This is a genomic window from Arthrobacter monumenti (genome assembly GCF_054511255.1).
Genome location: NZ_JBTNCY010000006.1, coordinates 1 through 57,035, shown reverse-complemented (window position 1 = coordinate 57,035; position 57,035 = coordinate 1). Strand labels below are relative to the sequence as shown.

The window sequence follows — 57,035 nt, the reverse complement described above, 5'->3', positions numbered from 1 at the left end:
CGATGACGCCGAGCACAACCGCCAGTCCCGTGAGGATGCCGATGGCGGCGAGCAGTTGCCGGACCGTTTTCGACGCCGGGGTGCTGACCCTGTACCTGGCGGGGGCGTTGGCTGCCGGTTTGTCGGCAGCCTGGCTGTAGGCATTCCGGTTGCCGCCGTCGGGAAACGGCCGCGCCCGGTTGACCAGGAGCGTGGCCAGTGCGACTAGCGCCATTGACACGATGAAATGCCAGCCGACGACCCACGGATTCAACTGGGTCAGTACGGTAATGCCGCCGATCAGCGCCTGCGCCGGAATGCCGGCCAGCAGGGCAACGGCCAGGAAGAACAGATCCCGGCGGTCACGGCGCATGTTCCAGACCGCGGCGAGCATGGCGAAGGCGATGATGGTGAGGACGAAGGTCAGCATCCGGTTACCGAACTCGATCACACCGTGGATGCCCATTTCCGGTGTATTGACCAGCGATTCGGCAGTGCAGCGCGGCCAGGTCGGACAACCCAGGCCGGAGGCAGTCAGCCGGACGGCGCCGCCGGTCACCACGATCATGATTTGCGACACCAGCGAAGCGATCGCCAGGCCGCGCACCGCTGGCGTCACCGAGCCGGGGAGCTTGGAGGTCCAGCGGCGCAGCCCCTGCGGCCGGGTTTGAACTGTCGGATCAGGTGTCATTGGTCAGCTCCATTTGAACCATCGGGAGGCGGCGAAGCCGGCCACAGCCGTCCAGCCGGCCAGCACCAGGAAAGCGAAGAAATTGAACTCCCCGGCCAGGAGGGCATCGCGCAGAGCGTCGCCCAGGGCGCCGGAGGGAAGCAGCTGGACGACGGCGGCCAACTCGCCGGGCAGCGCGGCCGCCGGAATGACGATGCCTCCGCCGGCAGCCAGCAGGATCCAGAGCAGGTTGGTGATGGCCAGGGTCGCTTCGGGACGGACAGTACCGGCCACGAGCAGTCCCAAAGAGGTGAAGGCGGCGGCGCCGAGTACCAGCATCAACAGCGCGGCCGGGATTCCAGCCGGCTCCGGACGCCAGCCCAAAAACGCGGCCACTGTTCCGATCACCAGCACCTGCAGGGCAAGCACCGCTATCACGGCCGCCGCCTTGCCGGCGATGAGCCCGGTGCGGCCCAGGGGAGTGGTGGAGAGGAACCGGAGCACCCCGTACCGCCGGTCGAATCCGGTGGCGATCCCCTGGCCGGTGAATGCCGTGGACATGGCACACAGCGCCAGAACCCCCGGGGCGGCAATGTTTATCCGGCTGTCTCCGGCGCCCTCCAGCACCAATGAATCCAGCAGTGGAGTGACAACCAGGCCAATCAGGGCCAGCAGCGGCAGGACGATGGCCAGGATCAGTTGTTCGCCGTTCCGGAGCATCGACATGGTTTCGTAGCCGCTCTGCAGGGCGACGCGTTTCGCGAGGGAAGCCGGTGCGCTCATCGCCGTTCCTTTCCAGAGACCTCGAGAAAGACGTCTTCCAGGCTTCGGGGCGATAGCTGCAGCGCGGTCGGCATTACCCCCGCGGCGTCCCAGGCGGTGGCAAGCGCAGCCAGATCCGCTGCCGATACCGGGCCGGTGACGGTATAGCTGCCCGGCCGGGTCTCAATGGCGGACAGTCCGCCGGGAACCATGCTTTCCAGGTCTAGACCGGGTGTCGCTTCGAAAGTCAGGACCCGGCCGGTTCCTGCCGAGCGCTTTGAGTTAATCAGTTCCGGTACGGTGCCCTCGGTGACTGTCCGGCCGGCGTCGATAATGTAGACGTAGTCGGCCAGCCGTTGCGCGTCGTCGAGCAAATGTGTGGTGAGGACGATTCCCAGTCCTTCATCCCGGAGTTCGCGGACCAGGTCGAAGACAATGACTCTTGATTGCGGGTCGAGACCGGCGCTGGGCTCATCCAGGAAAAGGACCTCGGGATTGCCCACCAACGACGCCGCCATCGCCAGCCGCTGCTTCTGCCCACCGGAAAGCCGGCGGATAGAGGTGCCGGCGAATGAGTCGATAGCCAGCCGCTCGACCAGGCCGTCAACACTGCGCGGGTTCCGGTACATCCCGGCCACATGGCGCAGCAAGGGGATGGGACGGGCCGACGGCGGCAGGCCGCCATCCTGGAGCATCACGCCGACCCGGGCGCGCAGCGAAGGCGTGGGACGGCCAGGGTCTCCGTCCAGCAGCCGGATAGTGCCGCCGTCGCGCTTGAGCAGGCCTTGGGCACACTCTATGGTGGTGGTTTTGCCGGCACCGTTGGCACCGAGCAAGGCGGTGACCTGGCCGCGGAACGCTTTGAGGTTGACTCCATCAAGGACGCGCACCATTTTTCCTTCAAGTGCGGACACCGGGCCGAAGTCCTTAATCAGCCCATCGATCTGCAGGCAAGGGGAGTCGGAGCGGAGCACCTGACCATTCTACGTGACGTAGTATCTCCGCGCCTGCGCCGTTCTGCGGGCTTGTGTGAAGGCTCACCTTACTGGAACGGGGGACTAAATTACGTCATGATTGTGTTGTGTATTCCGTGAGCCATTCTTCATCCGGACCCAGTGGGGCCGAAGAAACCGAAGAACGCACCCGGGACAAGGTCCTCGGTGCGGTGCTCGAACACGGCCCGGTGAGTGCGGCCGTACTGGGTGAGATCCTCGGATTCACTCCTGCCGCAGTCCGCAGGCACCTGGATGCTTTGTCACGGGACGGCCTTATCGAGGTCAAGCTCGTCAGCAAGGCTACCGGAGCCGGCAGGCCTTCGCGCCGTTATGTTCTGACCAAACGCGGACAGCAGCATCTCGGCAATGACTATCTCGATATTGCCCGCGACGCCTTGACGCAGTTGACCCGGATAGCCGGACCAGCCGCCGTCGAGGATTTCGCCCGGCGGCGTTACGCTGAAATGGAAGAGCGCTACCGGCCAATCGTCGATGCGGCCGGCAGCGGGATTGAAGCCCGTACGCGGGCACTTGCCGAAGCGCTGTCGCAGGACCGATACTCGGCGTCGTCGACCGCAGTCCCGGCACCGAAGGGAAGCGGAACACGCGAAGGTCTAGGCAGTGTGCAGCTGTGCCAGGGCCATTGCCCGGTACAGGATCTGGCCGCCGAATTCCCCATTTTTTGTGAAACGGAAACCCAAGTTTTTGCCCGTCTGATTGGAGTCGATGTGCGGCGTTTGTCCACATTGGCCAGTGGCGGACATGTTTGTACGACCCACGTTCCAACGGGTCGGGCAAGTACCAATCCAGCGCAGTAAGCGTTGGCCAACCCCCAAAAAGGAAGGCCGTGATGACGGAACAAACAGTCCGCGACACTGATATTCCGAATCCAGTCATTAGCGACATTCTGGAGAAGAACCCGGAGCTTGAGGGCATCGGCAGCTACGAGTATGGCTGGGCCGACTCCGACGTGGCCGGCGCCACCGCGCGCCGTGGCCTGAGCGAGGAAGTCGTCCGCGACATCTCCGCCAAGAAGGACGAGCCCGAGTGGATGCTCAACATGCGGCTCAAGGGCTTGAAATACTTCGACCGCAAGCCAATGCCGACCTGGGGTGCAGACCTCTCTGGCATTGACTTCGACAACATCAAGTATTTCGTCCGCTCCACCGAGAAGCAGGCGCAGACCTGGGATGACCTCCCCGAAGACATTAAGAACACCTACGAAAAGCTGGGCATCCCCGAAGCGGAGCGCAGCCGGCTGGTCTCTGGGGTTGCTGCCCAGTACGAGTCCGAGGTTGTTTACCACCAGCTCCGCGAGGATTTGGAAGCCCAGGGCGTCATCTTCCTGGACACCGATACCGCACTGCGTGAGCACCCGGAGATCTTCCAGGAATACTTCGGCACGGTCATCCCCGTCGGCGACAACAAGTTCGCTTCACTGAACTCGGCCGTCTGGTCCGGCGGTTCCTTCGTCTACGTCCCCAAGGGCGTGCATGTCGAGATTCCGCTGCAGGCCTACTTCCGCATCAACACCGAGAACATGGGCCAGTTCGAGCGGACGCTGATCATCGCGGATGAGGACTCCTACGTTCACTACATCGAAGGTTGCACGGCTCCGATCTACACCTCGGACTCGCTGCACTCGGCCGTCGTGGAGATCATCTGCAAGAAGGGCTCCCGCGTCCGTTACACGACCATCCAGAACTGGTCGAACAACGTGTACAACCTGGTGACCAAGCGCGCGATCGCCGAAGAAGGCGCCACCATGGAGTGGATCGATGGCAACATCGGTTCCAAGGTGACCATGAAGTACCCGGCCGTCTACCTGGTCGGCGAGCACGCCAAGGGCGAGACGCTCTCGGTGGCTTTCGCCGGCGAGGGCCAGCATCAGGACACCGGATCCAAGATGGTCCACATCGCTCCGAACACGAAGTCCTCCATCATCTCCAAGTCGGTGGCACGCGGCGGTGGCCGTGCGGCCTACCGCGGGTTGGTGCAGGTGCGTGAAGGCGCAGAACATTCCGCCAATACCGTCCGCTGCGATGCATTGCTGGTGGACACCATTTCGCGTTCGGATACTTACCCCTACGTCGACATCCGCGAGGACGACGTCACGATGGGCCACGAGGCAACTGTCTCCCGCGTCAGCGAAGAACAGCTGTTCTACCTCCAGTCCCGCGGCATGCCCGAGGACGAGGCCATGGCCATGATCGTGCGCGGCTTCATCGAGCCGATTGCCCGCGAACTGCCGATGGAATACGCCCTCGAGCTGAACCGCCTCATTGAACTCCAGATGGAAGGAGCCGTCGGTTAATGACTAACGACACAGCGCAGACCGTAACGGATGAAAAAGCACGTATCGGAGCGCCCAGTCCAGCCATCGCCGGCATGAATGAGGAAGGTGAAAACCTCTCCACGGACAACGTCAGCACTGAGCAGCACGGCGCCAAAGCCCATTCACATGGCGGCGGAGCCGGAGTCTCGGACAGCTCGCGTGCCGGACGGCTGACTTCATACAACCTGTCCGACTTCCCGGCCCTCACCGGCCGTGAAGAGGATTGGCGCTTCACTCCGCTGAACCGGCTGGCCGGCCTGCACACCGACGAACTGAACGGCCCTGCGCCGACGGTTCAGGTGGACAAGCCCGACGCCGTCCGCGTGGAGACCGTCGGACGCGACGACGCCCGCATCGGGGTTGCGGCCATTCCCGATGACCGGGTATCGGCATCGGCCTGGGCGTCCTTCAAGGAAGCCACGGTCGTGACCATCCCGTCGGAGCTGGAAGTGGACTCGGAAATCACCGTGACACTGACCGGCGCGGGTATGGATCCGGCAGCCTCCCACGTCTTGATCCAGGCTGAAAAGTTCTCCAAGTCAGTCGTCGTCCTCGACCACCGCGGTTCCGCCGTCGTGGCCGAGAACGTGGAAATGGACGTCCAGGACGGCGCCCAGCTGACCGTTGTCAGCATCCAGGACTGGGACGACGAAACCGTCCACGCCAGTGCCCAGCAGGCGAAGATCGGGCGCGACGCCAAACTCAAGCACGTCATCGTCAGCCTTGGCGGCGATGTGGTGCGGGTGACGCCGTCGTCCCGTTTCGCGGGCCCGGGCGGGGACGTGGAGATGTTCGGTCTCTACTTTGCCGACGCCGGCCAGCACTTTGAGCAGCGGCTCTTCGTTGACCACGCGGTCCCGAACTGCAAGTCGCGCGTTTCCTACAAGGGCGCGCTGCAGGGCCAGGATGCCCGCACCGTCTGGGTCGGCGATGTGCTGATCCGCAAGGAAGCAGAAGGAACGGACACCTACGAGGTGAACCGCAACCTCGTGCTGTCCGACGGAGCACGCGCGGACTCGGTCCCCAACCTGGAGATCGAAACCGGACTGATCGAAGGTGCCGGCCACGCCAGCACCACGGGCCGGTTCGACGACGAGCAGCTCTTCTACCTGCAGTCCCGCGGGATCCCCGAGGACGTCGCCCGCCGGCTGGTTGTCCGCGGCTTCCTGAATGAAATCATCCAGCAGATCCGCGTGCCCGCCCTGGAGGAACGCCTGCAGGCCGCCGTCGAGCACGAACTCGAGGCGGGGGACTACTGATGGCTGCAGGACAGTTGGTCTGCAAGGAGCAGGATCTTCAGGTCAATGCGGCACTGCGGGTATTGGTGTACGGATATCCGGTGGTCGTCGTCCGGGACTCCGACGGCGAAATCCACGCCCTTGGTGATACCTGCTCCCATGCGGATATCTCCCTGGCCGAGGGCGACGTCGAAGACTGCGCGATCGAATGCTGGGGCCACGGCAGCCAGTTCGACCTGCGCACCGGCGAGCCGCTGAGCCCGCCGGCCTTCGAACCCGTTCCGGTGTTCGCGCTGGCCATTGACGATTCAAACGTATTCGTGGACGTCACCACGGTGATCAACGGGGCGAAGGCCCCCGACGAAGCTTTACTAAAGAAAGCCGCTGCTAAAAGCGCGAAGGAGAACTAAGAGCAATGTCTACTCTTGAGATTCGGGACCTGCACGTCAGTATTGAAACTGAGCAGGGAACCAAGCAGATCCTCAAAGGTGTGAACCTGACGGTGAACACCGGCGAGACACACGCCATCATGGGCCCCAACGGCTCCGGCAAGTCCACCCTGGCATCGACCATCGCCGGGCACCCGCGCTACACCGTCGACAGCGGCTCCATCACCCTTGACGGTGACGATGTGCTGGCCATGACCGTTGACCAGCGTGCCCGCGCCGGACTTTTCCTGGCGATGCAGTACCCGGTCGAGGTCCCCGGCGTGACCATGACCAACTTCCTCCGCACCGCCAAGACCGCGATCGACGGTGAAGCACCCAAACTGCGGACCTGGACCAAGGACGTCAAGGCGGCCATGGCCCAGCTGCGGATCGAAGAGGACTTCGCCTCGCGTAACGTCAACGAAGGCTTCTCCGGCGGCGAGAAGAAGCGGATCGAGATCCTGCAGATGGAACTCTTCAAGCCCCGCTTCGCTATCCTCGATGAGACGGACTCCGGCCTCGACGTAGACGCGCTCAAGGTTGTCTCCGAGGGCGTCAACCGCGCCCAGAGTGCCGGCAACATGGGTACCCTCCTCATCACGCACTACACGCGGATCCTGCGCTACATCAAGCCGGACTTCGTCCATGTCTTCATCGATGGCCGTGTTGCCGAAGAGGGCGGCCCTGAACTGGCCGACCGGCTGGAAGACGAAGGTTACGACCGGTTTGATGCGTCCGACGCTGTCACCGCGTAGCATTTAGATACTGACAACCCCCGGAACCAGGAGGGCGAAAATGGCTGAAGTACAAGCAGCACCGACCAGCCTTGAGGACGTCGAAGAGGCGCTCAAAGATGTGATTGACCCCGAACTCGGAGTCAACGTCGTCGACCTTGGCCTGCTCTACGGCATCACATATGCCGAAGACGGCGCCTTGCTGATCGACATGACCCTCACGACGGCGGCCTGCCCGCTGCAGGACGTCCTGGAGGAGCAGATCGCCCAGTGTCTTGACGGCGTCGTCGACGAATGGCGCCTGAACTGGGTCTGGATGCCGCCGTGGGGTCCGGAACGGATCACCGAGGATGGCCGCGACCAGATGCGTGCCCTCGGGTTCAATATCTAGTTGCAGTGTTAGCAGGACTGAAGGTCGGTGTTCGACGAACACCGGCCTTCAGCATTTAAGCAGTCAGGATTCCGGGCCGCCATACGCGGTCTGATCCGTGTGCTTCTCTCCGAGCCCCCGGGCCGAAAGCGCCTCACCGGTCTGCCGCGCATAGGCGACAGCGTTGATGATCACCGGCATCAGCAGGGCGCGTGGACTGCGCTCCAGGCCGCGGGCTTTGGCGGCATCGCGCACGTCCGCCGCCGAGCCGAGCAGGTAGGGGATGCTGCGCACCATCAGCGACAGGGTCAGGCCGAACCGCTCGGGGTCTGCGCCCAGGAAGCGGAAGGGCTTGGCTGCGGAGACCATGCCATCGAGCAGGCGCTGGCCAGTGGTGGTCAGCGTCAGCAACCGGGCAGCCAGTACGCAGGTCAAGATGTCCAGTACGACGACGGCGGCCACCTCCAGTCCGTTGGCCCACCACTGAAAAGCGCCGAGTACCAACAGCACCGGCGCCATTGCCCGCAGCGGGCGCAACACCGTACCGGCCCCGAGGCGGGCGAGAAGCCCCGCGGCGAGCACCAGCGCGAGGACGACGAGGGTCACGTCCAGTTGCCGCAGTCCCAGCACAAGGGCCGACAACACTACGACGGCGGTGAACTTCAGCCACAGTGGTGCGCGGTGCAGCAGGGACTGACCCGGTACATAGGCACCGAGCAGGTGGGCATGGCCGCGCACTAGTGCTGCACTCCGCCGGCCGCCAGTTTCCGGTAGAAGCCGATGGCCGCTTCCGGGCCGCCGTCGTAGGCCACCTTGCCGTCGTCGATGACCAGGATCCGGTCGGCCCTGGCAGCGAGGTCAAGGTCGTGTGTGGACAAAATCAGTTGCTGCGGAAGTTCTTCCAGCAGCCTGCCGATCCGGATTCCATTGCGCAGATCGAGCAGCGTCGTCGGCTCGTCAGCCACCAGGATCTGCGGCGACACGGCGAGGACTGTGGCCAGCGCCAGCAGTTGCCGTTCACCGCCGGAGAGGTCATAGATACTCTGGTCGGCAAGCTCCAGCAGGCCGAAATCCGCCAGCACCCGTTCCGCAGCAGCGTGACGGCTGGACCGGTCCCGGACGCTGGCGCGCAGCGACAACTCGATGTCCTCACGGCCAGTCGGCATCACCAGCTGGGACAAGGGATCAGTGAAGACGAAGCCCACCTGCCGGCGTACCTTGGAGCCCTGGTTCCGCGTGCTCAGCCCATTCACCGTCACTTCGCCCCGGCTCGGGACGATCAGTCCATTGATCAGTCTCAGCAAGGTGGACTTGCCGGACCCGTTGGCGCCAATGACGGCGATCCGTGGCTCGTCCAGCCGGAGATCGACGCCGGACAGCAGCTGCTTCCGGTCCTGCCCCGGGACGGGGACCGAGACCGAAACTCCGTCGAAAGAAACCAGGCTCACGCGCCGGTACGGTCCAACAACCGGGGGAAAGCCCTGTAGACGGTCAGGCCCATCGCTGCTGCGACCAGGTTTTTGATGACGTCTCCCGGCAGGAACACGATGTCAGCCAGGACCGCCGTGCGAAGATCCAGGTTCAGGTTAACCATCATCCCGGCGATGCCCAGCGGATGGATGACCAGGAGGGAGGCGGCCGTGCAGGCGAGGAATACCAAAATATAGCGCATCCGGCGCACCCGCTTCAGGACTACTCCGGAAAGCCAACCTGCCACTGCGGCGGCCAATGGGAATGAAATCAGGTAGCCGGCCGATGGGCCCGCCAGCACACCCAACCCGCCACTGAAGCCGGCGAAGATTGGCAGCCCGGCGAGCCCGGCTGCCAGGTAGAGTCCGATAGCGGCAGCACCGCGGCCAGGGCCCAGAATCACACCGGTAAGCATTACCGCCAAGGTCTGCAGCGTGATCGGCACGCCCACTGCGCCAACCGGTATGGCCGGCATTAACGCGAATGCTGCTGTCAGGGCGGCGAAAACCGCAATCAGTGACAGATCAGTGGCGTTCCAGGAGCGCCTGCCTCGGCGAATCGGGTGCTCTGTGCCGTCCTGAACGGCAGAAGCCCGCCTGTTGGAAGTGGGGTGTGGCATTGGTGTTCCTTGCTGTTCGACTCTGTAGTGATCCGACAATGTCTAACCGTGTCCCTAAAGAGAATAGCGCCGCCACGCGAGGTTGCAATTGTAGAAGTACTACAAAGTCGTGTGCGGCGGTTTCAAGGGGCCTGCCTTCACGCTATGTTTGCTGGTTAAACTCATCCCGGTAGAATAGAAAGGTTGCTCATGGCCCTGAACAAGGGACTCAACGCCCGTTATTGTCTGTGAAAGGCCCCTTTGTGATTACCGTCTCCAACCTCGAGCTGCGCGCCGGCGCACGATTGCTGATGGACGGGGTGTCATTCCGCATCGACAAAGGGGACAAGATTGGCCTGGTCGGCCGCAACGGCGCCGGTAAAACCACGCTGACCCGCGTACTTGCCGGAGAGAGTGTTCCCGCCGCCGGCAACGTCTCGCGCTCCGGGGAGATCGGCTACCTGCCGCAGGACCCGCGCACCGGAAATCTTGAACAGCTGGCCCGGGACCGGATCCTCTCCGCCCGGGACCTCGACGTCGTCACCCGGAAACTGCGCCAAACCGAGGCCGAAATGGCCAGCGAGGATCCCACCGTCAGGGACAAGGCGATGGGCCGGTATGACCGGATCGAAAGCCAGTTCCTCAGCAGCGGGGGATATGCCGCCGAGGCCGAGGCCGGAGCCATTGCTTCCAATCTGTCCCTGCCGGAGCGGATCCTGGAGCAGCCACTAAAGACTCTTTCCGGTGGCCAGCGCCGCCGCGTGGAACTCGCGCGCATTCTGTTTTCCGGCGCCGACACCATGCTTCTCGATGAGCCGACCAACCACCTGGATGCGGATTCCATCATCTGGCTGCGGGAATTCCTCAAAAACCATCAGGGCGGGTTGATTGTCATCAGTCACGATGTCGAGTTGATGGAAAGCACCGTGAACAAGGTGTTCTACCTCGACGCGAACCGCTCGATCATCGACATCTACAACATGAATTGGAAGCGCTATCAGCTCCAGCGGGAAACCGATGAGCGGGCCCGACGGCGTGAGCGCGCCAACGCGGAGAAAAAGGCCGGCGTCCTGATGGACCAGGCGAACAAGATGCGGGCCAAGGCCACTAAGGCGACGGCGGCACAGAATATGGCCAAGCGTGCCGACCGCTTGCTCCAGGGCCTCGAGGAGGTCCGGGCCAACGACCGGGTTGCGGCACTGCGCTTCCCCGATCCCTCGCCCTGTGGCAAAACGCCAATGACGGCAGACGGTCTGAGCAAGTCCTACGGCTCGCTGGAAATTTTCACCGACGTCGACCTGGCCATCGACCGCGGATCCAAGGTGGTCATCCTTGGCCTCAACGGTGCAGGAAAGACTACATTGCTGCGGATGCTCGCGGGAGTGGAAAGCCCCGATACCGGCGAGGTTGTGCCGGGCCACGGACTCAAGGTCGGCTACTACGCCCAGGAACACGAGACGCTGGACACCAACCGGACGGTGCTGGAGAACATGCGCTCGTCGGCACCTGACATGAAGGATGCCGAGGTCCGTGGTGTCCTCGGTTCGTTCCTTTTCTCGGGCGACGACGTCGACAAGAAGGCCGGAGTGCTCTCGGGCGGCGAGAAAACGCGGCTGGCGTTGGCCACCATCGTGGCGTCCTCGGCCAACGTGCTGCTGTTGGATGAGCCCACTAACAACCTGGACCCAGCCAGCCGTGACGAGATTCTCGGCGCGCTTCGGAACTACACCGGCGCAGTTGTTCTCGTATCGCACGATGAGGGTGCCGTCGAGGCGTTGAATCCGGAACGCGTGGTCCTGCTTCCGGATGGCATCGAGGATCACTGGAACGACGAATACCAGGAACTCGTCAGCCTGGCGTAGGAGCCGCGGCCACGACGGCGGTCAGTGGTACCCCTGCGCGTCGAGCAGGGCGTCCTCTTCCTGCTCGGCGGTGGGTTTCCGGTTCTCCCGGGCTCCGCGGCCGTTCCGGTCGCTGAGCGGCACATCCACCATCGTCTCCTGGCGGGCGGCGTAACCGTAGCCAACAAACAGCAGCGCGCCAAAGGCGAACCACTGCATCGAGTAGGACAAGTGCGGACCCGTGTCGATATCGGGCTTGCCCAACGGTACCGGAGCCCTCGCCGCAGCCGGGTCCTCGCTTGCCATCAGTCCGTAGGCGTCCGTATAGACCGGATAATCCAGTATCCCGGTGAACTCATCGAGGTTGATGGAGGCAAGCTGCCCCTTGGGGGCGCCACGGTCGAGTTCCGGTTCCGCCGGTTTCAGCCGCGCAGTGACCTCCACGGCCCCCTCCGCAGGCTGCGGAACGACGTCGGGCCGGCCGGCGGTGTCATTTCCGATCGGCAGCCAGCCCCGGTTAATAATGACGGCGGAACCGTTCTCCAGGCGCAACGGCACCAGCACCTCATAGCCGGGGCGGCCGTTCAGCGGGCGATTGCGCACCACCCGTTGGTTCTCCGTGTCGTAGGTTCCCTCGAGGGTTACCGGGGTCCATTCCCGTTCCGGATCAAAGTCCTTGAAGTATTGGCGGGCCTGGCCGAAGTCCAAGGGTTCGGCGTCGTAATTGCCTTCGATCTTCTCGACCTCGGCCACCGCCTCATTCCGCCGGTCCATTTGCCACATACCCAGGGCAACACAGGCCAGCGAGAGGATGATGACGAGTGCGAACCACCCCAACCATTTGGGGGTGAAGAGGAATCGGTACACGTCGTGAGCTACCCTTCCTCATTTTTCAGGGGCAGGGTTTCTTTCCAGAGGCCGCGCAACTGGAGGTAGTCCTGGAGCCAGTCGACGTGTTCGTCGCAGGCCACCCAGATTTTCCGCCGGTCCGGCGTGTGGATTTTGGGATTGTTCCACAGCAACTGCCAGCCAGCCATGTTGCGGCAGGCTTTGCGGGAGCAGGTCGTCCGTTCGGGCCCCTGCGTCTGGGGGTCGCCGGAGAGCGAATCGAGAAAGCTCATAATGTGTGGCGGTGCTCCTGCCCGTCGTGCTGCTGTTCCGTGTGTTCCGGTGCTGTCCATGGTGGTTCGGGTGCTGGTTCTTCTTCCGTGTCCGGGGCCGGTGGCACGTCGTCGACCACTTCGCCCTGCACCACGCCGTCGGGGTCCTCCTCCTCGCCGTCCCGTTCACCGCCGGCTGACGCTTGCCCCGCGGTATCCGTGGCGCCCGCCTCCAGTTCGCGCGCCGGCGGGGCATCCAACAGCGAGTCGCTGTGCTGCAGTTTGCTGGTATCACTGCCACCGTTGGCAATGATGACGGCGAAGTACGGCAGGAAAACCGCACCGGCGATAAACGCCCACTGCAACCACCCACTGGTGAAGAAGACCAGGATCAGGCACACCACGCGGATACCCATGGAGACCGAGTATTTGATCATCCGCGTGCGCATCTCGTCTGTGTGGGGCACCCGTGCATCGGTGATGCTGTGAACGTCGGGATCTCGTTCCGTCTTACCGTGTGGTCTTCTGCTCATCACGCTCCAAATGGGGACCTTCCAATTCTCTCACTGCCGGCGTCGTAGTTAAAGTCGACGGCGTCCTGCGGCTAGGATCTTGGGGATAACCCACGAAGTCAATCGGCGGAGGTATGGAATGCAGGACGGTCAGCAGGAAAGCGGAAACACCGGGCGGAGCGTCCTTGTCACTGGCGGGAACCGCGGGATCGGCCTGGCGATCGCCAAGGCGTTCGCGGAGGCCGGGGACAAGGTTGCCATCACCTACCGCAGTGGAGATGTCCCCGAAGGTTTCCTTGGCGTCAAGGCCGACGTGACCGACGCCGCCTCGGTCGACGCAGCCTTCACGGAGGTTGAGCAGGCTCACGGCCCGGTCGAGGTGCTGGTGGCCAACGCCGGCATCACCAAGGACACCTTGCTGCTGCGGATGAGCGAAGACGACTTCTCGAGTGTGGTGGACACGAACCTCACCGGCGCGTTCCGGGTGATCAAGCGCGCCAGCAAGGGAATGATCCGGCTCCGGAAGGGCCGCGTGGTGCTGATTTCCTCGGTCGTCGGCCTCTACGGTTCGCCCGGCCAGATCAACTACGCCGCCTCGAAATCCGGCATGATCGGAATGGCACGCTCCCTGACCCGTGAATTGGGATCACGCAATATCACCGCCAACGTGGTCGCACCCGGATTCATCAACACCGAAATGACTGCGGCGCTGCCCGAAGACACGCAGAAGACCTACCTCTCCTCGATCCCGGCCGGGCGCTTCGCCGAAACCGAGGAGGTCGCCAAGGTGGTCCGCTGGGTCGCGAGCGACGAGGCGGCCTACATCTCTGGAGCGGTCATCCCGGTCGACGGCGGACTCGGGATGGGTCACTAAGAGTTTGTGCGTTTCCTACAACGGATTCGGGCCACAGGGGCTGGCATGATGGTTGGCAGACTCACACGTTGACGGATATCTACAAGAAGGGCTCTCATGGGCAAGCTTGACGGCAAGACAGCAGTTGTGACCGGTTCCTCGCGCGGGATCGGCGCCGAGGTGGCAACCCTGCTGGCAGGTGAGGGTGCCGCCGTCGTCGTCAATTACCGGCAGAAGGCACCCCGGGCCAACAAAGTAGTGTCTGCAATAGAAGAGGCTGGCGGAAAAGCCGTCGCAGTCGGTGCGGATCTGACCCAGACCGAGGGTGTCGACTCCCTGATCGGGGCAGCGCTGGAGAACTTTGGCGGGCTGGATGTGCTGGTGCTGAATGCCTCCGGCGGGATGGAAACCGGCATGGGGGAGGACTACGCCCTCAAGCTCAACCGTGACGCGCAGGTCAACACTCTCAACGCCGCCATCGAACACATGCCGGCCGGTTCCCGGGTGGTCTTTGTGACCAGCCATCAGGCGCACTTCATCAACACCGTTCCCACCATGCCCGAATACGAGCCGGTGGCCAGGAGCAAGCGTGCCGGCGAGGATGCATTGCGGGAACTCGTTCCTGCCTTGGAGGAGAAGGGAATCTCTTTCATTGTCGTCTCGGGCGACATGATCGAGGGGACCGTCACCTCGCGGCTGCTTGACCGCTCAAGCCCCGGAGCCATCGAAGCGCGGCGCCAGGAGGCTGGCCGGCTGTACTCGGTCGAGGAGTTCGCCGCCGAGGTTGCCAAAGCCGTCTCGATGGAAGCCGAAACCGGGCATACCGAATACGTCGGGGGAGCGGACTACTTCGCGAAATAGGCTTCTGTCGGACGGGCACACATCGGCGGCCCATAACCTACAGCCAAGAGAGCGGCAGGGCGAAGAGATGACGAAGAGGACTTCGATCCCTGTTCTCGAAGTGGGTGGCACTCATGTGACAGCGGCACTGGTGAACGATGCAACCTTCGAGGTGCAGCGGAGTTCGCTCATTCACCTGCCGTTGTCTGCGCACGGGACTGCTGAAGAGCTGGTACGTGGGTTGGTATCGGCGGCGAATACCTTAGGTGGTGGCCATTCCGGTACTTGGTCCATAGCAATTCCGGGACCTTTCGATTACGAAAACGGGATCGGATTGTTCGAGCACGTTGGAAAGTTCGACAGTCTCTTTGGAATCAATCTTCGCAACGAGTTGGTTGCTGGTATTCGGCCGAAGCCAAGGGACGTACATTTCCTCAACGATGCTGACGCTTTCGGCGTAGGTGAGTTTGCGGCCGGGGCAGCACGGGGACACGACCGTGCCGTTTGCGTAACGCTCGGCACCGGGATAGGTTCCGCATTTCTCGAGCGGGGAAAACCGGTAAAAAGTGGCCCCTTGGTACCAACCGACGGGAGCGTTCATCGGCTTGACTATCTTGGACGTCCGCTGGAGCACACGGTGTCCCGCCGTGCGATCCGTAAAGCTTATGCGAGCGCTGCCGGATTGGTCGGGAACGGCGGGCCGGATGTCCACGACATCGCTGAACGCAGCCGCCGTGGAGACGAAGCGGCGGGCCGGGTATTGCGGGTGGCGTTTGAGAACCTCGGGATGGCGCTTGGACCGGCCATTTACGGATTCAACGCCAGTGTTTTAGTGATTGGAGGCTCGATGGCCCGCTCATGGGACATTGTTGAGCCCTCGATTCGGACGGGACTTATGCGCGCAGTGCCTTCGCTGGAAGCCCTTGTTATGAAACCAGCGGAACAGAACACTGATGCCGCCCTCTCCGGCGCCGCGTACTGGGTCCGGCACCTGCGGTAAGTTGCGCGCCAAGTAACAGCCCAATCAGTGCCATCAGGACCCGGATTGGAGCATATTCGGGTCAGTTCTTTCGGTCCGCGCGGGTTCCCGTGCCTCGTACCGATGCTTTGACGGTTCCCAGCCGCGTACCAACGCCTCTGCCATGCGGACGGATGCGATACGGTCCGACGGCAGCGGGAACTATGAACGTTTCGGCATAATGCACCACGAATGGGGCGAAATCTCCAGTTGGGCTCTCGACAACGGCTTCCGGTCCTTCGACGAGGTTGAGAACGTTCACGGTTCCACCAGTGTCATGCTCGACTACGCCCTCGAACCAGTGCCGGCGGACCTCAACGAACTCCAGCTCATGCAGTCCTGTTCGCTCCTCTACCCATCCCGGACCGGAATCCATTGTTTCCACCTGGTCGATGAGGTTCGCTTTTGTCCACTCGGTGTCACGGTCCCACTGGATGTTCCGCTGGGCATGCTCCAGATGAATCGGACGAGGCACCCCATCAAGACCAACCCGGCCCCAGTCCCACATCTTGAAGGTAAAAATGTACGGCGTCGCTGATATCTCCAGCACCATCGAATCGGCCCCCGAGCAGTGCACAGTGCCGGCAGGTATCGAGAAATGGTCATGCTTTTTCGCGGGAAACACGTTGATAAAGTCTTCCACTGGAAAATCGACTTCGCCCCGGGAAGAAGCCTCAAGCGCTTTTAGAGCCGCCTCTGGATCGGCGCCCGTTTTTACCCCGAGATAAACGACGGCATCATCGGCTGCGTCGAGCAGATAATAGCTCTCATCCTGCGTGTAGTGCATGCCGAAGACGTTCTGGATATAGTCCGTCAGGGGATGAACCTGAAGGGAGAGATTTCCACCCTCCATGGTGTCCAGGAAGTCGAACCGTATGGGGAATTCCGCTCCGAAACGCGCATAGGTCAACCCACCGAGAAGTGCCTCTGGGTGTGTGAGTACGACGTCCATGGCAGGCAACTCGACGATTTCCGTGCCGAACTGGAGCAGGACACTGTTTTCTTCGGGGACACAGTCAAAGCACCAAGCATAGTTAGCTGCCGAAGTGTCGAGACCGCACACCTCCTTCATCCATTGCCCGCCCCACACGCCTGGGTCAAAAAAGGGCACTACTCGAAACGGGGAACTGACCGCAGCGGCCATGCCTGCATTGAACGCCGCGGCGCTGATCAACCGCGCCTCCGAGGTTGAGCGGTTCGTATCGAGAACGAAGTCCAGCGAGGAAAATAAGCTCCGCTTGTGCCGGTCCGCGACCCGCCACTCAATGAAGAAACCACGCTTAATCTTGCGGAGGTTGTCCTCATCCGCATTGTCGCATCGCCAATTTGGTGCGCCACGGCGCTGGCGCTGCTGGATTTCCCACCGCGCCATATCCGCCAGGACCAAGGTCGACTTGTGGATCGGAACCAAAGCGGCGCCCCAACCCAGCAGAACGGTCGGCATGCGCGCAGCACGGACATCCTCGGCTAACCCCGCAAGTTTGTCTGAATCATAAAACTCCTCAAGCTCGTGATGGCTCATCACCCCAAAAACCCTGTCATCGGTTAAATTCCGCTGGATCATGCGGTCAATCTCGCTGATAGGCTTAGCCGCCGCGCTTTCGACATTGATGACAGCAAAGGAGGGAAGAGCGGCCCGAATGGAGGATTCAAGTTCGTCCATGGCTACACCGGGGTACGTGTCGACGACAACAACCGGTACACCCTCGAAGTCTTTTTCCGCATGCGCAGCGATCGTGCGCCAAGCATCGGCCCCTTGCCAGACAGGGTGTGCGTCGGACACGGCGATAGTCGGTTGCTTGTTGTATTGAGTTGTATTCGATGGAACGGTCATCGGAGCTTGTTTACCGGAGCGGGACAGGTTGTCGGAATTGGTCTTCACTTCGGGACTCCTGATCCGGCCGAGATCCGGGCTGCAGGTCCGCCCGTTTGCACAAGATCGAGGGCCAAGGATGCTGTCCAGCTAAAGTTCCGGGTCCCATGCGGCGTTCCGGTGCCAGGATGTACATATTCGGGAAAATCGTGTTGGAACGCAAGGTCGCACAGATTTTGGGCCAACCGGTCAGCCTCGGCATCACCGCCATAGGTGCGTAGTCCGAGGATGACCAGCCAGGTCATATTGAACCATGCCGGGCCACGCCAGTACTGATTGGGCTCGAAGTCTTCAGCCAAGACATCGTAACTGGGTACCATGAAGGGCCGTCCCTCGAGGAATTTCGGTCCCATGAGAGTTCTGAGAACAGCTGGTGCTTGTGCCAGGTCCGGCAGGATTAGCGGAATGATCCCCGAAATTGTCGCTTTGCGCACCAAGGTACCGGTGATCACGTCCCGGGCGGTGAACAGCCCAAGTTCCTCGTCGTACAAGCTTGCCAGTGCCGAGGTAAGGTCCTGTGCCCGATTCCGATGAATCGACGAGTCCGCACCAATAACTTCCGCAATGCTGGCCAGGGCCAGCTCTGACCGCGCCCACAGTGCATTAAAAGTCGGGTCTTCCATAACGAAACTGAGTTCCGCATGCACATCGTCGAGGTGCTGGTCTCGATACTGCTCAGCCAACCAGTAGTACTTGCCGTACTCCTTTTCGCTGGGCCGTTCCGTCATGTCCGCGTGCGCAAGATCCGGACGGTTGACCTGGTGCTGAGGCGTACTGGGAACGCGGGCGAGCGCCTCATCCCAAAGGGGCGAGTTGTCCATGCCGGATTCCCAGGGGTGGACCACGGCGGCGAGCGGTCCACTCCCAAGGGTCCGGCGGGAGGCCAGGTAATCGTGCCATGCGACAAGCCGTGGGTAAACCCGGGCCAGAAACTCTTTAGTGCCGGGGGAGGTGGGATGGGCTTGATGCACTTCCCACGCGGCCCATGCATGATTGGGCGGTTGGATCAGACCGGTGGTTGGCACTGATGGTGCGGCGGCATGCTGGGTGGACCGCCAGAAGGAGGCGCCGGGCGAGTAATCGTCATCCCGGCTGACGTCGTAAACAATTTGCGGGACGCGTCCATCGGCCCATTGGCCGTTCAGGAGCGATTCGAGTTCGAGTTGTGCCCGTTCCTGGTGGACATGGCGCAGACCCATCGCGATGAAGCCTGAATCCCAACTCCATTGATGTGGGTAGAGGCCGCTGGCCGGCAGGGTGTGCGAACCTGCCCAGTTGTTGTCGAGCACGTGGATAGCCGCAGTGGTCAAAGCATCTGCGACATTAGGGACGGTCATATGGCTCCGCTCAAAGATGGGACAAAAGTTCTTCGGAAGTTGCACATCAGGAATCCGGGAAGGGCGTGCTGGCGGGGACACCGGCGAGTAAGCGGCGCGTGGTCTCCAAACCCCAGGTGTCGAGTTCTGCGATCCGGTCTGAAACGGACCGCAGTCCGCCGTATTGCTCGATTACCGACGCCCACTGTTCCCGCAGCGCGAATGAAGGGCGCCCTACGAAGCAGTCGGGATCGTTTATCCAAAACCTGCCGTGCTGCCATGCTCGTGCAGTCGTAGCCATTTCCCCGCGCAAATGCGTCGACAGGTTCTGGGCGTCCTCATGGAAGGTGTCGGAAGAGACCCGCATCCCATCGACTAGCCCAACGCTGGGAAGAATCGGCGCACCACATCCAAGTACAAAGCTTTCGGGCCCGACGGCGTCCCGGATCAGTTCCAGCCCGGACCGGTAGGCTGCGACTCCACTCATGTCCTCATAACGCTGGCCGGGCACCGCTCCGGCGTAGAGGAAGTCGAGTTTGAAGTAGTCGAACCCGTCCTCACGCAGCCCGCGAAAGACCGACCAGAGATAGTCGCGGACCCCCGGATGGGTGACGTCCAAGCCGTGCAGATTCTGGTCCCAGTTATATCCGGTCTCACCGATGAGCCATTCCGGATGGTTCCGGGCCAAGTCGGTGTTGGCGCCGGCCATGAAAGGCGCCAACCAGATGCCGGCACGCCGCCCGGTCTGCCTAATTCGTGCGGCCAGATCCGGCAATCCCGTAAAGCGGCCGGACGGTGTCCAGTCCCCGATGCCGCATTCCCAGCCATCGTCAATCTGAACGACGTCGACGGGCAGGTTGTGACGTTCTATGGCAGCCAGGTTCTCGAGAATGTCCGCTTCGGTCGGTTCTGTGAAATAGCGGTACCACGTGCACCATACGGAAGGCGCGGCCGTGATAGCCCGTGTCCGTACGTCTGCCGCGAACCGGTCACCAAAACGGACGAGTGCTGCCGCGCCCCCCTCAGGAACCCGCTCTACCTCGACCGGTCCATCCGCCATAATTAGGAGCCGGTCACCTTCCAGCTTCGCCCGAATAGATGGCACATTTACCGCGTTGGCAGCCCCATAAACCCTTGCCGGAGCCCCGGTGCCGGGATCAACCACCAACAGGCCCTCCGCATGGAATCCTTCTCCCGGAAGTTCTGAACCGGCTCGATACCGCATTTGGTACCGCAGCTGCGATTCCGGCCGGCGCGATGTAGCCGTGACGTCGTACCAGGTCGTTGGGCTCCAACTTTGCCAGCCTTCCTCGTAGACCCTGCCATGGGTCAGGGAAACCGGAACGTCATCGACGTGATGGAAAGACATCAATACATCCTTTCGGATCAAAGCGGGAGAGAGGACATGGGTATCATCGGGGAACCAGTGTCAGCGGACTCGTGTGCGGCAAGCATCAGCCGCAGGGAAGCAACGTTGTGGGCGGCGGAATTGTAAGGTTCACGCTCCTCCTCGATGGCGCACATCAGCTCGCCCATGGCCCCTGCAAAGCCGTCAATAAACCACTGGCCATCAAGCGCAAATCGCGTGGTGGTGGCGTCCCGTTCAAGCTCGAGGCGGTCTGAACCCTGCAGAACGCTGCCGCGGATCGTACCTTCGGTGCCATGAATCCAGAAGGGACATGACGGATTGCTGGTTCGTACGTCGCCGACCACCCGCATTAAGGCATGCGCTCCATCGGTACAGGAGATCTGCACCGAGGCCGACCACGGATTCTTCGCCTCCGGCGGTTGACCGGGGACACGCGAATCAGTGGCTTGAACGGAGCGGACATCCTTGCCTCCCAGCCAACAACGCGTGATGTCTATCCAATGCATGAGATAGTCCGTGACGAGCATGTGCGACATATCGTCAAAATGGGTGCCGGCGATCGGCGGCAACGGCTTATCGTGCAAGTGGGTGACCCCAACGACGTCGCCAATGTCGCCACGCTCGATAAGCAGCGTGGCCAGACGCCAGGCAGGTGCCCAACGTCCGTTCTGGTTGACCGCTATTTTCAGTCCCCGGGCCTGAGCCTCGGCGAGGATCGGAGAGAGCGAAGCCACATCCATTGTGAGCGGTTTCTGGGCAAGCACATGTTTGCCCGCCGACACAGCCGCGGCGAGCCACTTCAGCCGATCCTCCGCGGGCGTAGCCAGATCTACGATTTTCACGTCAGGATCCGCCAGCAGCTCCTCAGCTGTGTCGTAAACCTTTCGCACCGACTCAAATCGCTCTGGCAGATCGGCGGTCCTGGCAGCGGAACGGCTCCAAACGCCGACAACATCCAAACCATATTGTTCGTACGCCGGCAGGTGCGCTTTTTGCGCGATAGAGCCGCAGCCCAGAAGTCCGATTCCGGTATTGACCCCTTTGGGGAATTGCGGCCGGTAATCTGGTGGCGGTGCAATTTCAGAAATGTTCATCGTACGCTGGCCTTTCCTGCGCGGCTGTTGATGTCACCACGGAGTTGGGTCACCTGGGAAGGTGAGGTTGCCAAGGACAGAGGGGAACCTCGTTGAAGGAGTCTGCAGTGCAAAGTCTGTATGCCTACGGTCACTCGTGGATTGATGGTGATGGGGCGGGCGAACCTTCGCGTTGCTTGGTCGACATGGTGGCCGCCCAATTGGGGGCGACGGCCGAAAACCGGGGCGTGGGCGGCAGCTTGAGCACTGCCACGGCGGATCTCGTTACCGCCGAGCCGCCGGGGTACGCCGATATATTTGTCCTGATGACCGGGTTGAATGACGCCCGGCTGTACGGACCATCCACCACAGCAGTGAGGCAGTATGCGGACGCGCTCGCCGTCATCTTTGAAGCGTTCCGAAATGCGAACGGCAGCGCCTTCGTGGTCGCCGTCGAGCAACCATACCTTCTCGATTACAGCGGGCACGCTCCGCATAACGTCGGTTCCAGTGCCGCTGTCGACGCCTACAATGCACGTTTGCGTGAGGTGTCGGCAGCACACACCGGGACCAGACTGGTGGTCGTCGACGATTGGAACCCACGCACGATGCTTTCCAATGATGCGGTTCACCCCAACGATGCCGGGCATGCCTGCATTGCCGCTGCGGTGATCCGCGCGGTGGACGGAACGGTTGAGATTCCGTGACGGTTGCGCGTCTTTCATCTGCCGGACCGTTCGATCATCGCCGGCTCGCTCATTGCCAGTGCGAGTCCGGTCCATGACTGTGGAACCGCTCCGAGACCCTCACCCGTTTCCGGATTCCAGTACTCAGCCCATCCGCTGGCGATGGCGGCGGATACCGTCTGCTGGCTGATCCGTCCGGCAGCCTCAGTTCGATCCCAGCGCAGCTCGGCAAGCCAGAACAGGTAGTTGAGCGGCGGCCACGCCGGACCACGCCAGTACATCCCGGGGTCGTATGCAGGATGGGTACGGACGACATTCGCTGGACCGCACGGGGCGCCGAACCGGTCCGGGTCTTGAAGTTGCGCCAACGCCGCCTCAGCCTTTGCACCGTCAGCCGTAACCAAGGCCCCCATAACGCCGTCGCTGGTCGGTATCCGGGTTGACGGTCCGCCGCCGACGACGGCGCGGTCCATCCAGAGCTGTTCGACGTCGTCCCACAAGTGTTCGTCGATTGCTTTGCTCAGGGCGCGTGCCCTGCCTGCCAACCCGGGATCGCCGAGAACTTCAGCCAGTTCCGCCATGTTGAAGGCAACATAGGCGTTGAAACTGGCAGGACAGGTGACGAAGGCGGACGACCACCGCGCAGCACCGTCCTCGGCAAAGGAGATATCGCGCATTCGCTCTTTGTTCCAGGCAGTCCGTGCCGCACGATCATAGTCGTCCTTGGTTTTGCCCGGAGCGCCCCAGTCATCCCACCGCGGCGAGTGGTCGTTGCCGCCTTCCCAAGGATGGACGATGTACATCAGGCCGTCTTCGGTCCGACGATGATCCCATAACCAATCCAAGCCCTTCCTGGCTCCGGCCAGTGTTGTGTCACTTACCGGAAGACCACGCTCTGTCAAAACTTTCGCGGCGTGTCCGAACATCGGCGGTTGAGTGAGGGAGGAGGCACTGGACAGGGGACCAAGCCAAGTGTCCGCCGGTTCTGCGCCGTAGCGCATGTGCGGAACCATCCCGTCCTGCAATTGCCCCACCAGTACGGCGTCCAGCTCCCGTACCGCCCGTTCATCGCCCAAATGTGCCCAGATAATTGCGTGGAAGCAGGAGTCCCATAGCCACAAGTGTGGGTAAGTGCCGGGATTCGGAACGCAATAACCCCGGTGTGGCTCCCAATGCGCTTCCATCAGCCTTAGGACATGATCCGCCACACTGCCATCCGTTGGTTTTCCCGATGAACTCATGCCGGTGCCGCATCAAAACGCAAGACAGTTTGAAGCGTCTCGGGAGAGCCCCGATCCAACAAATCGAAAGCAGTGCTGACTTCAGAGGCACTGACAACGTCTGTGATTAGTGGCGCGACGTCGATCCGCCCGGCGGCGAGCTGGGCCATAAACACCGAAACAAGCCTTGCTTGGTCCCAACGTGGCCCTAAGCCGACCGGAGTTCCGCTGATCTGACTCGCAACTATCTGTACGCGGTTAAGGTGGAATTCGTCGCCAAGGTTCAAGGCTTCACCACCGCCCTGATAAAAGCCGGCAGCGACAACCCGGGCACCGACAGCCACGGAGCGGACGGCCTCATGCAGGGCGCGATAGCTGCCGCTGAGTTCGATGGCGACGTCCACGCCGCGGTAGTCGGTTAGGCTCCGGATGGCCGGACCGGCTCCGCCGGCAACGTCTGCCGCGATCACATGTCCAGCACCCATGGTGCCCGCCAGCCCGCGCCGGCTTTGCATTCCATCGACTGCAATAACTTCTGCACCGTTCAGGCGGGCGAGCCGGGTGGCGAGCAGACCGATCACACCTTGGCCAAAGATGGCTACATCCTCACCCACATGGAGATCCGCGCTCAACACCGCGTTAAGAGCCACCGCACCCACCCTGGCGAAGACTCCATGCAGAGGATTTACTCCGGTTGGAATTTGCTTGCCTTGTAGAGCATCGGCCGGAAGGACGGCGTCACTGCGGTGGCCCCATATCCCATAGACGATCTGCCCCGGCGTCAGGTCCACAACATCGGGGGCGACCTCAACGACCTCGCCAACCTCGGAGTATCCCCAGCCGGAAACGGGATAGGCGAAAGTGGGAACACCTTCCGTGAAGAGGCGCTGATCGGCATTCCAGCTCTTGGTCAAATATGGGTTCGAGCCGCGGAAGGCGGTTAGCTCGGTGCCTGCGGAAATACCGGAATACCATGTGCGTACCCGGACTGAACCGGCGCTCAGCTCCTGATGGCCGCAGTCGACCAACTCCACCACGCCTGGTTCCGTAAATTGCACGATTTGGGGCATGAAGACTCTTTCTGAATTGATATACGGTCAGCCCTTCTCAGCGCCGGCGGTGAGACCCTCGGTCAGGAGCCGCTCACTCGCAAAGAAGATGATGATGATTGGCAAGGTCAGAATGACTGAGCCGGCCATCAGAATGGTGGTGGGAACCTCGATACTTCCGGCCAGCTGGGAAAGCCCGAGCGAGACGGTCCAGTTTTCCCGTGATTCGACCAGGAACAAGAGGGCGAAAAGGAACTCATTCCACGCGATCATGAAGATGAACAGTGCGTTGGAAATGATTGCAGGCATTGCCAGCGGCAGACTAATCCGCCACATAATTGTCAGGCGACTGCCGCCGTCGATCGCGGCCGCCTCTTCCAGACTCGTGGGGATGGTCTCGAAGTAGTTGCGCAGCATATAGATGCTCACCGGTACAACTTGGGCCACATAGACAAACAGCAGACCGATCAGTTCCCCCCGAAGTCCGATTCTGGTGAAGAATACGAACAGCGGTATGGCCAGCAGGATACTTGGAAACAAATAGACCGCGAGAAATAGTGCGCTGATTTTCCGACGGCCGAAGAACTGTAATCGACTGATGGCATACGACCCGGGAACTGCCAACAGCAGCGTGACGGCGACTGTACCCAACGCTACGAGGGCACTATTTCCCATGAACGTCAGGAACCCCTGGCCGCCTTCGCTGGGGGACTGCAGGACTGAGATATAGGTCTCAACACTGAACTCGGAGAATGACACCCACAAAGCACCCGGATCCTGAAGTACAGCAGAGATCGGGCGGACCGAGAGGATGGTCATGTAGTAAAACGGGAACAACGTCACGATAAGCAGGCAAGCGATTACGATCCATCGCAGCACTGGCAAGATTCGCAACTCCAGCCCATTGCGCGTCCACTTGGGATCGCGGGATTGTTTACCGTGATTAGCCTTCGGGCGGGGTTTGACCTGCGTCTCCATCAACTCACCTCCTCTTTCTTGGCGAACCATTTCAGATAGATTCCGACCAGCACGGCGAGGATCGCGGCGAGTACGAGCGCCTGCGCCGCGGCGGCACCTATGTCCCCTCTTGCGGTCAAGAAGTTGAACACGCGCACGGCCACCACCTCCGTGCCCGCGCCGCCACCGGTGAGCAGATAGATATCGTCGAAGCTGTTGAACGTCCAGATAAAGCGCAGCACGGTCAACACAGCGATCGTCGGTAGCAGCTGGGGAAGAATGATGTAGCGGAATCTTTGAGTCGGACTGGCGCCATCAACCAGAGCCGCTTCCTCCATGCTCCCCGGAATGGCTTGGAGACGTGCTGTGAGGAAGAGGAACGCGAAGGGAAAGGAGCGCCAGGCCTCAAAGGCGATCACTGTCAGCAGGGCGGTTGGAAGAGTGAAATCCAAGCCGAAAATCGACACGTCGTTTGCGCGCTCACTCAGGAACGCGATGGGCTGTTCCCAACCCAGCAGGCGCGTCCCCCAGTAATTAACGATTCCGAACTGCGGGTTCAACATCGTCGACCAGACGAAGGTGACAGCAACAATTGGTGCAACGTAGGGAATAAGTGTTGCCGCCCGGACAAATGTCCTTCCGCGAAAAGGCTTACGCAGGGCGAGCGCTACGATGAGGCCAAACCCGATGGCGGAGCCGGTTCCAGCGGTCGCATAAACAACAGTGGTGAGCAATGCCTCCAGAAAGCCCGGGGACGCGAACACTTCGGCGAAATTGGACAATGCGTAATTGCCGAAGAGTCCGGCTGTACTCAAATTAATGAGCCGGATTTCCTGGAATGCCAGCATGACCGTCCAGAGGATGGGCAGCACGACCATGACGATAACGATGATCAGGGTCGGGGAAATGAGGGCTATGCCCGCTCTTTCCTCTGCCCTCGCCATAGGCGAGCGGCCCCGGCGACGGCCGCCGGACGGCGCCGGGTCATTAGTATGTCCCGGCGCCATCCGTTCATTCTTAGTGCGCGGCGTTTTCATTAATTCAGTGAATCCTGAATTGATTGCAGGGTCGCTGCTGCCTGCTCTGCCGCGGTTTGTGCATCCGTACCACCGCTGGTTACCTTCGCCACGGCATCGGCTATCGGAAGTTCACCAAGGGCCGCACCAGCCAGGTCGCCCTGCCCCTGGGGGATGCCCCACAAGCTCAGATCGTCCACACCGGTTTGCAGGGCCTGGAGTACATCGTCCGAATAGAAATCCGTTAGAGGTGCTTTCTTATCGACGCCGACAGGAAGTTGCTCCCAAGCCTCAGAGAATTTGGTCGGGTTGTCCGCTGTACCGTAACGAACGGGCACCTTGCCCTCAGGCGCGATTGCGAGCCAGTCGACGTAGCCGTCGGTCATCATGTACTGAACGAACTCCTGCGCCGGTTCGGTCTTTGCGGTGGCAGTGATTGCCCAGTTAGTGATTTGACCAAACTGTGCCGGTTCAGTGCCGCTCGGTCCCTGGATAGACGAAACGACTCCAGTATTCTCCGCAAGGAAGGCCGGGTTTTCGTCACATTGAGCGCAGGTTGGCAGTGCATCGTTGCGTAGCCCCGCCATCTCGTCGAGGACGAACGTCGACCAAATGAACATCGCAGCTTCTCCGGCAAAGTAATTTGCACGCACGGTGTCAACGTCCTGCGCGCCGGAAACGGAGTAGTTGTTGATCAGAGTGCCGTAGAAATCCAGAGCCTCGGTGCATTCGGGGCTGTTGAAGGTGATTTCTCCAGCCTCATTAACCATTTCGCAGCCATTGCCAAGTGCGACATGCTCAATTGTTTGTTGCGTGAAGGCGTCGCCCGGAGCGGTAGCACCGACGAAACCTGCCATATCAGGGGAGTCCAGAGCTTCAGCCGCTGCAAGGATGTCCTCATATGATTCTGGAGCCGGCAGGCCGGCTTCTTCGAAGAGATCCGTACGGTAATAAAGCAGCTGGGCCCACGACTCACTGGGGATTGCCAGTTGTTCGCCTCCCTCGCTGGTCAGTTCAAGGGCACGGTTGGAGAACGTGTCCTTACCGAGCTCCTCTAGTACTGCGGCGGTAGCTTCGGCGTCCACCAGGTCGTTGGCGCTGAGGGTACGAACCTGCGTGAGTCCGATCGAGCCGATCACATCCGGCAAGTCTCCGGCCGCTGCGCCCGACGTCAGGACCTGGTTGAACTGATCTTCTGCGACGCCGACGAGCTTGACTTTGATTCCGGTTTTCTTGGTGAAATCGGCGATGATCTCCTTCGTCGCCGCGACGCGGTCGGGAAGGGTATCCGTCGTTTGCACCGTGATTGACTGAGCGTCGCCACCGCCACCGCCATCTTCTCCACTGCCGCAGGCGGCAAGGGTGCTCACCGCAAGAGTTGCCACCATGGCAACAGCGGCCGCATTTCTGCGTGGTTTCCTGCTTTTCATTCGAAGCTCCTATCGCCGTGCACGGAACAACTTTGTCCATGCGCACCATGTGCCGAGCGCGCATCGCGCTCCGTTTCGGAGCCCGATCCAGTGATCGGACTTGTGCCTATGTACTCGCGCCCAGCGCTTGTACAGGTACGCCACGTCACAGCCGTGAGTGGTCGACGTCACGCAACTTATGATCAAACACTAGCCGCAGGTTACCTAACTGTCGAGCAGTTATGCCTAACTGTTATACGCAACTAGTTGAATTAGCCTCTAAGTGTTGAACCCCCGGACGACAATTCGGAGCCGTCGATGTCCCCAGGCGTCTATATGTATGCATAATGGTCATATATTGATTAGCGATTGCGCATATCTAGAGGAGTCTGCAATGTCGACTGGTGTCGGCGAGTTTTTCCGGCTCATCCGGTATGGCCAAGCGCGTACCCGGGGAGATCTACAAGAAACCACCGGACTAGCCCGAATGACTGTTGCCCAGCGGGTCGACGCATTGCTGGCTGCCGGACTTATCCGGGAGGCCGGTACGGATCGTCCCTCTGGAGGGCGACGCCCGATCCGGCTCGAATTCAACATTGAGCACTCTGTGGTGGTCGCGGCGACCGTTGATACAACTCACTCCCGTATCGCTCTGACCGACTTGTCCGGACGCATACTTATCGACGAGAGCATCGATGTGGCCGTCGTAGATGGCCCAGAGAAAGTTCTGCATGGCATCGCGGAGACAATTCGCCAGTTGCTCGAGCGCACTCAGACGCCGATGTCCAAGGTGTCCGGCATCGGCATATCGGTGCCTGGCCCGGTCGATCCGAGAACTTCGCGGCCAAGCCAGCCGCCGATCATGCCCGGCTGGGATGCATATCCAATTGCAGAGTATCTACACGACGCACTTCCGGTTCCTGTCCTTGTGGAAAATGACGCCAATGCAATGGCGATAGGTGAGCACAGCGTGGGGTTCAAGGACTGCCCCACATTGTGTCTGGTGAAGATCTCGACCGGGATTGGCACAGGAATCGTCATTGACAGCCGCGTATATCAAGGTATAGATGGCGGCGCCGGAGATATCGGTCATGTTAGATTGGCCGATTATCCAGATGTCCCTTGCCAATGCGGAGCACATGGCTGTTTGGCCGCTGTCGCAAGCGGACGAGCTGTCGCAGCGACCTTAACCAAGATGGGCATCGAAGCAGCGTCCGGCCGTGATGTAGGGGGTCTCTTGGCCCATGGAAATGTCGAGGCAATGCGCTTGACCCACGAGGCTGGCCGACGCATCGGCGAGGTAATGGCCACCGTCGTATGCCTTATTAATCCAGGCGTTCTCCTCATCGGTGGTGCCATGGCCTCATCGACGTTGATCAGCGGTGTACGCGAGACGCTCTATCCGATGTCGTTGCCGCGGGCGACCCGAAATCTGGACGTGCGGCTCGCGACGATGGGAGAGGATGCCGGCATCATCGGTATGACGCGCATCGTCGTCGATGAAGTGTTTTCGCCCAGTGCCATAGATGCCCGGCTCACGGTGACAGACGTAGCCCCCTGAACAAACACATGCCGCCGATGGCCAGGAGCAAGCGCGCCGGCGAGGACCCGTGATGGGCTCGCCCTTTAGGACAGTCCGTCCGTCTTGCCGAGCCCGCCCCACCTGTGCTTTTATCCACTGACTGGGTAAACCATGCGCGGGATGGTGCGGAGTGGTGCCTACTGGGCGTACTCGACGCCGGCAATTGCCGCCACGACATCGAGCTGCGGGATGTTGACCTCTGCATCGGCTGCTTGCCGCAGCGCTGGTTTGGCGTTGTAGGCAATGCCGAATCCGGAGGCTTCGAGCATGTCCAGATCGTTGGCCCCGTCTCCGATGGCGATAGTGTGCTCCAGCGGAACACCTGATTTCCCGGCCCAGCGCCGCAGCGCCTCAGCCTTGGCTGCGCGGTCCGTGACAGCGCCGAGGACCTTGCCGGTCAGTCTGCCGCCGTCGACCTCCAGCAGGTTCGCCTGTGCATAGTCCAAGCCGAGCTCCTGCGCCAGCGGATCGAGGATCTGGCTGAAGCCTCCTGAGACGACGGCGACGACGTGCCCACCGGCCGCGAAGGACTCAATCAGGCTCCTGGCGCCGGGGGAGAGCCGGACGGCGGCCCGCACATCGTCGACCACTGTCGCCGGCAGGCCCTCAAGCGTGGCAACCCGGGCATGGAGGCTGGCGGCGAAATCGAGCTCGCCGCGCATTGCCGCCTCCGTCACCGCCGCGACCTCCTCTTCAACACCGGCATGGGCGGCGAGGAGTTCGATCACTTCCTGCTGAATGAGCGTGGAATCGACATCCATGATTAGCAGCTTGCGCTTTGCTTCCCGCAGGGAATGGGGCACGACGGCGGTATAGGCGTTGACGGCGGAGGTTCCGTTTGCATCGGCGGGAATCATGGCGTCGGCCAGCGCACGGCGCAGAGCTTCCGGACCGCCGTCGTACTCAATCTCCGTGGTCCGCACAACGTAGTCCCCGCGGTCCATCAGGCTTTCCGTCAACAACCGGGCGCCGGTGGAACCAAGGGCGAGGTCGACGGAACCGATAAACTCCGACGGAAGGGCTTCGCCATAGCTGACGGCGCTGAACAGTTCACTCATACGTGTGCCGGGTCCGATCGTGGTTGAGGCAGCGTCCAATCGCCGCGCAGGGGAATCTCCATGCTATCGGCGTAGCGTTTAGCCAATCCAGCCGCTTTTAGCCTAGTGTCTAGTCCTATGAGTGACGTTCTTGAATTGGCTTCTGTCAGCGTAATACGCGGCGGCAAGGCGCTTCTGGACAGTATTGATTGGCAAGTCAAAGAAGGTGAACGTTGGGTCGTCCTCGGCCCCAACGGCGCTGGCAAAACGACCCTCCTCCAGATCGCCGGCGCACGGATGCACCCCACAAAGGGTGTTGCCGGAGTCCTCGAGGAAGTCCTCGGGGCGGTGGACGTTTTTGAGCTGCGGCCCCGGATCGGACTCGCTTCCGCGGCGCTCGCCACGCAGATCCCCGAGCACGAAACCGTACTCAATGTCATCGTTACTGCCGCTTACGGCGTAACCGGACGCTGGCGCGAGGACTATGACCGGATGGACGAGGGACGTGCCCGCCAACTGGCCGAAGACTGGGGCGTCTCCGATCTGGCAAACCGCACCTTCGCTTCCCTGAGCGAGGGAGAACGCAAACGGGTGCAGATTGCCCGCGCGTTGATGACCGACCCTGAACTCTTGCTGCTCGACGAGCCGGCAGCCGGGCTGGATCTGGGCGGACGCGAAGACCTGCTCCAGCGGCTGAGTGCGCTCGCCGTCGATGACGAATCACCCGCCATCGTGCTGGTAACGCATCACCTCGAGGAAGTCCCCGCCGGCTTCACCCACGCAATGCTCCTGCGCGAAGGCGGCGTCGTCGCGGCCGGGCCGTTGCAGGACGTACTGACCAGCGAGCACCTGAGCACCACGTTTGGCCTGGAGCTGGACGTTCACGTAGACGGCGGCCGCTTCACTGCTACGGCAGCGTCGCGGACAGGTGCTGCCGGCAGCGGACCGGCTCCGGCCGCACTGCTGTAGCCCGGATCCGGAAATACCAATTCTATGGAAATTCTGAGCGATTTCTTTGCCCTGATCGCAAATTTGTGGGAAGTTTTCACCGGCCTCATCGACGCCTACGACGTTGACTTCCTACGTACGGGGATTATCCTTCTTGCCGGCCTCTGGGCAGGCACCATCAACGCGATCGTCGGCTCAGGAACGCTGGTCTCATTCCCGGTCCTGGTCGCGCTCGGCTATGCCCCCGTCGTGGCGACCATCAGCAATGCGATGGGTCAGATAGCGGGCCATGCCACGGCCGCCTATGGTTACCGGCGCGAACTTAAGGGCTTGGGCCGGACACTGGCCAAACTGCTTCCAGCCTCCATCCTTGGCGGCATCACTGGTGCGGCGTTGTTGTTGAATCTTCCGGACTACGTTTTTGCCATCGTCGCTCCGGTACTGATTGTGGTGTCGCTGGGATTCGTCGTTTTCCAGCCAAAGCTGCAACGCTGGGTCCGGCGGCGTGCCGAGCGCAAGGCCGACGCGTCGTCGTCGGAACCCTCCACCGGCAAGCACCCTTTCGCGTTGATACTGCTCATCTATTTTGCCGGCGTCTACGGCGGCTACTTTGTTGCAGCCCAGGGCATTCTTGTGGTTGGGATTCTAGGTATTTTCCTCGCCGGCACCATGCAGAACGCCAATGCCATGAAGAATGTTTTGGTCCTGTCGGTGAACATGATCGCGGCCATCTCCTACATGATATTCGCGTTTGAGCGCATCGATTGGGTTGTGGTCCTGCTGATTGCTGTCAGTTCAATGATCGGCGGTTACACGGGTGCCAAAATCGGACGGCGGCTTTCGCCGGTGTTACTGCGCTCGGTTATCGTCGTCCTCGGCCTCGTCGCACTCGGCGTAATGATCGCCAACCTGATCAACGGGTAACCAGCGTATGACGATCCACTACCTGCCCACCGCCGATGACCCGCGGGTTGCCGATTACACCCAGCTCACCGATGTGAAACTACGACGACGGCGGGAGCCCGCCGAGGGTATGTACATCGCCGAAAGCTCCAAGGTGCTGCGGCGCGCCCTCGAAGCCGGCCACACACCCCGGTCATTTTTCCTGGCGGAGAAATGGCTGGACGGTCTTGCCGATGTCTTTGCCAAATACCCGGAGGTTCCCGTTTACGTTGGAACCGACGCGGTGCTGGAAGAAATCACCGGCTTTCACCTGCACCGTGGAGCCATGGCTGCCATGAATCGTCCGGCCGAACTGGATCCGGTTGAGGTGCTCGGCTCCGCCCGCCGTGTCGCCGTTCTCGAAGACATCATCGACCACACCAACATCGGCGCAATTTTCCGCTCCGCCGCAGCCCTCGGCGTCGACGCTGTCCTGGTCAGCCCACGCTGTGCCGACCCCCTGTACCGGCGGAGCATCCGGGTCAGCATGGGAACGGTATTCCAGATTCCCTGGGTGCGCCTTCAGCAATGGCCCGAGAGCCTGGGTCTGCTGCGGGACCATGGATTTACGACGGCGGCGCTCGCCCTTGGCGAAGGGTCGCTGAGCGTGGACGAGTTGAGCGCGATGAACCATGAAAGACTTGCCCTCGTGCTCGGTACGGAAGGCGACGGGCTTCGGCCGGAAACCGTCGCGGCCACGGACCTGTCGGTGCGGATACCGATGCGCGGGGGAGTGGATTCGCTAAACGTGGCTGCCGCGAGTGCGGTCGCCTTCTGGGAATGCCGGATCCGGGGGTAGCGCCGCTAGCGTCGCCACCTGCAGATGGTCCCGCGTCATTACACTCCCGCCGGGTTTCGTGATACCCGGGCAAAAGCGCTAGACTGGATTGCTGGCCATACTGGCCGTCTATAAACTTCCGCAAACAGTGCCTGGCAAAATCCAGGCAACTACAGAAGGTATAACTGTGAAGACTGATATCCACCCTAAGTACGAGCCCGTCGTTTTCCGCGACCTGGCCTCCGGCACCTCCTTCCTGACCAAGTCCACTGTCGGCTCCGACAAGACCATCGAATGGGAAGACGGCAACACCTACCCGATCATCGAGGTGGAAATCTCCTCCGAGTCGCACCCCTTCTACACCGGCAAGCAGCGCATCATGGACAGCGCCGGCCGTGTCGAGCGGTTCAACCAGCGCTTCAAGGGCTTTGGCGGCAAGAAGTAACAATTTTTTCCAGAACAGACCCGGGCACCTGCCCGGGTCTGTTTTTTGGTTAACCCGGCGTACGGAACGATGGCGGCAATGCGCCCTGCGCCGGTACGGTTATCCACGTTGGTTTCCCAAATGGTGCAGCTTCGGATAGAACGGATCCCATGGAACACGCACACGGTGAATACAAAGTCCTCGGCGGCAAACTCGTCGTGGCGGATTTCGACGTTGAAGGCGGTCAGCTGGCCAATGTCTCTATCAGCGGCGACTTTTTCCTCGAACCGGACAGCGCCCTCGCAGACATCAACTCCGCCTTGACAGGGATGTCTGCCGAAGCTTCCGCAAAGGACATCTCCACCGCTATTGAAGGCGCGCTCAGGCCGGACGTCTCCATGCTCGGATTCTCGCCCGAAGCTGTCGCCGTAGCGGTGCGCCGCGCACTGGCGAAAGCCACAGGTTGGGGAGACCATCAGTGGGAAGTCATTCGTCCCCGCGCCTTGCCAACCGAGGTCAATGTCGCCCTCGATGAGGTCCTGACCGAAGAAGTGGGTGCCGGCCGCAGGAATCCCGCACTTCGTATTTGGGAGTGGAAAGAACCGGCTGTCGTCATCGGAAGTTTTCAGTCGCTGCGTAATGAAGTGGACCCGGAAGGTGCCCGGAAGCATGGCGTCAAAGTCGTCCGCCGCATCAGTGGCGGCGGGGCTATGTTCATGGAGGGCGACAACTGCATCACCTACTCCTTGTATATCCCGCAGACACTCGTCGATGGGATCAGTTTCGTAGATTCGTACCCGTTCCTGGACACCTGGGTGATGGCGGCCCTGCATGAGATGGGCATCAAAGCCTGGTACCAGCCGCTCAACGACATCGCGACCGAGGACGGCAAAATCGGCGGCGCGGCGCAGAAGCGCTTGAGCAACGGCGGAATGGTTCACCACGTGACCATGTCCTACGACATCGACGCCGACAAGATGCTCGACGTCCTGCGCATTGGCAAGGAAAAACTGTCCGACAAAGGGACAACCAGTGCCAAGAAACGCGTCGATCCGCTCCGTCGTCAGACCGGGATGTCGCGTCAGGACATTATCGAGACAATGATTGACACTTTTACCTCCCGCTACGGCGCCGGTGAATCAAAAGTAACCGACGACGAGATGGCGAAGGCCGAGGCCAGGGTCGCCACCAAGTTCGCCACCGAGGAATGGCTGGCGCGGGTTCCATAGGGCTTCAACCGGCCCCTATGCGCCACGCCGGTGCCACCTGGGTGAACCCGATATTCGTTACGCGGTCGTGGTCGCCGCGGATGCGGTCTGTGCTGTCAGCGCCCGCAGGAGATGGTCACGTTGTTCGATCACGATGCGGCGAAGAGCCGTCGGTGAACTGGTGTGGGTCTCCAACCACTTGTCGGCCGTCTGGATTACCGGGTGATCACTGGGCTCCTCCCCGGCGGTGACCTCCTGACTGGCGGGAAAGAGTCCCCGGACGACCCGGCTGGCCAGTTCGATACTCTTGCCATTCCACACATCATCAAGAACTTCGAAGTACTTCGCGGCATAGGGGTCGAGCAGTGCGTGCGAACCTTCGTTGAACCCGTCGATGGTGGCGCTGAGCAGTTCATTGGACAGTTCATTGCCGTACACGGAGCTCTGCCAGGCGGCTGCCTTAACGGCGGCGTCCGGACGGGCGGCCATGGCGCTGGTGTAACCGGCCCGGCCTGATGCCGTGTTGTCGGCGGCCAGTTCATTCGTGAGCTGTTCCTCGGAAACACGTCCATTCGCTGCGAGCGCCTGCAGGAATTTCCATCTCAGTTCGGCATCCAGCGTCAGTCCTTCGACCACCGCTGCTCCGGAGAGCAGGTCGGAGACGTAATCGGCGTAGGTGGTTGTGTTGCGGCTGAGGGCAGCGGCCGCGCGGGCCCAGGCAAGTTGTTCATCGCTTCCGCCTTCGGCCGCCTGGAGTTGCTCGACCAGGATCCACAGATGATGCTCGCGGACATCATCGCGGATGGCAGGGGCGGTGTAACGCTCGATTGCCCCGCGCGCATTCAGCAACAGGTTCTGCAGGACGCCGATGTCCGTTTCCTTTGGGGCGTGCCGCTCCACAGCGGCCAGATACTGCTGTGCCGGCAGCACTCCGTCCCGGGTCATGTTCCACAATGCAGACCAGCACAGGGCCCGCGCCATCAGATCATCGAGCTGGCTCAAATGATCCAGGACGGTACCCAGCGAGGCTGCGTCGAAACGAATCTTGGCGTACGTCAGGTCTTCGTCATTGACCAGCAGAAGGGCCGGCCGGGCTTTTCCGGCAAGCTCTGGAACAGTCGTTCCTGCGCCGGTAACATCCAGTTCGACGCTTTCGGTGCGGACAAGCGAGTCCCCGTTGAAGTTGTAGCACCCGACCTCCAGGCGGTGTGGCCGTGGTTGCTGCTGGCCGCTGACTGGGTCCACCGCATCCTGGACAATCGTCATATTGGTGATGACGCCGTCGTTCTCTTCAACGTCTGCCGTCAACGTGGAGATGCCGGAGGTCTGCAACCATTTTTCCGACCAACCGCCGAGGTCCCGGCCGGAGGACCGGCTGAGGGCACCGAGCAGGTCCTTCAGGGACGTATTGGAGAAGGCATGATCCTTGAAGTACTGGCGGGATCCGTCGATGAAAGACCCGAATCCTACGTAGGCGACGAGCTGTTTGAGGACGGAGGCACCTTTGGCGTAGGTGATGCCGTCGAAGTTCTGCTTGGCCGCTTCGAGGTCGTGGATGTCGGCGACTATGGGATGGGTGGTGGGCAGTTGATCCTGCAGGTATGCCCAGGCCTTGCGTCCGTTGGCGAAGGTTACCCAGGAGCTCTTCCAATCCGTTGCTTCGGCGACGGCGAGGGCACCCATGTAGTCGGCGAAGGATTCCTTGAGCCACAGATCGTCCCACCAGAACATGGTGACCAGGTCGCCAAACCACATATGCGCCATTTCGTGCATCAGAGTGTTGGCGCGGCCTTGATATTGGGCGTCGGTGGCACGCGAACGGAAAATGTATGCTTCGGTGAAGGTCACCAGACCGGGATTTTCCATCGCACCAAGGTTGTATTCCGGGACAAAGGCCTGGTCATACTTTCCAAAGGGGTACCGGTACTGGAAGAGGTCATGGAAAAAGTCCAGGCCACGTTTGGTCAGCTCGAAAACGTTGTCCGTGTCGAAGGCGTCGGCCAGTGACGCCCGGCAGTACACCGCCAGCGGGATGTCCAGCGTTGTGCCGTCGTCGAAAGTGCGGCTCCAATGATCCTGCGCGCTGAAGTAGGGACCGGCGAGCACGGATGTGATGTAGGTGGAGATGGGTTCGGTCGTGGCGAAGTCCCAGCGGCTCAAACCTGCCGCCGAGGCGAGTGCACTCCGGTCAGTCTCCGCGCCGTTGGACGCGACGGTCCATTCCGAGGGGGCGATGACGTGGAAGGTGTAAGTACCCTTCAAGTCAGGCTGCTCAAAGTTGGCGAAAACCCGCCGGGCGTCGGCCGGTTCGTATTGAGTGTAGAGGTAGGTTTTGCCGTCGGCAGGGTCAACAAAGCGGTGCATTCCCTCGCCGCTGCTGCTGTACAGGCCGGTACCGGTGACAGTGACCTGGTTTTCCTCGGCAAGGTCCTGCAAGTGGATGCGGGCGCCCGAAACGCATTGCTCGACGTCTTGGGCATGGCCGTTGAGGATGATGCTGTGCACGCTGCTGCCAATGAAGTCGAGGAACGTGCTGGCGCCGGCTTCGCGGGAGTTGAAGGTAATGACACTCTGGGTGGTGAATCCGGGGGAGCTGGCGTCCTGGGCCGTCCGCAGGTCCAGGGAGACGTCGTAACTCTGGACGGAAATCAGGCTTGATCGGCTGGCGGCTTCACCGCGGCTGAGATTTTCGTTTTGCACCCGGCTATTTAACCACGTCCGGTTGCCGCTTGTTGCTTTCGTCCGATGGTGGCAGCGCCACTTGCTACCGGCCGGTAGGAACAGTATTATCCGCTTCAGCCTTGGATGAGCAGCACCACACCGTAGCCCAGGACGGCGATAAGCAACCACGAGAGCATCGCCGTCGTGAGGGCTTTTCCACCCTGGCTGAACAGTTGGCCGACCCGGACCAATGAGCCGAGTCCAAAGAGTGCAGCTGCCAGGAGCAGATCCTGCGCGATGGTGGCGACTGCCAGCACTTCATCGCCGACGAGTCCGGCCGACCTGATGGCCACCATGGCGATGAACCCGATGACGAAGAGCGGAACCAGGGGCGGCCGTTTGCCGCTGGCGGTGCGCGGCGCGGTGAGGGAGGCGGCCGCCACCATGGGCGCCAGCATGAGCACGCGGGTGAGTTTGATGAGGACAGCCGCCGTCAGGGCCGCCGTGCCGGCCGTTTGCGCCGTGGCGACGACCTGGCCGACGTCGTGGACTGATGCTCCGACCCACTGTCCGAAGGGCACCGGATCAAGTCCGAGGGGGTGCATCAGCAGCGGCAAAACGCCGATGGCCAGCGTTCCGCAGAGGGTGACAAGGGCGATCGGGACAACCGTATCCTCCTGCTTCGATCCCCGGGAGCCACTCATCGCCCCGATGGCGGAGGCGCCGCAGATGGCGAAGCCCGAGGCCAGCAGCATCGGCTGGTCACCGGGGAGCCGGAAGATCCGGGCCAGCAAATAGGTGCCGGCGAAGGCGAGCAGGACCATGACGACGACGGCGGCGAAGGTTGCCCAGCCGAGTCCGAGAATGTCGATCACGCTTAGTTTCAAACCAAGCAGTACGATGCCGGCTCGCATCAGGTGTTTGCCGGCAAAACCCAGACCGGGTTTAAGCCTGCCGCGGACGGGCGCGCCGGTTCCCGGCAGGTTGGCGGCCAGAATTCCGAGTACGACGGCGGAGGTCATGACCGGAATGGCGGGAACCAATGCATGAACGAGGAAGGAGAGCGCGACGGCGGCCGCGCAGGCCAGCAGGCCGGGCCAAACCGGCGTCCGGAGGGCGGGGGCGTCTCCGACGGGCACATCGGCTCCGGAACGATGATTTATGCGCACTCACCTACTCTCTACGATCCGAGGAAATTGCACCAATTTTGCACAGCAGGTGTGGCATTGAGATGTATTCCGCGCTGATCCGTGGCACGCTGAAAGCATGCCCGACCTTTTCGAAGACTACTCGAGTGCCGCAGAGCGAACCCGTGCCTATGACGAGATGTTCACGCCCGGCGAGGTTCCCCGCGAGGCGTATGCCCAGATCGCGGGCGCCTTGGGGGAGTTGACCCTGGCCGATGTGACGGCCCGTGCCGACTCGATGGCGAGGACCTTCCTCGACCGCGGCGTGACTTTTGACTATGCCGGAGAGGAGCGTCCGTTCCCGCTTGATATTGTTCCGCGCGTCATCACCGCTTCCGACTGGAACATAGTGGAACGGGGCGTGGCTCAGCGGGTGCGCACACTCGAGGCCTTCCTCAATGATGTTTACGGCAACATGAAGGTTGTCGCCGACGGCATCATCCCCCGCCGGCTGGTGACCTCCAGCGCCCATTTCCACCGCGAAGTTGCAGGCTTTGACCCGGCGGGCGGTGTCCGGGTGATGATTTCAGGCATCGACCTGATCCGTGACGAACAGGGCACGTTCCGGGTGCTCGAGGACAATGTCCGGGTTCCCAGCGGCGTGTCTTATGTGCTGGAGAACCGGCGGGCCATGGCCAAGGGGTTGCCCGAGGCCTTCGGCCAGCAGCAAATCCGCCCGGTGGAGGAGTATCCGCGGCGGTTGCTCTCTGCCCTGCGCAAAACGGCGCCCCCAAGCGTCGAGGACCCCACCGTCGTCGTACTTACTCCGGGTGTCTTCAACAGCGCCTATTTCGAACACACGCTGCTGGCCGGGTTGATGGGTGTCGAGCTGGTCGAGGGCCGCGACCTGATCTGCCGCGGAAACCGCGTCTACATGCGCACCACGGCCGGTGAGCAGCGCGTGGATGTGATCTATAAACGCATTGATGATGAATTCCTGGACCCGCTGCAGTTCCGCTCGGATTCCATGCTGGGCTGTCCCGGAATCGTCAATGCCGCCAGAGCGGGCGGGGTAACGATTGCCAATGCGGTGGGCAACGGCGTCGCCGACGACAAGCTGGTCTACAGCTACGTGCCGGATCTGATCCGTTACTATCTCGATGAAGAGCCGATCATCCCGAATGTGGACACCTACCGGCTGGAGGAGCCCGAGTCGCGCGAGTACGTGCTGGACAATCTCGACAAGCTGGTCGTAAAGCCGGTCGATGGTTCCGGCGGCAAGGGGCTGGTCATCGGTCCCGACGCCTCGCGGGAGGAGCTGGATACGCTCCGCGCCAAGGTGCTTGCCGACCCCCGCGGCTGGATTGCCCAACCCGTATTGCAGCTGTCCACCGTTCCGACCATGTCGGGTGATAGGTTCGGACCGCGGCACGTGGATTTACGGCCGTTCGCGGTTAATGATGGCGACGACGTCTACGTATTGCCGGGCGGGCTGACCCGCGTCGCCATGAAGGAAGGCTCGCTGATCGTCAATTCCAGCCAAGGCGGCGGATCGAAGGACACATGGGTGCTGGCTGACGGTGCCGGTGGACCGGTGGAACGCGCTCCGGATCGTTCGAGCATCCGGCTCCGTGAACGCACCAGCGTCTGGCCGATCGACAGTAACTGGCAGGACCGGCAGTCGGAGTCGGACCAGTGACGGGCATGAAGGAATGGCGGTTGGCGCCGCCTCGGAAGCACTCCGCCTGGGCAATTGAACCCGACTGTATTGATCGAGGAAAGGTGGCACCATGCTGAGCCGCATTGCCGAATCATTGTTCTGGATCGGCCGGTATGTTGAGCGCGCCGATGGCACCGCCCGCATCCTCGACGTCCACTTGGAGCGCCTGAACCAGATGCCCTCCAACGAGCAGCACCAGGTTTCCCGGGATCTGCTCGCGATCATGGGCACCCGGCCCCCGGCCGACGAAGATTTCGGGTTGAATGACCTGCTGCAGTCACTGGCCTACGACCGCACAAGTCCGACGTCGATCTCCGGCTCCCTGGGTGCCGCGCGGGAGAACGCCCGGCGTGCCCGCGAAACCGTGTCATCGGCGCTCTGGGAGTGCTTGAACACGACGTGGTACGGGCTGAACCAGCATCGCAAGGATGTCGTGGGAACCTACCGGTTCTGTAACTGGGTGCTGGAACGAACCGCGATGGTGACCGGGCTGGCAGACACCACCGTCAGCCATGACGAGGGCTGGCAGTTCCTGGTCCTGGGCCGCAGCCTGGAACGGGCCGACATGACGGCACGGATGCTCTCGACACAGGACGTGATGTCCTCGTCGATGTCCTGGGTGAACATGCTCCGCTGCGCCGGGGCCTACGAGTCGTTCCTGCGGACCAGGCAGGCGGCGTTCGGGGACGACCACGCGGCCGAATTCCTGCTGCTCGACCGGCTGTTCCCGCGGTCAATCGTCTACGCGCTCAGCGACGCCGAGAAGTGCCTGGCCAGCCTGGAACCTTCCTACCAGCGGGTTGGGTTCGTCAATGACGCACGCCGCGTCGTCGGGCAGGCCCGCACGTTCCTCGAGTTCCATCAGACCAACGACCTGCTCTCCGAGCTGCCTGAACACATGGAACGTGTGCAGAAGGCCACGGCGCAGGCGTCCGACGCTATTTCACGCAAGTACTTCTCACAGGCTGAAGACCTGTCCTGGGTGGGTGAGCTTTCATGACCAGACTCCGCATTGTGCACCGTACCGGATACGCCTACGCCAACCGCGTGAGCATGTCCTACAACGAGGCCAGGATGACTCCACTGACGGACCAGAACCAGGTGGTGCTGGAGTCCTACCTGGAGATCAAGCCCACCCACGCCGTCGTCGGTAATTACCGCGATTACTGGGGAACCCGCGTGACGACCTTCGATATGCAGTTTCCGCATGAGATGCTCGACGTTTCGGCGACGACGACGGTTGAGGTTTTCCGCAGCGACCCGGTCATCTCCGAAGAGGCACTGCTTGACTGGGACGAGCTGCATTCGCCCGGGATCACCAATGATTTCGCCGATTGGCTTCCGCAGACGAGGTTGAGCAGCACCGGCGACGAAGTTCAGGAGAAGGCCCGCGAGGTGGTGGCGGATAAGAATCCATATGAGGCTGCCCGTGCTGTGTTTGATTGGCTCCGGGACGAGATGGAATACGTCCAGGGCGTGACCGGTGTCCATTCGAATGCCGAGGAAGCGTGGCTGGAGCGGAAGGGCGTCTGCCAAGACCTGGCGCATCTGGCTATCGGCGTCCTCCGCGGGCTGGGCATCCCGGCGCAGTACGTTTCCGGCTACCTGCATCCGCGGCCCAGCGCCGGCATCGGTGAAACCGTGCAGGGAGAGTCGCATGCATGGATTGAATGGTACGACGGCGAATGGCGCGGCTGGGACCCCACCAACGGCAGTCCCGTGGGCGACTTCCATGTGTCCGTGGCGCGTGGCCGGGACTATCGGGATGTACCTCCGTTGAAGGGGATCCTCTCAGGTGGCGTGGGTTCGGAGCCGCACGTGTCGGTGGAGATCACCCGGCTGGCCTGATGCGCTCCCAGCCCCCTTCCGGGACGACCTGGCCTTTCCGGAGGACCGTAAGGCCGGAATCGGTGATGGTAAAGCCGCGGCTGCGGTCCAGATCCGCATCTACGCCGATGGTGGCGCCGGCCGGGACATGGACATTCTTGTCGAGGATTGCCCGCTTGACGATGGCGCCTTCGCCGATCCTGACATTGTCCATCAACACCGAACCGTAGACCTGCGCATGGTCTGCGACGAAGACATCCGTGGAGAGGACGGACGAGTCGACGCTGCCCCCGGAGATAACCACCCCGCTGGAGAGGATGGAGTCCGATATTGCTCCCTGGGTCGACTCGCCGTGCACTAATTTCGCCGGTGGAGAGACGGACTGCCGGGTGTAAATAGGCCACTGCAGGTTATACAGGTTGAACACCGGCAACGGCGAAATCAGATCCATATGCGCGTCATAGAACGAGTCGATAGTTCCGACGTCGCGCCAGTACTGGCGGTCCCGTTCGGTGGAGCCCGGGATGATGTTCTCGGTGAAGTCATAGACGGCGGCGTCGTCGCGGTCAACGAAGTGCGGGACGATATCGCCGCCCATGTCATGCTTCGTTTCCAACCGCTCGGCATCGAAACGCAGGGCCTCGACGAGCGCATCGGTATTGAAGACGTAGTTCCCCATTGAGGCCAGGAATTGTGATGGGTCATCGGGCAGTCCCGGCGTCGTGGACGGTTTTTCCACGAACGCGCTGATGCGGTCCGGGCGCTCGGGATCGACTTCGATGACACCGAATTGATCCACCAATTCCACGGGCTGGCGGACGGCGGCAACACTGGCCGATGCGCCGCTGGCGACGTGTTTCTCGACCATCTGGTCGAAGTCCATCCGGTACACGTGATCGGCGCCAACGACGACGACGATGTCCGGTTCGGCGTCCTGGATCAGGTTCAGGGACTGGTAGATCGCGTCCGCGCTGCCCAGGAACCAGGTTTTGCCAATCCGCTGCTGCGCGGGTACGGAGGCGATGTAGTTCTGCAGCTGGGTGCTCATCCGCCAGGTCTCGGAGATGTGCCGGTCCAGGCTGTGCGATTTGTATTGCGTCAGCACGACGATTTGGCGATAACCCGAATTGACGAGGTTGGAGAGTGCGAAGTCGATGAGGCGATAACTCCCGGCGAAGGGAACTGCGGGTTTTGCCCGGTCCGCGGTGAGCGGCATCAGACGTTTTCCCTCACCGCCGGCCAGAACTATCGCCAAGACCTTTTTTCTCGCCATGCGGCACCCCTGAACTGTCGTTGATCGCGCCTCGGTTACCCATCGGAATTACTCCCGACGTCTTCACACTAGATGAGAAGCACTGACTGCACTACCTTGGAGGAGTGCGTGTAGATATTGTGACAAAAGAATTCCCACCGGAGATCTACGGCGGGGCGGGTGTGCATGTGGCCGAGCTGAGCCGCGTGCTGGCCCGGCAGCTGGACCTGCGGGTGCGGTGTTTCGGCGCCGCCCGGCCCCAGGATTTCCATGGCGCCCAGGTGCAGAACTATGAGGTTCCGCCAGACCTGGCCGAAAGCAACGGTGCCCTTCAGACCCTGGGCGTGGATCTGCGCATTGTTCCCGATATCGCCGGCGCTGACCTGGTGCACTCACATACTTGGTACGCAAACATGGCCGGTCATCTCGCCTCGCTGCTGCACGGTATCCCGCACGTTCTCAGCGCCCACAGCCTGGAACCGCTCCGCCCCTGGAAAGCGGAGCAGCTCGGCGGGGGCTATGCATTGTCATCCTGGGCGGAGCGGACTGCGTACGAAAGCGCGGCTGCGATTATTGCCGTCTCGGCGGGGATGCGGGCGGACATCCTCCGCTGCTACCCGCGGGTGGATCCGGACAAGGTCCATGTGGTGCATAACGGGATCGATGTACAGCAGTGGCAGCCTGACGGAAATGACGACGCCCTCCGGGCCCTGGGTATCGACCCGGACCGGCCGAGCGTGGCATTTGTTGGCCGGATCACCCGGCAAAAGGGCGTTCCCTACCTGCTTCGGGCGGCGTCCCATCTGCCGCCGGAAGTCCAGCTGGTGCTTTGTGTAGGTGCGGCGGACACGCCCGAGCTGGCTGCAGAGGTCTCCGCCTTGATCGATGGGCTTCGGGCCGAACGCGATGGTGTCTTCGTCGTCGAACGGATGCTTCCGCGCCAGGAACTGGTGCAGGTGCTCAGCTCCGCCACCGTCTTCGCCTGCCCCTCCATCTACGAACCGCTCGGCATCGTAAACCTGGAGGCGATGGCGTGTGGTACGGCCGTCGTCGCCAGCGCCACCGGCGGCATCCCGGAAGTGATTGACGACGGCGTCACCGGAACCCTGGTGCCGCTGGAGCAATTGACCGACGGCAGCGGAACGCCAACGGATCCGGAAAAGTTCGTCGCGGATTTCGCGGCAGCTCTAAACGCCGTCGTCGCGGATCCGGACCGGGCACGCCGGATGGGTGAGGCCGGCAGGAAACGAGTCGAGGAGCACTTTTCCTGGACGGCCATCACGGAAACCACCATCGGCGTTTACGAGTCTGTGCTGGACTAGGCTTTCTTCCTCGGCGCCTTCTTGCTGATCTTCTTCTCGGCCGACTTGACCCGTTCGATCAGGATTTTCTCGTCCATGGCCGCGTGGCCGCTGGCACGTTCCCTTCGCTGGTGGGCCATCGCTTCATCCTGGCGTTCCTTTTCGGCGCCGCTGGCAATGGGCGCACGCAGGTGCTGCTGCTCGTAGCCAAAGGCATCCACCAGGTCGAGTGCATGTGGACGCAGGCGTGCGAGCAGACGGTTAATGTAATCGCCAAGGGTTCGGGCACGCTGGTTCGAGAGGCGGCCATTCATCAGATACCAGGCCAGGTTCCGTTCAACAAGGCAGAGGCCGAACAGGTCGCGCAGCCGCGTCAGGACCTCGCGCGTTCCGGCGTCCTTGATGGTGTCCAGACCGCGGGTGAAGGCCTCCCACTGCAGGAGCTCGGCGTGGGCGACAGCTGTTTCAATGAGTTCATTCTGTTGTGAATTGAACAGCTGCGCCGCTTTCTCCTTCGGCATCTTGGCCGCGGCCTTCAGCTCACCCGCCAGGTTTCCGACCATCGTCTCCACCCGGTCGGTCAGCAAGGAGCGCTGCGCGTCCTCGTCGCGCAGGGCGACGGCGGAACGGCGCTCGTCGCCACTGTCCGCGAAAGTCTGCACGGCGCGCCGCAGTCCTGTCCGGTGCAGCGTCAGCTCTGTCGCCTGCTCAGCGACGAAGCGCGCCATCATGCCGAAATCCACATTCTTGAATTCCTTGGCGTAGTCCGCCAGCAGGCGTTTGGCCACCAGCTGGAGCAGGACGGTGTTGTCACCCTCAAAGGTTGCGTAGACATCCAGGTCTGCGCGTAATGATGTGAGCCGGTTTTCGGCCATGAAACCGGCGCCGCCGCAGGCCTCGCGGCACTCCCGGAGGGTGTCCAGCGCGTGCCAGGTGGAAAGCGACTTGAACGCCGCGGCGAGTGTTTCCAGGTCTTCACGGTCTTCATCGCTGTCGTGCGCGCCGGAGAAGACGTCGTCGAACTTCTGCAGTAGTTCCTCGTGCGCAAAGCTGGCCGCATACGTCGTCGCCAGCCGGGGGAGCAGGCGGCGCTGGTGCCGTTGGTAGTCGAGGATGACTTCTTCAGCCGTATCGGAGGAGGCATTGAACTGGCGCCGCTCCGAAGCGTAGTGAATGGCGATCTTCATGCCCACCTTGGTGGCGGCGACGGCGGCTCCATCCAGTGAGACGCGCCCCTGGACCAGGGTGCCCAGCATGGTGAAGAAGCGCCGGCCGGGACTGGCGATGGGGGAGGTGTATGTTCCGTGGTCATCGACGTCGCCATAGCGGTTGAGCAGATGGGTCCGTGGAATCCGCACATTGGTGAAGTGCAAACGGCCGTTGTCGATGCCGTTCAGTCCGCCCTTGAGCCCGTCGTCCTCGCCGCCGATGCCGGGCAGGAACTCTTTATCTTCGTTGCGGAGCGGTACGTAGAAGGCATGGACGCCATGGTTAACGCCCTGGGTGATCAGGTGGGCGAAGACGACGGCGGCGAGTCCATCAACGGCAGCGTTGCCAATATATTCCTTCCACGCTGCCCGGAACGGCGTATTGATGATGAATTCATCGGTGTCCGGATCAAAGGTGGCCGTTGTGCCAATGCTGGCTACATCCGAGCCATGGCCGGTTTCCGTCATAGCGAAACAGCCCGGGATGTCCAGGTTCATGATACCTGGGAGCCATTTTTGGTGGTGCTCTTCATTCCCTAGATGCAGGACGGCTGCACCAAAAAGGCCCCACTGGACACCGGCCTTGATCTGCAGGGACGGGTCGGCAATCACGAGCTCCTCGAAGCCGGCGATATTTCCCCCGTGGTCGTCGCCGCCGCCGAGCGATTTCGGAAACACGCGGTGAACGGCCTTATTTTCGACGAGGTAATGCATCTGCTCAAAGACACGTTTGCGGTGCTCCGCCATTGGCTGGCCCTCGATGCGGTGAATGGCATCGCGCCCGGCCAGCTCGCGCGCGGTGCGGCGGACCTCGGCCCAGCGGCCCAGCAGAGCCTCGCCCAATGCGGCGACGTCGACGCCGGCCCGGCTCTCGTCGTCGTACACGGGTTCATGCCCGGCATTCTTTCCGGGGACGGTGCTCCTGGCGGCAGCGGTTACCTGACTCATTGATGATCCTTCTGTCTGGTGGTTTCGTGTTGGCCGGATGCGGTATCCGGCATGTCGATGGAGATGCCGGCGAACAGCCAGCGGGTGATGTGTTCGGCCATATCTTCGCGGGCAGGCTTGTCAGGTCCTTCCGGCGTGCCCAGCCACAGTTCGCCGGCGGCGCGGACCTGGCCGATAGCGGCGGTGGGCCAGTACGCGAGGGTGGTGTGGAGATAGGCTTCGGGCTGGTTCTGCAGGTAAGTCCGCATCGGCGCCTCCATCATTTCGCGGATGGAGGCAAAGAAATTGCTCAAAGTGCCGGAGGTCTCCGCGTCCGGCGGATTGGTCAGCGCGTCGACGCCTTCTGCCCTGGTCACGAAGGTATAGACATTCGGTGATGTTTCGGCCATCTGCAGATACGCGGAGACCATGGCGTGCAGTCCCTCGCGCGCGGTGCGTGCGGTCCGGGCGGCTGTCACAAGTTTTTCCTGCATCTGACCGATGACCACTTCGCCCATGGCCTCCTGCAGACCCGCCTTGTCCCCGAAGTAACGGTAGAAAACCGACTTCGATGTTCCTGCCACCGTTGCGATCTCGTCCATCGAAGCGCCGTATCCCAATTCGTGGATCGCGCGGCGTGCGGATTTGATCAGCGCAATACGGCGCCGGGTGCGGTGGGCCTCCCAGCGGGAGGACCGTCCGTCCTCGGTGTTGGTGACGGGTTGGTCCAGGTTATTCACGATACCCAGCGTATCAGGTACGCTAGGTATCAGTAACAATCTTCCGTGCTCTTGAGGAGAGACCTATGGACAATTCAAGTGGGAACAGCACACAGCAGACGGCGGTGACAAGCGGGCGGCCGAACCCGGCGGACAAGGGTGACTCCGGCGTCCGGCGCAAGGCCGTAATCATTGGCGGGAACCGGATCCCGTTCGCCCGTACGGGCGGAGCCTATGCACGCTCATCCAACCAGGACATGCTCACCGCCGCCCTTGATGGGCTGGTGGCGCGGTTTGGCCTGCAGGACGAGCGGATCGGTGAAGTCGCGGCCGGTGCGGTTCTCAAGCACTCGCGTGACTTCAACCTGGCGCGGGAATCGGTCCTTGGTTCCGCGCTCTCCGCCGAAACACCGGCGTACGACGTCCAGCAGGCCTGTGCAACAGGATTGGAAACCGTAGTTGGTCTGGCGAACAAGATCAAGCTCGGCCAGATCGAATCCGGCATTGCCGGCGGCGTGGATACGGCCTCCGACGCACCCATCGCCGTCAGCGAGGGCCTCCGCGAGGTGCTGCTCAGCGTCTCCCGTGCCAAGTCCCTGAAGGAGAAGCTCGCAGCAGTCAGCAAGCTCCGTCCCAAAGACCTGGCTCCCGACGCGCCCTCGACAGGGGAGCCGCGTACCGGACTGTCCATGGGAGAGCACCAGGCCTTGACTACCGCGCACTGGGAGATCAGCCGTGAGGCGCAGGATGAACTGGCCCTCGCCAGTCACCGGAACCTTGCGGCCGCATACGGGCGAGGGTTCTTCGACGACCTGGTCACGCCCTACCGGGGACTGTCCAAGGACTCGAACATGCGCCCGGATACGACCATGGAGAAACTGGCGAAGCTGTCGCCGGTGTTCGGTAGGAATCTCGGTCAAGGCGCCACAATGACGGCCGGAAATTCGACGCCGCTCACGGACGGGGCGTCCACCGTCCTGTTGGGCTCCGAAGACTACGCCCGCAGCCGCAGCCTTCCCATCCTGGCCGACGTCGTGGATGCGGAGGCGGGCGCCGTCGACTTTGTCCATGGCAAGGATGGCCTGCTGATGGCTCCGGTGTACGCGGCACCGCGCCTGCTGGCCAGGAACGGCCTGACCCTGGAGGACTTCGATTTTTTCGAGATCCATGAGGCTTTCGCCGGCACCGTACTAAGCACGCTCGCAGCGTGGGAGGACGACGGGTTTTGCCGCACACGCCTTGGACTGGACAAGCCGTTTGGCAAGGTCGACCGCAGCAAGCTCAACGTCAACGGATCTTCGCTGGCAGCTGGCCACCCTTTCGCCGCAACCGGCGGCAGGATTGTAGCCACTCTGGCCAAGATGCTGCACGAAAAAGGATCGGGACGGGGCTTGATTTCGGTGTGCGCTGCAGGCGGTCAAGGCGTAGTTGCCATTCTGGAAGCACGCTAAGGGGGCATCAGTGGGAGACAAGTACCTAAACCTCGTCAACTCCGGAATCACCAGGGACCTGGCCAAGCGGCTCGGATTGCCGCGTCCGGCGCATCTTCGCCGCTATCATCCCGGTGCTCCGCTCGTTACAGGTCCAGTCCTGGTCGTCGGCAAGGGTGCAGGGGCCGACGCGGCCGCTTCCACGTTGCTGGAATGGAATGTGGACGTCCGCCGTCACGCGGGACCCAAGGAGAAGCTGGGCGCGATTGTGCTGGCCCTTGATGCGATCGGGCACCCGGATGATCTGGCAGCACCCGTTTTGGAAGCGGCCGCGGCACTGAAAGGACTCCGGCCGGGAGGCAGAGTTATCAGCATGTCGCGCCCTGCAGCTGCTGGAGACTCTCCCGCCGTTGCAGCCGCCCGCCAGGGAGTGGACGGCTTGCTACGGTCTCTCGCCCGTGAACTGCGCGGCGGCGCGACTGGAAATGGAATTCTCCTGGCCGACGGCATCGATGCAACGGCCACTAGTGTGACCGGGGCGCTGCGGTTTTTTCTGTCGGGGCGGAGCGCCTACGTCGATGGACAATTCCTCCTGGTGGGAAGTGGTAAGGGCAGTGTCCCCACGGACTGGGAGCGCCCGCTGGCAGGCCAGGTCGCGGTCGTCACCGGCGCGGCCCGCGGTATTGGTGCTGCCATTGCCCGTACGCTGCGGCGCGATGGTGCCGACGTCGTCGTCGTGGACGTTCCGGCGGCGGGTGACCATCTCGCGGATGTGGCCAACGAAATCGGGGGAACGGCACTGCAACTGGACATTACTGCCGGCAACGCCGGACAGCGGATTCTGGACCATGCACTGGGACGGTACGGCCGGCTCGACATCGTCATCCATAACGCAGGGATCACCAGGGACAAGCTGCTGGCGAATATGGATGAGTCGCGGTGGAATTCGGTGTTGGCCGTCAATGTCGCCGCTCAGTTGCGGATCAATGAGCAATTGATAAACTCGGGCGGCTTCGTTGACTCGCCGAGGATAGTCAGCCTGGCTTCGACCAGCGGTATTGCCGGAAACCGGGGACAGACCAACTATGCGGCGTCGAAGGCGGCGGTGATTGGCATGGTGCGGGCAACGGCGCCATTGCTGGCCGCCCAGGACGGAACCATCAACGCCGTCGCGCCGGGCTTCATCGAGACCGAAATGACCGCACGAATGCCCCTGGCCACCCGCGAGGTCGCCCGAAGGCTCAACAGTCTGCAGCAGGGCGGCCGGCCCGCTGATGTAGCCGAAACGATCGCGTTCCTGGCCAGCAGCTCTGCCGGCGGCATCAGCGGCCAGGTTCTGCGGGTCTGCGGCCAGAATCTGGTGGGCGCGTGAGCCCCGTCCGGTTGCCGGAGATCCCGTCGCTGTCCAGACTGTACCTGGCTGCGGCGGGAGCGGCAGCGAAAAACCGAATGACGGGGGGACAGCGGAAGTTGTCGCTGCCGACGGCCCGGCACGAAGTCCACTCGGTGGCTGTCGACGTCGAACGGTTGACGCAGTACCAGCACCTGCTGCATGAATCCGCCCGTGATGTGCTGCCTTCGGGCTTCATCCATGCAGTGGCATTTCCGGTAGCGATGAGTGTCATGACGGACGAGGATTTCCCGCTTCCCCTGCTCGGTATGATTCATTTGCGCAATCATGTGGAACATTTGCGCCCTGTGCAGTTCGCTGAACCTCTGGACATCGCCGCGTGGCCGGAGCGTCTTTCCGGACACCGGGCCGGGACGCAGATGGACATGGTTGTCGAGGTTTCCGTGGGTGCCGAATTGGTATGGCGGGGAGTGTCGACATACTTGGCCAAGGGTGTTTATCTGCCAGGAATCGACAGTCTTCGTGACGCGCAGGATAGTCGCCCGGATTTTGCCCCACCGGCGCCAACGGCTCAGTGGCGGCTGGGGTTGGACACTGGCAGGTCCTATGCGGCCGTCTCCGGGGATTTCAATCCCATTCACCTCAGCGGCGTGACCGCTAAGGCCCTCGGTATGCGGCGCTCAATTGCGCACGGTATGTACCTCGCTTCCAGGGTCCTGGCAACGGCGCGGCCGGACGGACCGGAGGCGTTCAACTGGGACATAGAGTTCGGGGCGCCGGTCTTCCTGCCGGGAACAGTCGCATTGTCGGTGAAAGACCGTGTCGAGCGGCAGGAGCAATGGCAGGGAGCGGACTATGTGGCGTGGAATCCCCGCTCCACCAGGAAGCACTTTTCCGGGTCAGTGACCGCGATATAGTTCTCTAAATGCGGCACAGTCTCACAGAATTCGGCTGGTGTCTATAACGAACCTGTAAATTACGTTGTTTATAGGCGAAAAAGATAATTTGCATTGTCCGCGATTCGTTTCGCGTGCTACCTCTTTTCACGTTGGAATTTTCCGACAATCAATTTCACCTACGAAAGAGGTACACCACGTGAGATCCATGACCATTAGAGGATCTGTGATCGCCGCATCGGCAATGATGGCGACGGCGTTGCTGGGTGGTGCTGCAGCACAGGCTGATCAGTCCCTGACCCCGCGGAGCGATGGAGCTTCCAAGCAGCAGGTTCAGAATGAGTCGGTGGTTACGTCCTACTGGACGGAAGACCGCATGAAGAACGCGAAACCAGGCAGCGAACTCATGCCGACGCAGCAGGAAACGGCTATTGGCAATTCCCGGGCCGGTATCCCTACAACCATTCAGGGCCAGGATCCGGAGAGCAACCCGCGCGCGAACGACAATTCCCGGCAGAAGCGGACCCAATACCGCGCGGTGTCGGAGACCCCCGTGTCGCATATCGGCAAGGTCTTCTTCACCCTTGGCGGCACGGATTATGTTTGCTCCGGTAATTCGGTCGCCTCGAACAATGAAAACACCGTCTCCACCGCTGGCCACTGCTTGAAGGACGGTGCCGGTGCATGGGCCACCAAATTTGCCTTCGTACCCGCATACGAGAACGGTAATGCTCCCTACGGCGTTTGGGCTGCCACCTCGCTCTACACCACCTCGCAATGGTCTGGATCAGGTGACATCAGCTACGACACCGCATTCGCCGTCGTCTCGAACCCCAATGGCTCTGCTTCGCTGAGCGACACGGTCGGTGCTTCCGGCGTGGCCTTTAACCAGGCACGCGGCCTCGACTATAAGGCCTTCGGATACCCGGCCGGCACACCGTTCAACGGTGCGTCGCTGTACTCGTGCGCGGGAACGGCTACTGCCGATCCATTCGGCCAGACCATGTCCCAGGGAATCCCGTGCGACATGACCGGTGGATCGTCAGGCGGCCCCTGGTTCATTGGCAGCTCCTCGGGCGGTGTGCAGAACTCGGTCAACAGCTTTGGTTACACCAGCGTGCCGAACACCATGTTCGGCCCGTACTGGGGTTCCTCGATTCAGAGTGCCTATTCCAACGCTTCGAATTCCTGACTTAGGAATTTCCTGAGGTATTCACAACGGCCGCAGTTATACAGGACTGCGGCCGTTGTGCTGGGCACAGCCAGTGCGGCAACCGCTAAGGTGGCATTCATGGAGAAAGCTCACACCGCGCACCGGCACGCCACTTCCCGGGAGCTGGATGCGGCCGATGCGCTCGCGCCTTTACGTGACCGGTTTGCCGGCGTCGAGGACGCATCCATTCCGGCGTACCTGGACGGGAATTCGCTGGGCAGGCCTCTGAAGGCATCGCTGCACAGGATGCATGACTTCATAGAGCATCAGTGGGGCGGGCGGCTGATCCGAGGCTGGGACGAGGGGTGGCTTGCGCTCCCGGAAATGATCGGTGATGAGCTGGGGAAAACCGTGCTGGGGGCAGCTGCAGGGCAAACCATAGTTGCGGATTCCACCTCGGTCCTCCTGTACAAGCTTGTCCGGGCCGCGGCGGAGGCGGGGCCGGAGCGGCGGGAAATTGTCATCGACCGGGATAACTTTCCGACGGACCGCTTCATCGTCGAAGGCATTGCGTCGGAACTTGGAATGGCAATCCGGTGGGTTGAGGCGGAGTTCGACGGCGGGGTAACGGCATCAGCCCTGGGCGCGGTTATCGGGCCCCAGACCTCCCTGGTGGTCCTGAGCCATGTTGCCTATCGGTCCGGGTACTTGGCCGATATGGAACAACTGACCGCATTAGTGCATCGGGCCGGCGCTCTGATGCTTTGGGACTTATGCCACTCTGTAGGAGCGGTTCCCGTCGACCTGGATGCCTGCGGGGTGGACCTGGCCGTGGGCTGCACGTACAAGTACCTCAATGGTGGGCCGGGGTCGCCCGCCTTTGCGTACGTGAACAACAAGCATCACGACCTCCTCCGGCAGCCCATCCACGGGTGGCTGGGCAGCCAGGACCCCTTCGGCATGGGTGAGGGTTATGTCCCCGCCTCAGGGATCCGGGGGTTCGCCAGCGGCACGCCGCCCATTATGGGAATGCTGTGCATGCAGGACATGATCGAACTCATCGGCTTGGCAGGCATCGAGGCCGTGCGGGTGAAATCAATACGGCTTACGGAGTATGCGATCGCACTGGTCGACGAGCGCTTGGTGCCACTAGGCGCAAGCCTTTCCTCTCCACGCGACCAGCACCTGCGAGGCAGCCACATCACTGTTGATCATCCCAGCTTTGAGGCGATCACCGAGCGCTTGTGGGAACAGGGCATCATTCCGGATTTCCGCAATCCGACCGGGATCCGGCTCGGCCTTTCGCCCCTGTCCACGAGCTTTGCAGAGGTGGAACGGGGCATCGACGCCATAGCGGCGCAACTTGCCTAGTGGTATGAGTGCGTCTCGTCGACCTTTGAAGCCACGAATTGTATGTGGTGCCACCCACGCGCGGCGGCTTTGGCCGTCCTGGCGTCGACGGCGGAATTCCGGCGCTGAAGAAGCGCCAGGAAGGTGGCGTCCACGATGTCCGACCGGATCTCCTCCAGCCAGGTGGACCGGATCTTTCCCACAACGGGCAACCGGAGCCCGGCGGTAATTGATTCGCCCAGAACAGCCGCCGCCAGAACTGAACCAACCCCGACCGCCACGAGGGCTTCGAGTGGGAAGCCCGCAGCCATCACGAACGCTGCTGGCGCTGGCAGGGTAACTAGCAATGCCGCCCGCTGCCAAGTGGCAGAACGAATCTTGCCCGCAATTTTGCGGCGTTCCGTAACTGGTGAGAGCACACTCTCGTGAACATTCTGAACCGTCTTGAGCCATTTCATATTGCTGCCCAAGCCGGACTTGACCAGATCGGTGGCCTCCGTGAGTGTTTCCGGGTGTTCAGCGCGCAATCGCACGATCAACGGATCATCCTCGTCAGCCCAGGTACGTGTCAGCCGATGGTCAATGGCGGCAGCAAGATGATGCAGACCAAGTCGGGACGCCTGACGCACCACATGTTCCGGCCCGACCGTGATGGCAGGCGTGCCGCTGGCGGCGTCACGCCCTGTGCCTTCATCGGTCCGGATGCCGTACCGGGGCGAGCCGTTGGCCGGGGCGATCGATGTTCCAGTATCGGCGCAGGACTCTCTCCTGCCCCGACCGTCGTCGTGCGTGTTCTTTACGGCATGGTCAAGTGCCACGGATATGTTGGTCATTTTGCCCTGGTCCTCCCTATTGGGGCCGGTAAATAAATAGTCCGCCAAGGGCGCGCCGGACCCAGCCCGAAGTGTTAAGCGTACAAGAGGATTTGTGGTATCGGCCAATGGAGGAGATGGCGGTGTACACCTTCGTTGCCCGCGGGCGGCGGCTGTGTAACTGATTACCGCACTGGCATGATCCACTCGCTGCCAGCCTACAAATCGTAGGGATCGCGGTATCGGCTCGCGTCGCGTTGGATCGGACGGGCGGATTCTTTGTGGACCCAGACACTGTAGGTCCGAAGGTCATCATCAGCCCAGCTCAGGAGAATGTGTCCATTGGTCTGACTAATGCCCTTGGCATCGACGATTTCGAATCCGCCGGACTCGAGGCGCACTCTTCCGCGCGCATAAGGCTCCCGCCGGTAGGGAAATCGAGTGGCGGGAGTTATGTGGAAATCCGGGCGCTCACTCAAGTAGGGACTGGGCTGATCAAACCGGACTTGCTTGGTATCGACTTTGTACATGCCGTCAGTCTGTATTCCGGTACCGACAAAATTAATCTGGTGCTCATGGTTAAAGTAAGAACCGCCGCTGACGCCTGTGGCGTCAGCGGCGGTTCTGTCTAACCCGGGTGGATCACTAGGGGTCAGTGATCCTGTCGCGGGATGGTGCTTAGCGTCCGGCGACCATGCGGCGGCGCAGGGCGTAGGCGCCACCGGCTGCGGCCAGCAGGCCACCACCGAGAGCGATCATGCCCATCTCGTTTCCGCCGTTGCCACCATTGTTGGAAGCTGCGGCGGTAACGCCGGTGTCAGCTCCACCTGCGGGCATCATTTCCAAGGAACCACACAGCGCGGGAGCCGTGGCTGCCAGGGGCAGTTCCGGAACCAGGTTGGACTTGGCGTTGGCCGCTGCGTCACTCAGGCCGGCAGGATCAATGCCGTGGACGACGATGACGCCGGTGCCTTCAGCCAGGGAATCCTGGGTGGCATCGCTCAGCTCGAAGGTCTCTTCGTAGGTGAACGATCCACCGGAGGGGGCAACGCTGATGTCGGTGGCTGCTGCCGGGCTCTTGTCGGCGTCGCCGAGGGAGAGGGTGGTGCCGATTTCACCGTAGGAGGGCAGGCCCTCGACGGTGTCGACGATTCCGTCGCCATTGGCGTCGTCAGCGGCGATGGTCGGGCAGGTTCCCTGCGCGGCGATGTGGATGTGCTGCACGTGGGGGAATGCGCCCTCGCCGAACATCTCGGCCAGGCCGGCAGCCTCAACCGTGACGGTCGCGGTGGAGCCCTCAACGTTGATCCAGGCGCCACCACTGGCACCGGTCTCGTTGATGTCCTGGAACGTCGTCGAGTAGGTTCCCGAAGCGTGATCGGCCATAGCGGGCGCACCGGCCATAGCAGTCAAGCCCAAAGCAACGGCGGGGGCCAGCAGAAGTACTTTTTTCTTCAACACAGTTTTCTCCTCATGAGGTTCATACGGCCCAAACTTTGCACCGCACGTACAGGTAATTCGGTGTGCCGGTCCTCACGGATTGGTGAACAGAAAAAGATTTTGGATTGGAAATCTATCCGGTGAGAAAAGCGAGCAAGCCCGGCAAGTCAAAACCATGCTGACGACCCCTTACTTTCAACGGATAGCCCCTGTTTTAGGTATTGTGCCGCTCCTGAACGCATCCTAAGGTTTGTTGAACCATGACGAAAAATTCAGTCTTTCGGCCTATGGCGGCCGCAATCTCTATTGCTTCGACGCTGAGTTTCACATTGGTGGCTTGCAGCGGAGAGCCCGAAGCCGCACCTACTGTTACAGAAACGGTTACGGAAACGGTCACCAAAACGGTGACCGAGACCGTCAGTCCGAAACCGGAAAAGCCGGCGCCCAAACCAGAACCAATACCGGCGCCGGGAACCAGCGCGCCCGTTGACGACGCACCTGAATTATCGCCGGGCCAATCGCCCACATCCCAGCGCGGCAACTTAATCAAAACCATGGGGGAGAAAGCGGGTCTGCTCGGGGCCGATGGCGAACCCTACGTGACTTTCACGGTGCACTCCATCAGCGAAGGCACGTGCACCGAACCAATGTCTGAACCACCGGAAAACGGCCACTACATGTTCCTCGACGTGTCGATGGAGACGGCGCCTGACCTTCTCGACGATTACGGATCAGAATTTGATCTGACCTACGGCTGGTCGGTGATTACCCCCGACGGAAACACCTCTAATGCCGCCCTCGACAGTTTCGGTGCCTTCAGTTGCTTGCCGTCCTCGCAAATGCTGCCCAGCTTCGTCGGCCCGGGGCAGTCCGCCCGTGGGATCATCGTTCTGGATACACCCGCCCCGTCGGGCATCCTGGTTTTCCAAGACATTCTGGAACCCACCGGATGGGAATGGGAATACCCGGCCTAACCATTCAAGGTTGTCGGGAAAATGGGACAAAAAAACCCCGGAAATCCGGGGTTTTTTAGTGCGCGGAGGGGTGTGTGGACTCAAGACATCGTTCACCCATGTCCTGGGACATCGTTCCGACCGTAAATGACGTCAGAATCCGGTCACGACCGGGCGGACTGATCCTTCATCTGAAGACTCGGGACATCGTTCCCCGTCGTGGCAGCGATGGATGTCTCGGGACATCGTTCACGATTTGAAATCGTGAGTACAAGAAA

The 57,035-nt window shown here is 61.7% G+C and carries 55 protein-coding genes (1 of these 55 running past the window's edge); 27 read left to right on the top strand and 28 right to left on the bottom strand.

Annotated features, from left to right (window positions below; all coding sequences use genetic code 11):
- The 3 genes in view from ACX80B_RS10195 to ACX80B_RS10185 are tightly spaced (at most 3 nt apart) and all read right to left on the bottom strand, a layout consistent with a single transcriptional unit that may run on beyond the window.
- A protein-coding gene (locus ACX80B_RS10195; RefSeq protein ID WP_459295705.1) for a COX15/CtaA family protein crosses the window boundary here: on the bottom strand, positions 1–670 show its 5' portion. 377 nt of this gene lie to the left of the window's left edge; the window shows 670 of its 1,047 coding nt (coding positions 1–670); the start codon lies at positions 668–670; the stop codon falls past the left edge of the window.
- A 3-nt stretch (positions 671–673) separates the two neighbouring features.
- The gene (locus ACX80B_RS10190; RefSeq protein ID WP_459295703.1) at positions 674–1,432 is read right to left on the bottom strand and encodes an ABC transporter permease; all 759 of its coding nucleotides are present in this window, start codon (positions 1,430–1,432) and stop codon (positions 674–676) included.
- The gene (locus tag ACX80B_RS10185; protein ID WP_459295701.1) at positions 1,429–2,385 is read right to left on the bottom strand and encodes an ABC transporter ATP-binding protein; all 957 of its coding nucleotides are present in this window, start codon (positions 2,383–2,385) and stop codon (positions 1,429–1,431) included. The genes ACX80B_RS10190 and ACX80B_RS10185 overlap by 4 nt, the downstream gene beginning before the upstream one ends.
- Before the next feature lie 107 nt (positions 2,386–2,492).
- Between ACX80B_RS10185 and ACX80B_RS10180 the strand changes: the two genes are divergently transcribed.
- From ACX80B_RS10180 to ACX80B_RS10155, 6 genes are read left to right on the top strand one after another with little or no spacing between them, the layout of a single operon-like run.
- Positions 2,493–3,224, top strand: a complete 732-nt coding sequence (locus ACX80B_RS10180) for a helix-turn-helix transcriptional regulator (protein ID WP_459295699.1) — start codon at positions 2,493–2,495, stop codon at positions 3,222–3,224.
- A 32-nt stretch (positions 3,225–3,256) separates the two neighbouring features.
- A complete protein-coding gene (sufB, locus tag ACX80B_RS10175) occupies positions 3,257–4,720 on the top strand; it encodes a Fe-S cluster assembly protein SufB (RefSeq protein WP_459295697.1) in 1,464 nt (487 codons plus the stop codon).
- Positions 4,720–6,000: a Fe-S cluster assembly protein SufD gene (gene sufD / locus ACX80B_RS10170; RefSeq protein ID WP_459295695.1), complete on the top strand. Its 1,281-nt coding sequence runs from the start codon at positions 4,720–4,722 to the stop codon at positions 5,998–6,000. Before sufB ends, sufD begins: the two co-directional genes overlap by 1 nt.
- Entirely contained in the window at positions 6,000–6,389 is a 390-nt protein-coding gene (locus ACX80B_RS10165; RefSeq protein WP_459295693.1) for a non-heme iron oxygenase ferredoxin subunit, read from the top strand. The genes sufD and ACX80B_RS10165 overlap by 1 nt, the downstream gene beginning before the upstream one ends.
- 5 nt (positions 6,390–6,394) lie before the next feature.
- The gene (gene sufC, locus ACX80B_RS10160) at positions 6,395–7,162 is read left to right on the top strand and encodes a Fe-S cluster assembly ATPase SufC (protein ID WP_459295691.1); all 768 of its coding nucleotides are present in this window, start codon (positions 6,395–6,397) and stop codon (positions 7,160–7,162) included.
- A gap of 40 nt (positions 7,163–7,202) precedes the next feature.
- Positions 7,203–7,532: a metal-sulfur cluster assembly factor gene (locus ACX80B_RS10155; protein WP_459295689.1), complete on the top strand. Its 330-nt coding sequence runs from the start codon at positions 7,203–7,205 to the stop codon at positions 7,530–7,532.
- Positions 7,533–7,595: 63 nt separating this feature from the next.
- Here ACX80B_RS10155 and ACX80B_RS10150 read toward each other — a convergent pair whose 3' ends face one another.
- Genes ACX80B_RS10150 through ACX80B_RS10140 form a run of 3 tightly spaced genes read right to left on the bottom strand, consistent with a single transcriptional unit; the run spans position 7,596 to position 9,600 of the window.
- Positions 7,596–8,249, bottom strand: a complete 654-nt coding sequence (locus ACX80B_RS10150; RefSeq protein WP_459295687.1) for an energy-coupling factor transporter transmembrane component T family protein — start codon at positions 8,247–8,249, stop codon at positions 7,596–7,598.
- A complete protein-coding gene (locus ACX80B_RS10145; protein ID WP_459295685.1) occupies positions 8,249–8,959 on the bottom strand; it encodes an energy-coupling factor ABC transporter ATP-binding protein in 711 nt (236 codons plus the stop codon). The genes ACX80B_RS10150 and ACX80B_RS10145 overlap by 1 nt, the downstream gene beginning before the upstream one ends.
- On the bottom strand, positions 8,956–9,600 hold the full coding sequence (locus ACX80B_RS10140; protein ID WP_459295683.1) for a biotin transporter BioY: 645 nt from the start codon (positions 9,598–9,600) through the stop codon (positions 8,956–8,958). Before ACX80B_RS10140 ends, ACX80B_RS10145 begins: the two co-directional genes overlap by 4 nt.
- A 242-nt stretch (positions 9,601–9,842) precedes the next feature.
- Here ACX80B_RS10140 and ACX80B_RS10135 point away from each other — a divergent pair, with 242 nt between their 5' ends.
- Positions 9,843–11,441 carry an ABC-F family ATP-binding cassette domain-containing protein gene (locus ACX80B_RS10135; protein ID WP_459295681.1) on the top strand — a complete coding sequence of 533 codons (1,599 nt, stop codon included), beginning with the start codon at positions 9,843–9,845 and terminating at the stop codon, positions 11,439–11,441.
- Positions 11,442–11,462: 21 nt separating this feature from the next.
- Here ACX80B_RS10135 and ACX80B_RS10130 read toward each other — a convergent pair whose 3' ends face one another.
- The 3 genes from ACX80B_RS10130 to ACX80B_RS10120 are packed head-to-tail and all read right to left on the bottom strand — an operon-like array spanning position 11,463 to position 13,053.
- Entirely contained in the window at positions 11,463–12,287 is an 825-nt protein-coding gene (locus tag ACX80B_RS10130) for an SURF1 family cytochrome oxidase biogenesis protein (protein ID WP_459295679.1), read from the bottom strand.
- 8 nt (positions 12,288–12,295) lie between these two features.
- The gene (locus ACX80B_RS10125; protein ID WP_459295677.1) at positions 12,296–12,541 is read right to left on the bottom strand and encodes a hypothetical protein; all 246 of its coding nucleotides are present in this window, start codon (positions 12,539–12,541) and stop codon (positions 12,296–12,298) included.
- Positions 12,538–13,053, bottom strand: a complete 516-nt coding sequence (locus ACX80B_RS10120; RefSeq protein ID WP_459295675.1) for a DUF3099 domain-containing protein — start codon at positions 13,051–13,053, stop codon at positions 12,538–12,540. Before ACX80B_RS10120 ends, ACX80B_RS10125 begins: the two co-directional genes overlap by 4 nt.
- 118 nt (positions 13,054–13,171) lie before the next feature.
- Here ACX80B_RS10120 and fabG point away from each other — a divergent pair, with 118 nt between their 5' ends.
- The 3 genes from fabG (at position 13,172) to ACX80B_RS10105 (ending at position 15,725) form a co-directional block, all read left to right on the top strand.
- Entirely contained in the window at positions 13,172–13,906 is a 735-nt protein-coding gene (gene fabG / locus ACX80B_RS10115) for a 3-oxoacyl-ACP reductase FabG (RefSeq protein ID WP_459295673.1), read from the top strand.
- A 96-nt stretch (positions 13,907–14,002) separates the two neighbouring features.
- A complete protein-coding gene (locus ACX80B_RS10110; protein WP_459295671.1) occupies positions 14,003–14,746 on the top strand; it encodes an SDR family oxidoreductase in 744 nt (247 codons plus the stop codon).
- A gap of 67 nt (positions 14,747–14,813) precedes the next feature.
- Entirely contained in the window at positions 14,814–15,725 is a 912-nt protein-coding gene (locus ACX80B_RS10105) for an ROK family protein (RefSeq protein WP_459295669.1), read from the top strand.
- 61 nt (positions 15,726–15,786) lie between these two features.
- Here the strand turns inward: ACX80B_RS10105 and ACX80B_RS10100 are convergent, their stop codons facing one another.
- Genes ACX80B_RS10100 through ACX80B_RS10085 form a run of 4 tightly spaced genes read right to left on the bottom strand, consistent with a single transcriptional unit; the run spans position 15,787 to position 21,395 of the window.
- Positions 15,787–17,625, bottom strand: a complete 1,839-nt coding sequence (locus ACX80B_RS10100) for a class I mannose-6-phosphate isomerase (RefSeq protein WP_459295667.1) — start codon at positions 17,623–17,625, stop codon at positions 15,787–15,789.
- Positions 17,622–18,953 carry an MGH1-like glycoside hydrolase domain-containing protein gene (locus ACX80B_RS10095; protein ID WP_459295665.1) on the bottom strand — a complete coding sequence of 444 codons (1,332 nt, stop codon included), beginning with the start codon at positions 18,951–18,953 and terminating at the stop codon, positions 17,622–17,624. Before ACX80B_RS10095 ends, ACX80B_RS10100 begins: the two co-directional genes overlap by 4 nt.
- A gap of 46 nt (positions 18,954–18,999) precedes the next feature.
- Complete coding sequence (locus ACX80B_RS10090) at positions 19,000–20,301, bottom strand: glycoside hydrolase family 36 protein (protein WP_459295663.1); 1,302 nt, start codon at positions 20,299–20,301, stop codon at positions 19,000–19,002.
- 17 nt (positions 20,302–20,318) lie between these two features.
- On the bottom strand, positions 20,319–21,395 hold the full coding sequence (locus ACX80B_RS10085; protein WP_459295661.1) for a Gfo/Idh/MocA family protein: 1,077 nt from the start codon (positions 21,393–21,395) through the stop codon (positions 20,319–20,321).
- 107 nt (positions 21,396–21,502) lie between these two features.
- Between ACX80B_RS10085 and ACX80B_RS10080 the strand changes: the two genes are divergently transcribed.
- The gene (locus ACX80B_RS10080; RefSeq protein ID WP_459295659.1) at positions 21,503–22,081 is read left to right on the top strand and encodes an SGNH/GDSL hydrolase family protein; all 579 of its coding nucleotides are present in this window, start codon (positions 21,503–21,505) and stop codon (positions 22,079–22,081) included.
- A 14-nt stretch (positions 22,082–22,095) separates the two neighbouring features.
- On the opposite strand, the gene ACX80B_RS10075 is transcribed toward ACX80B_RS10080, so the two are convergent.
- The 5 genes from ACX80B_RS10075 to ACX80B_RS10055 form a co-directional block, all read right to left on the bottom strand.
- Positions 22,096–23,268, bottom strand: a complete 1,173-nt coding sequence (locus ACX80B_RS10075; protein ID WP_459295657.1) for an MGH1-like glycoside hydrolase domain-containing protein — start codon at positions 23,266–23,268, stop codon at positions 22,096–22,098.
- Positions 23,269–23,297: 29 nt separating this feature from the next.
- The gene (locus ACX80B_RS10070) at positions 23,298–24,350 is read right to left on the bottom strand and encodes a zinc-dependent alcohol dehydrogenase (protein WP_459295655.1); all 1,053 of its coding nucleotides are present in this window, start codon (positions 24,348–24,350) and stop codon (positions 23,298–23,300) included.
- A gap of 27 nt (positions 24,351–24,377) precedes the next feature.
- Positions 24,378–25,307, bottom strand: a complete 930-nt coding sequence (locus ACX80B_RS10065; RefSeq protein WP_459295653.1) for a carbohydrate ABC transporter permease — start codon at positions 25,305–25,307, stop codon at positions 24,378–24,380.
- Positions 25,307–26,164, bottom strand: coding sequence for a carbohydrate ABC transporter permease (locus tag ACX80B_RS10060; protein ID WP_459295651.1), 858 nt, complete (start codon positions 26,162–26,164; stop codon positions 25,307–25,309). Before ACX80B_RS10060 ends, ACX80B_RS10065 begins: the two co-directional genes overlap by 1 nt.
- A 158-nt stretch (positions 26,165–26,322) precedes the next feature.
- On the bottom strand, positions 26,323–27,732 hold the full coding sequence (locus ACX80B_RS10055) for an ABC transporter substrate-binding protein (protein ID WP_459295649.1): 1,410 nt from the start codon (positions 27,730–27,732) through the stop codon (positions 26,323–26,325).
- Positions 27,733–28,105: 373 nt separating this feature from the next.
- Here ACX80B_RS10055 and ACX80B_RS10050 point away from each other — a divergent pair, with 373 nt between their 5' ends.
- Entirely contained in the window at positions 28,106–29,272 is a 1,167-nt protein-coding gene (locus tag ACX80B_RS10050) for an ROK family protein (protein WP_459295647.1), read from the top strand.
- Positions 29,273–29,430: 158 nt separating this feature from the next.
- On the opposite strand, the gene serB is transcribed toward ACX80B_RS10050, so the two are convergent.
- The gene (gene serB, locus ACX80B_RS10045; RefSeq protein ID WP_459295645.1) at positions 29,431–30,351 is read right to left on the bottom strand and encodes a phosphoserine phosphatase SerB; all 921 of its coding nucleotides are present in this window, start codon (positions 30,349–30,351) and stop codon (positions 29,431–29,433) included.
- Positions 30,352–30,468: 117 nt separating this feature from the next.
- Here serB and ACX80B_RS10040 point away from each other — a divergent pair, with 117 nt between their 5' ends.
- From ACX80B_RS10040 to ACX80B_RS10020, 5 genes are all read left to right on the top strand, one after another.
- Positions 30,469–31,299: an ABC transporter ATP-binding protein gene (locus ACX80B_RS10040; RefSeq protein WP_459295643.1), complete on the top strand. Its 831-nt coding sequence runs from the start codon at positions 30,469–30,471 to the stop codon at positions 31,297–31,299.
- Between the two features lie 24 nt (positions 31,300–31,323).
- Entirely contained in the window at positions 31,324–32,202 is an 879-nt protein-coding gene (locus ACX80B_RS10035) for a sulfite exporter TauE/SafE family protein (protein WP_459295641.1), read from the top strand.
- Positions 32,203–32,209: 7 nt separating this feature from the next.
- Positions 32,210–33,019, top strand: coding sequence for a TrmH family RNA methyltransferase (locus ACX80B_RS10030; RefSeq protein WP_459295639.1), 810 nt, complete (start codon positions 32,210–32,212; stop codon positions 33,017–33,019).
- 166 nt (positions 33,020–33,185) lie between these two features.
- Positions 33,186–33,443, top strand: a complete 258-nt coding sequence (locus ACX80B_RS10025; protein WP_459295637.1) for a type B 50S ribosomal protein L31 — start codon at positions 33,186–33,188, stop codon at positions 33,441–33,443.
- A 149-nt stretch (positions 33,444–33,592) separates the two neighbouring features.
- Positions 33,593–34,651, top strand: a complete 1,059-nt coding sequence (locus ACX80B_RS10020; protein WP_459295635.1) for a lipoate--protein ligase family protein — start codon at positions 33,593–33,595, stop codon at positions 34,649–34,651.
- A 57-nt stretch (positions 34,652–34,708) separates the two neighbouring features.
- On the opposite strand, the gene pepN is transcribed toward ACX80B_RS10020, so the two are convergent.
- Both pepN and ACX80B_RS10010 read right to left on the bottom strand, forming a co-directional pair.
- On the bottom strand, positions 34,709–37,330 hold the full coding sequence (gene pepN / locus ACX80B_RS10015) for an aminopeptidase N (protein ID WP_459295633.1): 2,622 nt from the start codon (positions 37,328–37,330) through the stop codon (positions 34,709–34,711).
- A gap of 95 nt (positions 37,331–37,425) precedes the next feature.
- On the bottom strand, positions 37,426–38,430 hold the full coding sequence (locus ACX80B_RS10010) for a YeiH family protein (protein ID WP_459296112.1): 1,005 nt from the start codon (positions 38,428–38,430) through the stop codon (positions 37,426–37,428).
- Positions 38,431–38,557: 127 nt separating this feature from the next.
- Here ACX80B_RS10010 and ACX80B_RS10005 point away from each other — a divergent pair, with 127 nt between their 5' ends.
- The 3 genes from ACX80B_RS10005 to ACX80B_RS09995 all read left to right on the top strand — a co-directional run bounded on the left by ACX80B_RS10005 (position 38,558) and on the right by ACX80B_RS09995 (position 41,986).
- Entirely contained in the window at positions 38,558–40,117 is a 1,560-nt protein-coding gene (locus ACX80B_RS10005) for a circularly permuted type 2 ATP-grasp protein (RefSeq protein ID WP_459295631.1), read from the top strand.
- A gap of 91 nt (positions 40,118–40,208) precedes the next feature.
- Positions 40,209–41,138 carry an alpha-E domain-containing protein gene (locus ACX80B_RS10000; protein WP_459295629.1) on the top strand — a complete coding sequence of 310 codons (930 nt, stop codon included), beginning with the start codon at positions 40,209–40,211 and terminating at the stop codon, positions 41,136–41,138.
- Positions 41,135–41,986, top strand: coding sequence for a transglutaminase family protein (locus tag ACX80B_RS09995; RefSeq protein WP_459295627.1), 852 nt, complete (start codon positions 41,135–41,137; stop codon positions 41,984–41,986). Before ACX80B_RS10000 ends, ACX80B_RS09995 begins: the two co-directional genes overlap by 4 nt.
- On the opposite strand, the gene glgC is transcribed toward ACX80B_RS09995, so the two are convergent.
- Complete coding sequence (glgC, locus tag ACX80B_RS09990) at positions 41,970–43,238, bottom strand: glucose-1-phosphate adenylyltransferase (RefSeq protein WP_459295625.1); 1,269 nt, start codon at positions 43,236–43,238, stop codon at positions 41,970–41,972. The two genes, ACX80B_RS09995 and glgC, sit on opposite strands and share 17 nt — an antisense overlap.
- A 104-nt stretch (positions 43,239–43,342) precedes the next feature.
- On the opposite strand from glgC, the gene glgA reads away from it, so the two are divergent.
- Entirely contained in the window at positions 43,343–44,539 is a 1,197-nt protein-coding gene (gene glgA, locus ACX80B_RS09985) for a glycogen synthase (protein ID WP_459295623.1), read from the top strand.
- Here the strand turns inward: glgA and ACX80B_RS09980 are convergent.
- Entirely contained in the window at positions 44,536–46,674 is a 2,139-nt protein-coding gene (locus ACX80B_RS09980; RefSeq protein WP_459295622.1) for an acyl-CoA dehydrogenase family protein, read from the bottom strand. The two genes, glgA and ACX80B_RS09980, sit on opposite strands and share 4 nt — an antisense overlap.
- Positions 46,671–47,393 carry a TetR/AcrR family transcriptional regulator gene (locus ACX80B_RS09975; protein WP_459295620.1) on the bottom strand — a complete coding sequence of 241 codons (723 nt, stop codon included), beginning with the start codon at positions 47,391–47,393 and terminating at the stop codon, positions 46,671–46,673. The genes ACX80B_RS09980 and ACX80B_RS09975 overlap by 4 nt, the downstream gene beginning before the upstream one ends.
- Positions 47,394–47,458: 65 nt before the next feature.
- Here ACX80B_RS09975 and ACX80B_RS09970 point away from each other — a divergent pair, with 65 nt between their 5' ends.
- The 5 genes from ACX80B_RS09970 to ACX80B_RS09950 all read left to right on the top strand — a co-directional run bounded on the left by ACX80B_RS09970 (position 47,459) and on the right by ACX80B_RS09950 (position 53,573).
- A complete protein-coding gene (locus ACX80B_RS09970) occupies positions 47,459–48,823 on the top strand; it encodes an acetyl-CoA C-acetyltransferase (protein WP_459295617.1) in 1,365 nt (454 codons plus the stop codon).
- Positions 48,824–48,833: 10 nt separating this feature from the next.
- A complete protein-coding gene (locus tag ACX80B_RS09965) occupies positions 48,834–50,174 on the top strand; it encodes a 3-oxoacyl-ACP reductase (protein WP_459295613.1) in 1,341 nt (446 codons plus the stop codon).
- The gene (locus tag ACX80B_RS09960; protein ID WP_459295611.1) at positions 50,171–51,070 is read left to right on the top strand and encodes a MaoC family dehydratase; all 900 of its coding nucleotides are present in this window, start codon (positions 50,171–50,173) and stop codon (positions 51,068–51,070) included. The genes ACX80B_RS09965 and ACX80B_RS09960 overlap by 4 nt, the downstream gene beginning before the upstream one ends.
- A 187-nt stretch (positions 51,071–51,257) precedes the next feature.
- Positions 51,258–52,241, top strand: a complete 984-nt coding sequence (locus ACX80B_RS09955) for a trypsin-like serine peptidase (protein ID WP_459296110.1) — start codon at positions 51,258–51,260, stop codon at positions 52,239–52,241.
- Between the two features lie 99 nt (positions 52,242–52,340).
- The gene (locus tag ACX80B_RS09950) at positions 52,341–53,573 is read left to right on the top strand and encodes a kynureninase (RefSeq protein ID WP_459295610.1); all 1,233 of its coding nucleotides are present in this window, start codon (positions 52,341–52,343) and stop codon (positions 53,571–53,573) included.
- Here ACX80B_RS09950 and ACX80B_RS09945 read toward each other — a convergent pair.
- The 4 genes from ACX80B_RS09945 to ACX80B_RS09930 form a co-directional block, all read right to left on the bottom strand.
- Positions 53,570–54,385 carry a hypothetical protein gene (locus tag ACX80B_RS09945; protein ID WP_459295608.1) on the bottom strand — a complete coding sequence of 272 codons (816 nt, stop codon included), beginning with the start codon at positions 54,383–54,385 and terminating at the stop codon, positions 53,570–53,572. The two genes, ACX80B_RS09950 and ACX80B_RS09945, sit on opposite strands and share 4 nt — an antisense overlap.
- Before the next feature lie 197 nt (positions 54,386–54,582).
- The gene (locus tag ACX80B_RS09940; RefSeq protein ID WP_459295606.1) at positions 54,583–54,894 is read right to left on the bottom strand and encodes a hypothetical protein; all 312 of its coding nucleotides are present in this window, start codon (positions 54,892–54,894) and stop codon (positions 54,583–54,585) included.
- A gap of 148 nt (positions 54,895–55,042) precedes the next feature.
- A complete protein-coding gene (locus tag ACX80B_RS09935; protein WP_459295604.1) occupies positions 55,043–55,825 on the bottom strand; it encodes a hypothetical protein in 783 nt (260 codons plus the stop codon).
- 193 nt (positions 55,826–56,018) lie between these two features.
- Positions 56,019–56,360, bottom strand: coding sequence for a hypothetical protein (locus ACX80B_RS09930; protein ID WP_459295602.1), 342 nt, complete (start codon positions 56,358–56,360; stop codon positions 56,019–56,021).
- On the opposite strand from ACX80B_RS09930, the gene ACX80B_RS09925 reads away from it, so the two are divergent.
- Positions 56,359–56,778 carry a hypothetical protein gene (locus ACX80B_RS09925; protein ID WP_459295600.1) on the top strand — a complete coding sequence of 140 codons (420 nt, stop codon included), beginning with the start codon at positions 56,359–56,361 and terminating at the stop codon, positions 56,776–56,778. The two genes, ACX80B_RS09930 and ACX80B_RS09925, sit on opposite strands and share 2 nt — an antisense overlap.
- Positions 56,779–57,035 lie beyond the last annotated feature (257 nt).

Excerpts from the sequence above, each read along its gene's own strand:
- ACX80B_RS10190 (WP_459295703.1), bottom strand. The coding sequence starts at position 1,432 with ATGAGCGCACCGGCTTCCCTCGCGAAACGCGTCGCCCTGCAGAGCGGC.
- sufB (WP_459295697.1), top strand. The coding sequence starts at position 3,257 with ATGACGGAACAAACAGTCCGCGACACTGATATTCCGAATCCAGTCATT.
- sufD (WP_459295695.1), top strand. The coding sequence starts at position 4,720 with ATGACTAACGACACAGCGCAGACCGTAACGGATGAAAAAGCACGTATC.
- ACX80B_RS10165 (WP_459295693.1), top strand. The coding sequence starts at position 6,000 with ATGGCTGCAGGACAGTTGGTCTGCAAGGAGCAGGATCTTCAGGTCAAT.
- sufC (WP_459295691.1), top strand. The coding sequence starts at position 6,395 with ATGTCTACTCTTGAGATTCGGGACCTGCACGTCAGTATTGAAACTGAG.
- ACX80B_RS10155 (WP_459295689.1), top strand. The coding sequence starts at position 7,203 with ATGGCTGAAGTACAAGCAGCACCGACCAGCCTTGAGGACGTCGAAGAG.
- ACX80B_RS10140 (WP_459295683.1), bottom strand. The coding sequence starts at position 9,600 with ATGCCACACCCCACTTCCAACAGGCGGGCTTCTGCCGTTCAGGACGGC.
- ACX80B_RS10125 (WP_459295677.1), bottom strand. The coding sequence starts at position 12,541 with ATGAGCTTTCTCGATTCGCTCTCCGGCGACCCCCAGACGCAGGGGCCC.
- ACX80B_RS10120 (WP_459295675.1), bottom strand. The coding sequence starts at position 13,053 with ATGAGCAGAAGACCACACGGTAAGACGGAACGAGATCCCGACGTTCAC.
- fabG (WP_459295673.1), top strand. The coding sequence starts at position 13,172 with ATGCAGGACGGTCAGCAGGAAAGCGGAAACACCGGGCGGAGCGTCCTT.
- ACX80B_RS10110 (WP_459295671.1), top strand. The coding sequence starts at position 14,003 with ATGGGCAAGCTTGACGGCAAGACAGCAGTTGTGACCGGTTCCTCGCGC.
- ACX80B_RS10105 (WP_459295669.1), top strand. The coding sequence starts at position 14,814 with ATGACGAAGAGGACTTCGATCCCTGTTCTCGAAGTGGGTGGCACTCAT.
- ACX80B_RS10095 (WP_459295665.1), bottom strand. The coding sequence starts at position 18,953 with ATGACCGTCCCTAATGTCGCAGATGCTTTGACCACTGCGGCTATCCAC.
- ACX80B_RS10090 (WP_459295663.1), bottom strand. The coding sequence starts at position 20,301 with ATGTCTTTCCATCACGTCGATGACGTTCCGGTTTCCCTGACCCATGGC.
- ACX80B_RS10085 (WP_459295661.1), bottom strand. The coding sequence starts at position 21,395 with ATGAACATTTCTGAAATTGCACCGCCACCAGATTACCGGCCGCAATTC.
- ACX80B_RS10070 (WP_459295655.1), bottom strand. The coding sequence starts at position 24,350 with ATGCCCCAAATCGTGCAATTTACGGAACCAGGCGTGGTGGAGTTGGTC.
- ACX80B_RS10065 (WP_459295653.1), bottom strand. The coding sequence starts at position 25,307 with ATGGAGACGCAGGTCAAACCCCGCCCGAAGGCTAATCACGGTAAACAA.
- ACX80B_RS10060 (WP_459295651.1), bottom strand. The coding sequence starts at position 26,164 with ATGGTCGTGCTGCCCATCCTCTGGACGGTCATGCTGGCATTCCAGGAA.
- ACX80B_RS10055 (WP_459295649.1), bottom strand. The coding sequence starts at position 27,732 with ATGAAAAGCAGGAAACCACGCAGAAATGCGGCCGCTGTTGCCATGGTG.
- ACX80B_RS10050 (WP_459295647.1), top strand. The coding sequence starts at position 28,106 with ATGTCGACTGGTGTCGGCGAGTTTTTCCGGCTCATCCGGTATGGCCAA.
- serB (WP_459295645.1), bottom strand. The coding sequence starts at position 30,351 with ATGAGTGAACTGTTCAGCGCCGTCAGCTATGGCGAAGCCCTTCCGTCG.
- ACX80B_RS10040 (WP_459295643.1), top strand. The coding sequence starts at position 30,469 with ATGAGTGACGTTCTTGAATTGGCTTCTGTCAGCGTAATACGCGGCGGC.
- ACX80B_RS10035 (WP_459295641.1), top strand. The coding sequence starts at position 31,324 with ATGGAAATTCTGAGCGATTTCTTTGCCCTGATCGCAAATTTGTGGGAA.
- ACX80B_RS10030 (WP_459295639.1), top strand. The coding sequence starts at position 32,210 with ATGACGATCCACTACCTGCCCACCGCCGATGACCCGCGGGTTGCCGAT.
- ACX80B_RS10020 (WP_459295635.1), top strand. The coding sequence starts at position 33,593 with ATGGAACACGCACACGGTGAATACAAAGTCCTCGGCGGCAAACTCGTC.
- ACX80B_RS10005 (WP_459295631.1), top strand. The coding sequence starts at position 38,558 with ATGCCCGACCTTTTCGAAGACTACTCGAGTGCCGCAGAGCGAACCCGT.
- ACX80B_RS10000 (WP_459295629.1), top strand. The coding sequence starts at position 40,209 with ATGCTGAGCCGCATTGCCGAATCATTGTTCTGGATCGGCCGGTATGTT.
- ACX80B_RS09995 (WP_459295627.1), top strand. The coding sequence starts at position 41,135 with ATGACCAGACTCCGCATTGTGCACCGTACCGGATACGCCTACGCCAAC.
- glgC (WP_459295625.1), bottom strand. The coding sequence starts at position 43,238 with ATGGCGAGAAAAAAGGTCTTGGCGATAGTTCTGGCCGGCGGTGAGGGA.
- ACX80B_RS09980 (WP_459295622.1), bottom strand. The coding sequence starts at position 46,674 with ATGAGTCAGGTAACCGCTGCCGCCAGGAGCACCGTCCCCGGAAAGAAT.
- ACX80B_RS09970 (WP_459295617.1), top strand. The coding sequence starts at position 47,459 with ATGGACAATTCAAGTGGGAACAGCACACAGCAGACGGCGGTGACAAGC.
- ACX80B_RS09955 (WP_459296110.1), top strand. The coding sequence starts at position 51,258 with ATGACCATTAGAGGATCTGTGATCGCCGCATCGGCAATGATGGCGACG.
- ACX80B_RS09950 (WP_459295610.1), top strand. The coding sequence starts at position 52,341 with ATGGAGAAAGCTCACACCGCGCACCGGCACGCCACTTCCCGGGAGCTG.
- ACX80B_RS09945 (WP_459295608.1), bottom strand. The coding sequence starts at position 54,385 with ATGACCAACATATCCGTGGCACTTGACCATGCCGTAAAGAACACGCAC.
- ACX80B_RS09940 (WP_459295606.1), bottom strand. The coding sequence starts at position 54,894 with ATGTACAAAGTCGATACCAAGCAAGTCCGGTTTGATCAGCCCAGTCCC.
- ACX80B_RS09925 (WP_459295600.1), top strand. The coding sequence starts at position 56,359 with ATGGGGGAGAAAGCGGGTCTGCTCGGGGCCGATGGCGAACCCTACGTG.
- ACX80B_RS09930 (WP_459295602.1), bottom strand. The coding sequence starts at position 56,360 with ATGGTTTTGATTAAGTTGCCGCGCTGGGATGTGGGCGATTGGCCCGGC.